The following is a 57,671-nucleotide window of genomic DNA, read 5'->3' as shown; positions in this document are numbered from 1 at the left end:
CTGGTCCGTCTATGATCATCAACTTTTTTGTTATTCTGGTGGTCCTATTACTCGCAATATTGTTTACTTTAACAGAATATTCACTTGTTAAAGTTCGTTTGAGCGCCCTTAGGGCGATGCAAGATGATCGCGATAAGCCATCACGTAATACTAAAAATGCCATCCACATGGTAGAACATTTGACAGAGTACTTATCAACTGCTCAAGTTGGTATTACTTTGACAAGTTTGATTTTAGGTTGGATTGGTGAAGAAACGATTGCTGATTTAATTATTCAGGCTAATCTAATTCCAGCCGAATATGCACGCGCATTCTCATCTGTTGTTGCGATGATTTTGTTCACAATTATTCACGCTGTCTTTACTGATTTGGTACCAAAAAACATCGCTATCGAAGAACCAATCAAAGTCCTACTATTTATCGTACGACCTGTTCGTTTCTTCCACATTGCTCTGTTCCCATTAATTTGGACATTAGATCATTTATCTAATGCTATTACACATCTTCTTGGATTCAAAACAAACAGTGATGAAGATATTTATTCACAAACTGAAATACTTGCCCTATCTAAACATGCCGCACAAGCCGGTGAATTAGACCAAGAAGATTTAACCTTTATGCAACGTGCCTTTGCCATGAATGACAAGGTCGCCGTTGACGTTATGATTGATCGTACTTCTATGGTCACAATCAATGTTGATGCCCCAATTTCAGATGCGCTTAATCTTTACTTAGAAAAGCGCTATACGCGTTTCCCTGTGATTGCCGATAATGACAAGGATAAAGTGTTAGGATACGTCTACAGCTACGATATGGTACGTCAAGCACGTATCAATGCACAAGACCCCGTCGCTAAAATCATGCGTGATATGCCAGCAGTCCCTGAGAATATGGATCTGCATGACGTATTGGACGAAATGATTGTCAAGCGTGCACCTATCGTTATTGTTGTTGATGAATATGGTGGCACAAGTGGATTGGTCACCGATAAAGATATTTATGAAGAATTATTCGGTTCAGTTCGTGACGAAATTGATGATGTTTCTGATGATTACGTTACAAAGCTTGGCGGAAATAAATATAAGGTCGCTGGTAAGATGACACTCTTTGACTTCGAACGTTACTTCAATGTTCAAATCAAAGCGTTAGAGGAAGACGAAGCCGTTACATTAACCGGTTATGTTTTGAATCAGAACCCTGATTTTCGCGCTGGCGATACGCTAACTGTTGAGAACTTTGAAATGACCGCACTCGATTACGAGAATGCTTATATTAATAATTTTGAAATTCACGAATTGCCACGAACAACCATCGAGAATGCTGATGAACCTTCAGATGATTAATTAATCAAAAAACGCTTACTACTATAATGTAGCAAGCGTTTTTTATTATACAGTTAAAGCATTTGTCTTCTTAATGACGCGAAGCCATGTTAACCAAATAAACGGTAAACTTGTACCAATCATACTAACAAAAAAGTACAGTATTGGTTTTTGAATCGATACCCCCGATATCAAATTCAATAAAATACGATATAAGTGATAGCCAGGAAAGATCATTTGTATGGTACTAATAATCTGTACAAATCCATCATGCGCGATTGTACTAAACGGTACAATAAGTATTGCAATCACAATCATAATTGGGAAACCAATAGCATCTAATACTGGGCCCGATAGCAACAAACCCAAAGAAAAACCAATGATACTAAAATAAATTCCCAGCGTCGTTACTAGCAAAATAGCCAGTAACAAATGAGTATCAATCAATAACGTCTGCAACACAATACCACAAATCACAACAACCAAACAAATCATAGCGTTCAATACAATTTGAACAACTAATTGATCTAGTCCGAAGCGCCATAGCGTGTAATGCGATATTTTAGATTGGAGTACATAGTAGCGACGACCATTATTCATTCTTTTACTAAACGTGACGATAGAATTACCAGCCACTCCCATCAGACAAGAAGCCATAAACCAAATATACCCATATGTATCAGTAAAAAAATGACCAGATTTAGCGGTCAATGTCATCATAACATACCATACAATTGGGATAAAAATTGTAAACAATAAAAAACGTTTATTACGTAAAACTTCTTTTAATTGGATAATTTGAATCATGACTCTACTCCTTTTGCTTCCAGAACACGATTAAACTGACGATACCATTGTTCAATCGTTTGATTATGTGCATGGATATCGCTCACTCGATCGTCACGTTTTATTTGACCATCCTTTAATAGAATTACTCGCGAAAAATATTTATCAATTTGATTAAAATCATGCGTAATGGTTAGCACAGCGCCACCAACATGATCCATATGCTTCCAAAACAAATCAATCGATTCTAAATCCATCCCCACGGTTGGTTCATCTAATATGAGTAACTTCGAGGGTCTCATTAAACTTAATACGAGAGATAATCGTCTTTTTTCACCACCAGATAATTTACTAATATACGTATGAGCTACTTGTCGCAAGCGGAACTGATCGAGCAATTGTTCAATATACGTTTTAGCATATACTTGGTTAATTCGCGCAGATAATTCAATTTGTTCAATCAATTTTAAGTCACTAATCAAAATATCATCTTGAGTCATAATATTAAGGTCATCACGCATATTGATATAGCGCTTAATTTCACCACTGTCTGCTTTGATGGTGTTATACATAATCTTCACCAAAGTTGATTTACCTGCACCATTACTACCTAATAACGCAATACGATCACGGCCATAAATATTTAAATTAACATCATTTAAGACTGGTTGTGTAAATGATTTTGTTAAATGGTTTATACTCATAATTAAGTCTGCCGTACTCTGCTGGCCAATTAAGAGATGATTTAAATCAACATTTAAAATCTCAGCTAAACTAATCAGTTTATCAATACTTGGTTCTGCATCACCATTTTCCCATTTCGAAACAGATTGACGGGTTACAAATATTTTCTGAGCTAATGCATGCTGCGATAACTTCTTTTTTTGCCGCAAAGTTATCAATTGTTCACTAAAGACATTTTCCATTGTGTACTCCTTTGTCTCATAACATAGTTGTTATTATACAAAGGATAGCAATATAAAATAGCCTATTATACAAAATAACCCGCTATTACTGGGTACCTAGCTCGCAACTCAAAGTTGCACAGGGACAATTAATGATTCTAGAGTAATTATCATGAGACTTTGATATTGTTGAAATGAAAAAGCACTAGTCAGTACTAGTGCTTTAAATATAATCAATTAACTCTAATCTTAATTAAAGCATTCTTAATTAATGCAACATACTAATTATGATTACAAGTAAAACTGTGTTGTGTTACACTCTACCAATACTAATATTACAAAATATATTCTAATCTCGTTACGCTTTAGCTTATTATGCATATCTACCGGGAATATATTTAACAACATTACCGTTACCAAAAGTTAAATCCGTTAAGCTTTTATTTGTTAAACAGAGTTTAAAATACTGATATTATTACTAAATCTTCTACCGCAACTACTAAATAGTACATACATAGTTTACTATTGCGTCCAGAATCCCTCTTTTCCCTCTAACAAGTTTTTTAAATGGAATTCTTCATTAATTTTGATTATATAGACAAAAATTACTGCCAATGAATATAAATAATCTTCTAGATTTTCTTCGTCTTTTTCTGCAATATAAGAATGATCATGCTTATTACGTAAAGCTTTTGCATTATTATACTCAGAATTATTTAGTAAGTAGTTCAAGTAATTAACTTCTGGAATTGAGAACAGTGTGCTCTCCGTCTTTAAATATCCTTGTCTTATTTTAGTATTAATGAGATTATGATATTCTTCTGAAAGGTCACCTGCTTTAACAAAGGGAAAATTGTAATAATTTATAACTCCATAAGCCCACAAAAATTTACAAATCAATATCATCTGTTTTTGATTATGAGTTACAAATATTTCACCATTTTTGCGGACGCTAATTATTTCTTCTTTAATTAAGAAATTAATATCCGATAACTGATATGTTTTAAAATCAGAATAAGAAACCTTGTGTTTATAAATTAACTCAATAAATGTATTTTCATACAAATTTTCATCAATATATCCTAGATTTTTTTGAGTAGAAAATAGTAGATTTTTTTGAGTAGAAAATAGTAAATTTTTTATTCTGATCATCTCTCTCGAGTCAACATATACATATTTATTAGGTACAATACTCTTAAGTTCCTCTATTTTGGGTGTATTTGTTAAATTAATGAGATCTCGATTAATTTCATGATACTGTGAATAAGAATGCCATTGTTTACGAATGTTTTCTTCAGCTATAAACATCACACTAACTTTTGTACCATATGATTCATCTCTAGAAAAATTAATTGGTAACCATGGCAAGTTGAAAGTCCGTTCTGAATATTTTGAAAAAAAATAATTAAACATGTCTTCAAATTCTAAATGATGTTCCTGTTTAAGTACCTCTCTAGCCATTCGTAATTCATTTAAAATAATCCATTGTTTTGCTAAAAAGTAACTGCCTGTGTCATAATGACGATTAGATTTTAAAGTAAGTATACTAGAAATTTCCAACTCTTCAATATTAGGAAAACTCACTAAATTCCATATTCCATTGTCATTAAAAAAATTATATAAGTATTGAATACTATTAAGCAACGTAGGAATGTCCGAATATTGTTTCAAGAAATCTACATCGACGTATCCTTTAATTTCATGATTCGAATTTTCTTTATTAAAATCGCCTATATTCCCATATACAGCAAGGCCTTGCTTGTATCCCTTATTTTCATAGAAAAAATTGTTTGTCTGTCGCTCAATTTCTTTCTTTATTTTCAATTTTAGAATAGCATCAATGTCGATAAACTTCTCTATACCGCTCAATCCATTTTGCATCAATTTTAAATAATTCAAATTTGGCTCAAAATCAGAATTTCCATTAACATAACATACCGCTAATTTATAAAACTCTATTTTCGAAATATTTTCGGGTATCACATAATTATTTTTGCTATCTGTAAAATTACTTAACAGCAATTGAAAATTTTCTGGTTCATTTAAAAATAATTCTTTAACTAAGGGGTATTTTTTACCCCAGTATTTAGTTTTTAACAAGTCACTTAATGATATTAATTTATTTTCAAGAATATTCTTTAAATCATATTCTTTAAAAATTTTGTGCCAATTATACTCTTCAAATACTTTAAAAAAACTAAAACGAAATTGATAGCGATCTACTTTTAATTCATCTTTATTATCATAGGTAAAAAAGTATTTAAATTCTCTTCTAATTTCTTCTACCGTCATATTATGATACTTACATGATAGCTTTTTATTTAGCTCAGCCTTAACCCTACATTCATCTTTAATGCTATGCTTTTTAGCCTTAATGATCTGTAATATATCAAATAATTCTATGAAATCTAAATCTGTAGCATCATCAATATCGATACACAAAAGTTCCGTTACACGCTTTTCAAATTCCGTATCCGTCCAAATTTGCCAATCTAAATCATGGATTCTCCTATTCATACCTACAAAAATCCCCCTTGCATCAAATTTTTTAAACTATTAGTGTAATTCTGTCACTAAAATTATCAGTAAATTCTAAATTTCATAATTATAACTCTATAGTAGTTAGCCGATACTCAACCTCAACTTTTTCCAATAACTTCTTTAGATTCAATACCAATCACTCCCCTATCATAAATATTATAACTACACACAATATCAACAATCTATTTACGTTTGAATAAGTATTTTTATAAAAAACACCTTTTCTAAAAATTATCTGTAATCCTCAAGTCAATTTCTCAATCGCAAGTATCAATTCATGATTATCCCTTCTTATGGGATAATCATACACTATTTTATAAGTTCAACCTGTCTATTTTATAATATCTTTTTCAATCAAAATCTTAATATTAATGGAAATTTCAAAAATCATTAATGTAACGTAGCCTATTCTGTAGAAATTTGTTATATTTCAAAATACGGAGCAATGATTTACTAAATTTTCTAATCTGAACATGTCTCATCTCATCACATCTAACTTTGAGTGAACGATTTTCTTAATGTAACTTCACCAGTCAATTTATCCAACAAAAAAGCACCAGCTTTCGCTGGTGCTTTAAATTTATATAGATTAACTCTAACCTTAATAAAAGACTTTTTATTAACGCTTTGAGAACTGTGAAGCTTTACGGGCTTTCTTCAAACCTGGCTTCTTACGTTCCTTCATACGTGCATCACGAGTCAACAATCCTGCTGTCTTCAATGCTGCGCGGAAGTCAGGATCTACTGTCAACAAGGCACGTGCGATACCATGACGCACTGCACCAGCTTGACCTGAGAAACCACCACCGTTAACGTTAACAAGAACATCATAATTACCCAATGTTTCTGTTACGTTAAATGGTTGCAAAACTACTTCACGCAAGTTAGCGAAAGGAATGTAGTCTTCGATAGCTTTGCCGTTCATTGTAATTTGGCCATTACCTGGAACCAAACGTACACGAGCAACTGAATTCTTACGACGACCTGTGCCGCCATACTGTACTGTTTTAGCCATTTCCACTTACTCTCCTTTCTTAAACCAACTTGTTGATGTCAAGTACTTCAGGTTGTTGTGCAGCATGTGCATGTTCTGAACCAGCATAAACATGTAAGTTCAAAGCTTGCTTGCGACCCAAAGAGTTCTTTGGCAACATACCTTGAATTGACAACTCCAACAACTTCTCTGGGTTGAACTCACGGTAATTACCTGCAGTACGTGACTTCAAACCACCTGGGTGGTTTGAGTGATGGTAATAAACCTTATCAGTAGCTTTCTTACCAGTCAATTTAACTTCGCTAGCATTAATAATGATAACGTTGTCACCCATGTCAACGTTTGGTGTAAACGTTGGCTTGTTCTTTCCACGCAAGATTGAGGCAGTAACTGTTGACAAACGTCCCAAAACGACGTCTTTGGCATCAATAATATACCACTTCTTCTCAATTTCACCTGGTTTTGCTAAAAATGTTGTACGCATAATCGCGCTCCTTTGATTAGTTGTTTACAAAGATTGGCGTTCCTTCCAATCAGATACAATAAGTTTCCGGGGCTTATCGTGAGGTAAACAATACCATGTACCATTTTACCGAAAACATCACGCTACGTCAATAAAAATTAGTAAAGTTAATCGCTTTTTATTAACTAACAACAAAACGAGTATCTAACAAAGATACTCGCTGTGTAAAGTGGACAGTCAGGGGCTCGAACCCTGGACCCACGGATTAAGAGTCCGTTGCTCTACCAACTGAGCTAACTGTCCATATCTGTGCTGACAAATAAATTGCAACAACAGATATTAATATAACACGATTATGATTTTATAACAAGCCTTATTTTAAACTAATGACTTAGCCAAGTAGAAGCAACCTAAGATACCTGCATTGTCACCGTTGGCAACTGGTACAATGTACTCATCCAAATCAGGGACAGCAAGGTAATCACTCATCTGTTCGGCAAAGCTTTCACGAATCAATGGGAACAAGATTTCACGGTGTGGCACACCACCACCAAAAATAATCTTTTCTGGGCGAAGAATCATTGTGTAATCCAACGCAGCCTGTGCTAAGTAATAAGCTTCAATCTTCCAAGCCAAATGATCATCTGGTAATTCTTTAGCTGAAATGCCCCAACGCTCTTCAATAGCAGGACCGGCAGCCAATCCTTCCAAACACTTGTCAGCGTGGAATGGGCAGTGACCCTTATAAGTGTCTTGCGGATGCTTTTGCAAGAAGATATGTCCAGCTTCTGGATGTCCAAATCCTTGAACCATCTTACCTTGAGAAACAATACCCGCACCAATACCAGTACCAACTGTTAAGTAAACCATTGAATCAACATCTTTAGCGGCACCGGTTACAAATTCAGCCCAACCTGCACCGTTAACATCTGTTGTCCAGTAATATGGAATATCACGCCATGCCTTCATACGACCCAAGAAGTCATAACCTGACCAACCATGCTTAGGTGTTGCCAAAACGCGACCGTATGTTGATGAACTCTCAACAATATCAATTGGTCCAAATGCTGCAATACCAATCGCATCAATGTTATCGAACTTATCGAAGAATGCAATCACTGAGTCCAGTGTCTTCTCACCATCTAGTGTAGGAAAACTTTCCCGATCAACAATGTTATAGTCGTGATCTGCCACGGCCACGACAAACTTCGTACCACCTGCCTCAATTGCACCTAATAAACCCATGATATACATCCTCCAATTAATAAGTAATTTAACAGCTTCCACTGTAATTTAAATGTGATTCATTTAACTACGTTTTAAATTGTAAACGTTTTCACAACTGCTGTCAACTGTTTTCCGTAAAAAGTGTAGCGCAATTCTCAAACGAGATATTGCGCTTACAAAAAATTATTTAAAATACCTTGCTGTCATAACTTGCTGATACCCATCAGTATAAAGTTCAACAATATCGTGATCAATAATTAACGTCACTTGGTCCACATCACCAGTAATTTGTCGTGTTTCCCAAAGATTACTTTCCCACTGTCTTCGTCGCATAATAATGGTATTATCTGTACGCGCTATTTCAAAATCTTCACCCAGTGTTAGTTGCCAATTATCTGTTGTATTCAGCGTATATTGGCCAACTGGTGGGTCAACCAAATCTCTTAGTGGCTTTACCCGTAAAATCTCATCAATCGGTTCTTGTGTGAGCTTTAACGCATCCGTAACATGTAATTCTCGTGGCACTGTTAGCACATGCAACCAACCATCTTTAATTGTTGGTACCATCATTTCTCGTTCAGGTGTCATCATACCTGCCCAAGCCCACAAAATCTGTCGCACCGTCCCATCATCATGTGGAACGTGCATTGTTTGTGGTGCATAAAATTCAAAGCCACGATCCATTTCAGTAAACGACGTCTCGGGCACGAAGCGCGCCGTGTTTTCGTCAAATCGGCCAATGACATATCCAGTATTATGAATATTCTCATAACGATGACGAATTGCATCCGGCTCTAAACCTTGTGGTGAAAACGCCAGAACAGTATGACCGTCAACAACAAACAAATCTGGACATTCAATCATGTACCCACGGACATCTAATAACACGTCTTCGATTAAAGAGCCACGCAACTGCCATGTCTTAAAGTCACTTGATTCATAGATTAAGATATCACCCGTTAAATCAACTTGTCGTTGTGCACCAACAATTAAGTAATAATGCCCATTTTTCCCTTGCCAAACACGTGGATCACGCACATGACGGGTGTATCCTTCTGGATGTTCAAACAGTTCTCCTAATTTTTCAAAATGAATACCATCCTCACTTACAGCCCACATCTGATGAGAAGCGACACTATGGCCGTCAGCATCTCTCACATTGCCCGTATAAAAAAGGTATAATTTGTCATCTTTAACAATTGCTGAACCTGAATAAATACCTGCCGAATCTTCAGGTAATGAGGGATGCAAAGCATTATCTAAGCGTTGCCAATGCTTTAAATCATCACTCACAAAGTGACCCCACTCCTTGTATTTATGGTTAACTGCCTGGTTATTCCATTGAAAGAAAACATGATATTGATCTTTAAAGTATACTAATCCATTTGGGTCATTCAATAACCCATGTGTTGGATATAGATGATACACTTCACGCTCAATGGTATCTTCAGGTACTAGCTTTGTCATATACATTATCCTTCCGCAATAGCCGATTCTGGTTGTGTCTGAGGTACAGCTGTCAACACGGTATCGCCTTGCTTAATCGCTGTACCAGAGACTTGATTCTCTATAATTTTATCAAAGTTTGCTGTATTTGTAATAATTAACATTGTTGTAACCGGATAACCAGCGGCCTTAATTTGCTCTGGATCAAATGATCCTAACTTATCACCCTTGCTAACAGTTTGACCTTGCTTAACGAAGCTTTCAAAGCCTTTACCTTCCATATTGACGGTATCTAGTCCAATATGAATCAAGATTTCAAGACCATCTACTGTTGTCATACCATAAGCATGCTTTGTCTCATAGGCCACAGTAATCTCACCATCAGCTGGTGCATAAACAACGTTATCATTTGGCTCAATGGCAATACCATCGCCCATCATACCGCTTGAGAAAACTTCATCATTAACTTGACTTAAATTGATCGTCGTACCAGAAACTGGTGCATCAACTGCCAACCCATCAACATCTTCCAGTACAACATCATTGGATACTGTATTGAGATGATTCGTTTGTGGCATATGTGCCTTACCGTAAACATAGGTTACAACAAAGGCAATCACGAAACTAATAATAACTGAGATGAAGAAACCAATCCACTTATTGGCTGGAATCGCAATGAAACCAATCAATCCGGCCGGGCCAAGGGAGACAGACATAATCTGGAATAGTCCCATAACCAAACTTGAAATACCAGCTGCACCTAAAGCAATGAAGAATGGGAACTTATATTTCAGATTCACACCAAACATTGCAGGTTCAGTAATACCAAGCATAGCTGAAACACCTGATGAGGATGATAAGGCACGCATCTTTTCATCCCCTTTGCTTAAGAAGTAAATAGCAAATGTAGCAGCACCTTGTGCAACGTTAGAAGCTGCGGCAATTGGGAAAATAAAATCACCACCAGTTTTGGCAATATCAGCTAATAACTGCGTTTCAATAGCAGGGAAACTTTGGTGTAAGCCAGTAATCACAATAGCTGAGTAAAATGATCCAAAGACACCGTAACCAATGAAGCCAAATGTTGTGACTAACCAAGTCAAACCATCTGTAATCCCATTAGAAACAATACGCAATACAGGGCCAACAACAATGAATGTTAAGAAGCCAGTAATCAAAATTGAAAACATTGGCGTAAAGGTAAAGTCAACCGCACCCTTTAAGTGCTTATGGAAAAACTTTTCTAAATTAGCCAGAATAAATGCCACACCAATCACTGGCAAAACTTGACCTTGATAACCTGCTTGTGCAACATGCAAACCAAACAAATCCCATGTTGGCATTTTGCCAGTTGCAACAGCTTCGGCTACGCTATAGCCATTAATCAAGCTTGGCATCACCAACATCATACCAGCAGCGGCACCCAATATTTCGCTACCACCAAACCGTCGGGTTGCGGTAATACCAATTAGAATTGGTAAGAAAGCAAATGGCGCACTGGCCATTAAGTTAACCATCTCGGCCATACCAGTAATTTGTGGATACATTTGAACTAATGACTTAGCACCAAACATCCCTTCACCAGTTAAGATGTTGTTTAAGGCCATTAATAGACCACCAGCAACCAAAGCTGGAATCAATGGCACGAAGATATCTGACAAAACCTTAATCAGCGCCATTACTGGATTGTTTTTACCACTCTCTGCTGCTATCTTCTTTAAATCATCTGGTGTTGCTTGTTTTGCACCAGTAATCTTAACAAATTCATCGTAGACTCGATTGACATCACCTGGTCCAACAATAATTTGGTATTGTCCGTTGGCATTAAATGTGCCCTTTAAATCAGGATCATTATCCAAAGCCTCTTGGTCAATATCTTTCACGTTCTTAACAACTAAACGTAATCGCGTTGCACAGTGGGCTGCTGCAATAATATTATCCGTATTAACAGCTTCAGCGATACGCTTGGCAACCTCTTTATGGTTCATAACTTCGCTCCTATTATTTCAATCCAACATCGAGTTATTTGTACTTTAGTCTTTTTTGGAACCGGTTTCATTAGCTAACAATTAAATTGTAACCGCTTTCAGTTAAGCTGTCAACAATTTATTCAAAATAAAAAGAGATAACACTTTGTTATCTCTTTTGACTCATTTAAATAGCTTTTCCCACTGTGCAATAATCGGTTCACTAGCAAATGCTTTAACGCGCGTTAATGACTGTTGTGCATAATATTGTCGCAATTCTAATCGTGCTAATAATGGCTCAACTGCAGCAACTAGTGCGTCAACATCCCCTTGTGGTGTCAAAACGCCATATTTACCAGAATCCAAAACCTCTTTTGATCCTGTGTTAGCCATCGCGACAATTGGTAAGCCAAAACTCATCGCTTCAGCTAATACTAACGGCAAGCCTTCCCATCGGGATGTTTGCAAAAACATACTAGCCTGTCGATAGTGCTGTCGTAGTTCGTCATCTTTTAATGGTCCGCGATAGATAATCTTATCTTGCGCCTGATACTTGACAACGAGACGCTGGAATTCTGCCATGTCACTATCAGTACCACTACCAGCCATGGCCAATCGCCAACCCTCTGGTAACTTTGAGGCAAAAGCCACAGCAAAATCAATGCCTTTATGCTGAATAGCGATACGCGCAGTAAACGCAATCGTTTTCTGTTGTAAATCTGCCTGACCATCTGGTTGAATTGTTAGCGGGTTCCATATTTTAACGGTTCGATGGTTATATTGATAAAAGCCTGCCAAATCACTATCGGTCAAAGCCACAATATGGTCTAACACGCTCAAGCCACCAACAAACTCATCTTGCATAGCGCGATAATATTCGGATACATAAGTCGCCATATTATTGTGCATCCAACCAATTAACTTCACCCCCGGCAACTGTGGTTTCATAACTTTAGCAAAGCTAGATAACAAGCCACCCGATAAAATGACGACATCGTACTGATTTTGTTGAATAACCGTAATAAAATCATTGATTTCAGTTTGGAAGTGTTCAAAAGGTTGTGCATCATTTGTGAGCGTCACCGGATTTTTAGCAGATAATAAGGGTGCTGTTAATGTATAAAATGGCGGTATATCAGAAAATGAATAATAAGTGACCTCGTGATGCTGTGATAATACATTACCCACTACCGTTGTTGCGCGCTTCATGCCACCCAAACTAATATTTTCAAGTGCAATTAAAATTTTTACCATGGCAACACACTCCAGACATCATTCATTGTATTTGCAAACAGCCGATTAATTCATTGTTTCTTTCTCTAATGATACATTGGGCTTCACAGTAATTCTAATTTCACCATTCTTAGCGCCAATTGTCACGCTATCTGTTGTTGTAATTTTACCGTTCAAGAGTTCTTCACTTAAGATATCTTCGACCTTTGTCTGTAAAGCACGACGAATCGGACGCGCACCGTATTCTGGATCAAATCCAGCTGACGCTACAACATCAATTGCTGCTGGCGTTATCTTCACTTTAATGCCTTGTTCTGCAACGCGCTGTAATAAGTTACGACTCATTAATTTAACGATATCATGCAATTCTTCTTTGGTTAATGGATTAAAGACAATGGCTTCATCCAAACGATTAATAAATTCAGGGCGGAATGTTTCTTTCAGCGTTTCACGAATCTTGTTAGCGATGGCTTCGTTATTACTTGACAAATCAACTGCACCAAAGCCCATATTTTTCTCATCACGCAAACGTGTTGCGCCCAAGTTTGACGTCATAATGATGATGGTATTACGAAAATCAACTTTTCTTCCCTTTGAATCAGTTAAGAAACCATCATCAAATACTTGTAGCAAGAGATTAAAGATATCGGCATGCGCCTTTTCAGCTTCATCAAGTAAGACAACAGAATAAGGATGGTTACGTACACGTTCAGTCAGTTGACCGCCTTCATCATAGCCAACATAACCTGGTGCTGAACCAATTAAACGTGATGATGACCACCGTTCTTGATACTCGCTCATGTCAACACGAATTAGATTTTCTTCACTGCCAAACATCGCTTCTGCCAAAGCTTTAGCTAATTCTGTCTTTCCAACACCAGTTGGTCCCAAGAACATAAACGTTCCGATTGGTCGATTTGGATCTTTTAATCCTGAACGTGCACGACGTACCGCTCTTGCCACTGATGTAATGGCTTGTTTTTGACCAATAACACGCTTACCCAATACTTTCTCTAGGTTCACTAAACGCTCTTGTTCATTTTTATTCAATTGTGTTAACGGAATACCCGTTTGCTGCGCAATAACTTCAGCAATATCTTCTTCCGTAACATGCAAATCATATTGCGGGCGTTCACCCTCTTGATTTTGTTCTAATTGTTTTGCCTCTAATTTTGCTAACTTTTCTTTCAACTTCATTTCTTTTGTTCGCAATTTAGCAGCTTCTTCAAAATTAAGTTCAGTAATCGCCGTATCTTTTTGATCCTGCAAATCAGAGATCTGCGCTGTCAACTTTGCTTGTGGTGTCTCTTTTTCAGTAGCATCAATTCTGACTTTTGCACCAGCCTCATCCATTAAATCAATCGCCTTATCTGGTAAAAAGCGATCTGTAATATAGCGGTCAGCAAGCTTCACTGCAGCTTGAATGGCCGCGTCTTCAATTTGGACATGATGGTGTGCTTCATATTTTGGCCGTAACCCGGTCAAAATAGTAATAGCGTCTTCAACACTTGGTTCTTCAACTGTCACGCTCGCGAAACGACGTTCCAATGCCGCATCACTTTCGACATATTTTTGATACTCATCAAATGTTGTCGCACCAATTGTTTGTAGTTCTCCACGTGCTAGGGCTGGCTTTAAGATATTAGAAGCATCAATGGCACCTTCAGCGCCACCCGCACCAATCAAAGTGTGCAATTCATCAATGAATAAAATGACGTTGCCATCATTATAGATTTCATCAATAATCTTTTTCAAGCGATCTTCAAACTCACCACGATACTTCGTCCCAGCTACCAAAGAACCCATATCTAGCGCCATTAATCGCTTATTAGTTAATGCAGATGGCACCTCACCAGCAACAATTTTTTGCGCTAACCCTTCAGCGATCGCTGTTTTACCAACACCTGGTTCTCCAATTAATACCGGGTTATTTTTTGTACGACGTGATAAAATCTGAATCACACGACGAACTTCAGCTGCGCGACCGACTACTGGATCCATTTGTTTCTCGCGCGCTAACTTGGTTAAATCACGTGCTAAATTATCTAATGTTGGTGTCCCAATTGTTTGCTGCTGTTTTTCACGGGCTTTAACCTGACGACGAACATCTGTAATCCCTAATTTACGTAGAATTGCACGACGCATTTCTTGTAAATTAACATCCAAAGCCAATAAAATACGTGAGGATAAAATACTTTCGTTTTGCAATAAAGAAAGCAACATATGCTCAGTGCCAACTTTTACTTGTGCCAACACTTTAGACTCTTCGACAGCTTGACGTAATACATCCCCTGCCTTGGGTGAATATGGTAAATAAGCATTTTTATCGCGTTGATTATTCATACCATAACCAGTAAAGTGTTCGATTTCTTCACGAATATCATCATCGGTTACATTAAATTGAACTAATATTTTACTAGCAATGCCTTCTTTTTCAATTGCTAAGGCTAACAACAAATGTTCCGTTCCTACTGCTTGATGTTTAAAATACTTTGCTTGTTCCTGTGCCAAAACGAGTACATTTTGTGCACTGGGTGTGTAATTATTTTCCATGTGGCACCTCCTTAAATCGGCGGACACAAACATTCACGGCCTGTAAATGTTTTAATATTGTTTATATTATAACGCATTGATTTACAATGACCAACTAGAGTGCAATTATCATAAAAAGTCGAAACACAATGTTTCGACTTTTGTTTTTAATTTGGATTTTTCTTACTTAATTGCCATTGTAAATAAGCATTAATGAAAGGATCTAAATCGCCATCCATAACAGATTGTGGGTTATTCGTTTCATAGTCCGTTCTATGATCCTTAACCATTTGGTAAGGATGGAAGACATAAGAACGAATTTGAGAACCCCACCCATTTTCTTGCTTATCGCCTGTCAAAGCTGCACGTTCTGCTTCTTTTTTCTCTAATTCAATCTGATATAACTTGGCTTTTAATAAACGCATGGCATAATCACGGTTACCATATTGTGTCCGTTCCACAGTCGATGAAACAACAATTCCTGTTGGTTCATGTGTTAAACGAACACCCGTTGAAACTTTGTTGACGTTTTGTCCACCAGCACCGCCAGAACGGAACACATCCATTTTAACATCATCGTCACGTATCTCGACCTCAATTGAATCATCTAACTCAGGCATTACATCAACTGATACGAAACTCGTATGACGTCGTCCTGCCGAATCAAATGGGCTCACACGTACAAAACGATGTACGCCACGTTCGCTACGTAAGAAACCATAAGCATTGTGCCCCTTAATCATGATGCTAGCTGAATCAATACCAGCTTCATCCCCAGCACGGTAATCTAAAACTTCAATGTCAAAATTATGTTGATGTGCCCAACGTGTATACATTCGATATAAATTAGCACCCCAATCTGTTGATTCAGTACCACCAGATCCTGGATGAATTTCTAAAATTGCATTGTTGGCATCATATGGCTCTGTTAACAATTGTTGCAAATTATACGCTTCGATGTCTTTTTGCGTTTGCACAATGCCGCTTTCAAGTTCAAGCAACATATCATCATCGGGCTCTTCTGCTAATAATTCCACTAACGTTTCAAGCTCCTCAACTTGCTGCGTTAAATGAACAAAAGAATCACGACGATTCTTTAAAACATTATTTTCCTCAATGACTTTTTGTGCTTTTTCATTGTCGTCCCAAAATCCTGGTTCAGACATACGATTCTCATAATCAGCAATTTCTTCAGTTAATGCTTCTAAATCTAAAGAATTTCGGAATCTTTTGATATTCTCATGCATCTCTGCTAGTGTTTGTCTCGCTTCGATTAGTTCCATTGAATCCATTCCCTCCTTCACATGAAAAATGAACTGCCTCATCAGCATGTTCATTTTTCATCAGTATTAAGCCTTTAAGTTTTGGCGAATTTCTGCCTTCATAAATGTTCGCGTTGCATCATACTCAACATCTTCTATCATACGATTAAAGTTATGGTACGCTTCATTTTGATATTCAATCAATGGATTTAACTGACCATAACCACGTAAGCCAACACCTTGTCGCAAGCGATCAAGTGAATCAATGTGATCTGTCCAATGTTGATCAACTGCACGTAAAATAACAACCTTCTCAAATTCTAACATTTGTGATGGTTCGTATAATTGCGTTGCTTTTTCAGCGTAATTATCACGTGCCACTTTCTTTAAGCGTTGCTTAATATCATCACGTGAAAGACCTGTTAACTTCGCTGTTGTCATTGTCCCTTCAGCAGTTAATGCATTCTCAGCAAATGTAATGATTTGATCTAAATGCCAATCTTTTGCTTGCTTACTCTTAGTATGCGCATCAACAACACGGTCAATTGTCCGTTCAACCATGGGCATGAGTACCCATTTCAAATCTTGCGCTTCATCAATCACAGTATTTCGTTCATGATAAATTAGCTCACGTTGTTCACGTACAACGTCATCGTACTGCAAAACATTTTTACGTGTATCGTAATTGTTACCTTCAACACGACGCTGTGCAGACTCAACCGAACGTGTAATGAAGCGATTCGTAATCACTGTTTCATCTTCATCTAAATTAAAACGTTGCATCATTGCCCGAACACGTTCGGCACCAAAACGCACCATCAAATCATCTTCTAATGACAAGAAGAATTGTGAAAAGCCTTGATCGCCTTGACGACCAGCACGACCACGTAACTGATTATCAATTCGTCGTGATTCATGGCGTTCTGTTGCAATAACGGCTAGTCCACCTAATGCTTCGACACCAGGGCCTAACTTGATATCTGTTCCACGACCAGCCATATTCGTTGCAACTGTTACCGCACCACGTTGGCCAGCATTCGCAATAATTTCAGCTTCTTTCACATTATTTTTCGCATTCAAAACATTATGCGGAATATGACGTGTTTCCAAAATTTTTGATAGTAATTCTGAAGATTCGACAGAACCTGTTCCCACCAAAATTGGTTGACCCTTTTCATGTAGTTCAGCAATCATTTGCACAACAGCATTATATTTTGCACGCATTGAAGGGTATAACAAATCAGGATAATCAACACGCTTTACAGGACGATTAGTTGGAATTGTGATAACTTCCATATTATAAATTTCCCGTAATTCTTCTTCTTCCGTTTTAGCAGTACCAGTCATACCAGCTAATTTTTTATACATGCGGAACAAGTTCTGATAAGTAATCTGGGCCATTGACCGGTTTTCTTCTTGAACTTCAACGCCTTCCTTAGCTTCAATTGCTTGATGAAGCCCGTCTGACAATCGCGTACCTTCGGAAATACGACCTGTTCCTTGATCAATTAGTTTCACTTCACCATCTTGCACAACATAATCCTTGTCACGTAGATAATTGAAGTTAGCGCGCAATGCTTGATCGATATGGTGTGTTAACGCCGTATTTTCGGCATCATACAAATTATCCAAATTAAAGAATATCTGTCCCTTTTCGATACCTTCAGGTGTTAATGAAGAAGTCTTCGCTTCTTCGTCCACTTTATAATCTTCATCGCGTTGCAAAGTTTTAACAAAACGATCTGCACGTGCATACAATTGCGAAATACCTGATCCTGGTCCAGAAATAATTAGCGGTGTTCTCGCTGTATCGATAAGCACAGAATCCGCTTCATCAATAATGGCAAAATTCAAGCCACGACGCATCACACGTTCTTTAGCACTGCGCACCATATTATCTCTCAAATAATCGAAACCAATGTTAAAGTTCGTTGAATAGGTAATATCTGCTTCATAAGCTGCACGCTTCTCATCAGCTGGTGCATCCCCAACGTTAACACCAACACTTAAACCAAGCCAATTATACAATTGCCCCATTTGTTCAGCATCTCGTGCACTTAAGTAATCATTGACTGTCACAACATGCACACCACGACCAGCTAAAGCATTAAGATACACTGCCATTGTGGCTGTCAAAGTTTTACCTTCTCCAGTACGCATTTCAGCAACATTACCACTATGCAAAACTGCGGATCCCATGATTTGAACACGGAAAGGATATAATCCTAAGACACGTTTAGCCCCTTCACGAACAACAGCAAAGGCCTCTGGTAACAATGTATCTAATTCTTGAGCCAATACCTTATTACGTTTATCTTTATCTTTAATGTCAGCTATGGCTGACTGAATATTTGCCTTGAATTCTGGTGTCTTGGCTTGCAGATCCTTGTCGCTCATAGCAGCCATTTCATCAGCATAAGTTTCAACTTGATCGGCAATTTTACTTAATTTTTTCAGTTGCTTTTTTGAATCATCAACTAATTTACGGATTGGATTTGCCATTATTCCCTCTAAAATCTATATTTAAGTGCTTTTGCGCACAATATTCTAGGTACCATTATACCAAAATAATAAACGTTATTAAAGCCAAATAAAAAGAGCCCCACATTGGGCGCTCTTTGAATCATCAATATAGTTAGTATCTGAATTACAACTCAGCTGTTTCAAGTAAACCATAGCGGCCATCACGGCGCTTATAGATCACATTAACACTCTGCGTTTCGGAATCTTCAAAGATAAAGAAGTCGTGTCCCAATAGGTCCATTTGCAAAGCTGCTTCTTCAGAATTCATTGGCTTCAAGCCAACACTCTTTGTTCGTACAATTTCGAGTGCTTCATCATCAGTTTCTTCAGTATCAAATTCATTTCGTGAATCAATACCCTTATAACCGGTTTCACGTGACTTACGGTTAATCTTAGTCTTATACTTTCGGATTTGACGTTCTAGCTTCTCACCGACATTATCAACAGCTGCATACAAATCAGCGTGTGTATCTTCAGCTCTCAATACAACGTAAGGTAACACAATCGTTACTTCCACCTTACCGGACTTATTTGAGTTATAAGTGCGTAAATTAACATTGGCGACTGCATCTTCCTCAATATATCGATTGAGCTTGTTTAAACGCTTAATCACATACTCACGGATTGCCTCTGTAACCTCAATATTCTCACCACGTACTTTATAGTCTAACATTATGAATATCCTCCTTACGTTGGTTCAACATTATTATACCACAGTTGTAAGCGTTTTCTGTAAAACATATTAAAATTTTTATCATCTTGCTAATGATACAGAACGCACCGCTTGCGCGCCAACACTGTACAATAAATCTGCAGCATAATACATCGTGTTGCCAGTGGTATAAATATCGTCAATGAGCAAAATTGACTTACCCTGTAAATTGATTGTACCATCAATCAATTCAAAAGGTTGCTTTCTTGTCATCCTTTTTTGACGGTTTAATTGTGACTGATGTGCTTTTTGATGCGCACGAACGCTTAACAGTTCTTGGTACTGGCATCCTTCCAGTAAGCCAGTCACTTGATTAAATCCCCGTGTTAACCAAGTTTGATCGCTAATCGGTATTGGCACTTTAATGTAATCTGAATAGTTTTTTAAATGTTGCAACAAAACTGATCTAAACACCTCACGCAAAGCATAATCACCACTAAATTTATAGCGTTGCATATAATCTTTCATCGTTGCGTTATAGCGATATAATGCACGATGTTCTAAGAGTTGCTTACCGTTACTTTGCCAGCGCTGACAATCTTGGCAAAGCGTGTCATCATGGCTTAGGCGACCACATCCAAAGCATATCCGTTCACCAATTGTTTCAAATTGTGTCAAACATTGTGCACAAACTGCCGGTTGGGTTGTACGTATGCCCAGTATATCTAAAACGTCGGATTTTGTTAGTATGCTTTCTTGACATAATAGACACTTATTCATCATTATTTTGCCTCAACACATTGCCTAGTTGGTTCATCTTTTTAATCTGTCGTTGTGCTAAACGCAGTGCTTGTGTTTTATAAGTCACATAGGCGCAGACCAAACCACTTGGCCGTTCATGACTTCGCCCCACTCGACCTGCAATTTGAACCAAAGCATTTTCTGAAAAGATCGGATCATCAGCGCCTAAAATCAACACATCAATGCCAGGCAAAGTAACGCCACGCTCTAATATTGTTGTCGTGATTAAATATTGAATGCGCTTATCACGCATCATTTGAACTTTTTCTTGCCGTTTTGGATCACCAGCATAAACACTTTCTCCCAGCATATCTGGCCAATGCTGTCGTATTATGTCAAGTAATGGTGCCAAATCCTTTATTTTAGGGACAAATAGCAAAAATCTTTGGCCTGATTGGTAATAACGTGATAATTGTTGATGCAAAGTAGGTGGTACTGTTGGTTGACGTTTCTTTTTACGCCAATCACCAACATACCGTACCGTTATTTGTGGTAATAAATGTTGATGAAAGCGCAATGGCAAATAAGATACAGATAATTTTTTACGTTTGACTTGTCGTTGTAGTTGGGGCGTTGGTGTCGCTGTTAAATAAATTTGTGTTCGATCTATCTTGCTTGCTTGTTCAACAGCATAAGCAAGCATTCGGTCTCCAGCAAAAGGAAAACTATCAACTTCATCAATAATAAGCAAATCAAATGCACGATAAAAACGTAGCAATTGGTGTGTTGTCGCTAATACCAACTGTGTGTAACGATACGGCAATGGCTGTTGCCCATGTAAAACAACCATATCACTCTTAGAAAATGCTTGTTCTAAACGCGGTGCAAGTTCAACAATCACATCAACCCTCGGAGAAACAATACCAATACGCAAATGCGCATTCAATGCCGTATGAAGCAACGGAAAAAGCATCTCCGTTTTACCAGCACCTGTAACTGCCCACACCAAGTGATTTTGCTGTTGTTTTAATTTTTGTACTAAAACTTGGCTTACTTCGTTTTGTTGTGGTGTCAACGTCCCTGTCCAAGTTAGCATATGTTTTTGATTAAAATGGTTTGGCTCTGGTAATGTTAAAAAATGATCCAACGAGCTTACTCGTCCTAAAGCCAAACACTGACGGCAATAAAATTGTTGACGCGGTAATCGCTCCAGATTACGACAGCCACATCTTTGACAGGTGTTCCCCTTAAATGTTGGCAATATTTCACAATTTTTAACAGGTTGTGCGACTACCTTGGGCCAAGTGACCAGGCGCCCATATAAACTTTCTGGCTGAATTATCATGAAAAAAAGATCCTTTCATGATATAGTACGAATTATGACACAATATCTAACAATTCAACCACAACAGTTTACTTGGGAACAAGACATTAAAAAGTCCCGTTTTATTCTTAATATTGCCCGTGTCACAACGGAAGAACAAGCGCAGGCATTCATTAATCAAATGAATAAACAGCATCATAAGGCAACGCATAACGTTTTTGCTTATATGCTCGGTGACACTGATCACATTCAACGCTATAGTGATAATGGCGAGCCGAGCGGCACTGCTGGTGTCCCAATGTTGGAAGTCCTACAAAAGCGAGGACTCCATGATATTGTTGCTGTTGTGACACGTTATTTCGGCGGCATCAAGTTAGGTGCTGGTGGATTAATTCGTGCTTATTCAGGGACAGTCGCTGACGGGTTAACACAAACAACGCTCGTTCAGCGTGTGACACGTCAAGCTATAACTATCACGACGAGCTATAAAAACCACCCTATATTAGAACACTGGCTTACCGAGCATGATTTTGAGATAATGCGTACTGAATATGACACAGCTGTTCATATTGTCGTGCCAGTTGCTGAAGCAACTGTTACCGATTTCATTGCTCAAGTCACTGATTTATTAGCTGGAAATGCCACAACCAGCATTGGTGAAACTATATTTTTTGAAATACCAATGACATGATGTTCTTCCATAACAACGTAAAATAGTTTATAATTGAGTAGTTGTTTTGCGCGGTTAGTGTAATGGATCGCACGCAAGATTCCGGTTCTTGAAATCCGGGTTCGACTCCCGGATCGCGCATCTAAAAAGCCACTTAAAGTGGCTTTTTTCTTTTATTTTCGTTTATAATAATAGTTACATTAAAGAAATAGGAAAAAAACATGAGTGAATCATCATGGCAGCGATTAGTTGTCAAAGTCGGAACAAGTACATTAGTCGATCCAGCAGGTCATATTAAATATCCTGTGATTAACCGACTCGCACAAACATTATCATCATTACAGCAAAATGGTCATCATGTCATTCTTGTCACATCTGGAGCTGTAGGCATTGCTTTAGAACAAATGTCGTTGTCACAACGTCCATCTTCTATCCCGCATCAACAGGCATTGGCTGCCTTAGGACAAGGTTATTTGATGTCCATTTATAATCAAAGTTTTGCTTTTTATCATCAACTCACAGGACAAGTATTGCTCACCTATGACGTATTTGACAATCCTAAAATGCGACACAATATGATTAATGCGCTAGAAACAATGCTCGCACAACACATTATCCCTGTTATCAACGAAAATGATGTTATTGCCGTCGACGAGATGGATCATCGGCATTCATTCGGTGATAATGATAAATTAGCTGCTATGGTTGCCCAAGAAGTCAATGCAGATGGCCTCATTGTACTCAGTGACGTTGATGCCTTATATACTAGCAACCCCGCTTTAAATGCAGATGCTAAACCGATACATCGTGTCTATGAAATTACAGATGCTATTAGATGTAGCGCAACGGGTTCAACTTCTAATTTTGGTACAGGTGGTATGGCAACCAAGCTTGCAGCTGCTGAAATCATGTTACTTAATCATAGTAAGATGGTCCTCATTAATGGCGACAATCCGGCACTCATTTTAGACGTTGTTAAAGGTAAACAAATCGGGACACTTTTCGAGGAGGAAAAATGACATTATTAGAAACATTAGGTCGTCAAGCTAAACAGGCGACATCCGCAATTGCTAATTTATCATTAGACACACGCAATGCCATTCTAGAAACGATGGCACAAGCTTTAGAAAACCAACAAGATAGCATTATCACTGCCAACAAAAAGGACTTGGCACAATATCAAGCAACCCTATCAGGTCCTATGCAAAAGCGCCTTACTCTGACTGCCCAAGATATTCATAATATCGCAGTGTCATTACGTGCAGTCATTGATTTACCTGATCCTTTAGCTGGTCCATATCCAACTTGGCATAATCATGCTGATCTTAAAATCATTAAAAAGACAGTACCCTTAGGCGTCGTTGCTATGATATACGAAGCACGGCCTAATGTCACTGTCGATGCTGCTGCATTAGCCATCAAATCAGGTAATGCAATCATTTTACGTGGTGGAAAAGAAGCTTTAAACACAAATATAGTACTCACCCATATTTTACGGCAAGCATTACAACAACATAATCTCAATCCTAATATTATTCAGTTAATCACGGATACGAGCCATGAAACAGTAGCTGAATTGCTCCATTTACGCCAAGCGATTGATGTTTTGATTCCTAGAGGATCTGCAAAGTTCATTGATTTTGTTGTCAAAAATGCAACTGTACCGGTGATTGAAACTGGTGCTGGGAATACACATATTTTCGTTGACGACACCATGGATGAAAATAAAGCAATTCAAATTATCATTAACGCTAAAACACAAAAACCATCCGTCTGCAATGCCGCTGAAAAGCTCTTAATTCACGAAAACATCGCTGAAACATTTTTACCTAAAATTGCTAATGCGTTAATCGATGCGGGTGTTACTTTACGTGGTGATGAGGCTAGCCAAGCAATTGTTAGCAACATTCAACCTGCTACTGACCAAGATTGGTCTACTGAATATAACGACCTCATAATGGCTGTTCACATTGTTAAGAATATTGATGATGCGATTGATTGGATTAATCAATATACAACACATCACTCAGAAACCATTATTAGTACTCATCCACAGCATGTCACACAGTTTATGAATGCTATAGATGCTGCTGTCGTTTATCAAAATGCGTCTAGTCGATTTACTGATGGCTTTGAGTTCGGTTTTGGTGCCGAGATTGGTATTTCGACCCAGAAACTACATGCCCGTGGTCCGATGGGCTTACCAGCGCTAACAACCATTAAATATGAAATTTATGGCGATGGCCAAATTAGAGAATAAAAAACACCTGGTGATTACTCACTAGGTGTTTTTTTAGGTTTTAATGTCATCAATTTAGTCGGATCGATCGGTTTTGGTGGGATAATCGGTACTTTTTTATAGTAACGCCACGGTTGTGTCGCATCAAATTCAATATCCGTTGTGACCGGCAAACCATTTTTAAACATTGACAATAAGCGTCTTTTCAATGGATCAGGAATACCAAGTAATGCAAAATCACTCGGTGAAATGGCATATCGAATAGCTTTTTCATCGTTATTGCTCACTTTTTGGACCCAGTTCGGCTCGACAATTAACTCACGCGCCATGGCAGCCAATGTTACGCCATTATCTAATAAATCTTCAACGTCCTGTGGTCGTTTAAGCAAACCAGCAACCATTAACGGATAATTCACAGGTAATATTTTTCGGTAATGTTGCACAATCGTTTCCTGATCATTTTTATCTCTAAATGGTGTTTGACGGGCATCTTTTAATGATAAATGTAAATAATCAATCGGTAACTGAATTAATTTTTCAGTAAATAACAAAGAATCCGATAAAGTCAAACCTGGTGTTATCGTTTCTTCTGGGGATTGTCGATAGCCCAGCACAAATGGTCGTGTTGCATACCGGGCAATAATCTGTGATACTTTACCCACAACGGCCAATGGAAAACGCATACGCTTTTCCAAAGTGCCACCCCATATATCTTCACGTTGATTACTATCTGGTGACAAAAACTGTTGTAATAAATAGAGATTCGCGCCGTGTAGCTCAACACCATCAAAACCGGCTAGAATCGCACGTTTGGTTGCTTGAGCAAAATCATCAATAATTTCGACAATTTCATCATGAGTTAATGCACGTGGTGTTTCATGTTGCCCATGTGGATAAGGCCGACTTGAAGCAGAAATAGGTTGCTTACCACGTAATATAGCTGTTGTTGATTGTCGACCTGCTGAAAAAAGTTGCAAAACAGCTTTAGCGCCTTGTGACTGAATGGCACTAGCTAATTGACTAAGACCAGGAATTTTATCATCATCTGCCGCTGATAAACCACCTTCAAACCCTTTGCCCATATTGTGTACATGTGCAACTTCGGTAATAATCATGCCTGGTCCAGCACTGCGCATGCGATAATAATTCAATTCATTTTCTGTCACTGAACCGTCTTCAAAAGAAGACCACATCGTCGTTGGTGCCATAACGATGTGGTTACGCAAGGTCATATTTTGCTTAGAAAATGTATAATGATCTAAAAAATCATAGTTCATTGTCATTTCTCTCCTAGCCTCTAATTGTTGATTAATCGGGTAATATAATTTGTGTCCCACCATTATCATTTTGTTGTGCTTTTTCTTGCACTAAATGACTTGGAAATAGAGTCACTTCACGTTGATCAAAACCAATAATTGAAGAACCTAACACACGTGTAATGAGCGTCATCAATCGTTCTTCATAGCTTTCTTTTTCAATGGCTTCGATTTCTGGCTTTAATCCTTGTTGAAACATATTCAAATGAACCTGTGGTATTAATGCATATTCGCGCCCGACAAGTGCTGCCCACTCTTCTAATAGGCCATCTGGAATCTCATCGTCTTCTGCAATTAAAGGCATAAAGTTAATACTAAACGTATTGTCCGATTCATCGTCAGGGTTAAACTGCTCTGGCGTTAACGTCCCCTGCGTCATTTCTTTAGCGTAATCAAAGTTAAAGGGTCGTTGTTCATCAAAAATATGAATGAACCCCTTCGTTTGTTGTGAGTCATCATCTAAATCTACGACGCGTAAAATACGCTCTCGCTGTCCTTGAAACAATTGTTGTGTGTAATACATTTACTTTGTCTCCCAACTAGAATCATTTACTCAAGTTTAACATATTAAAATAAAAAGGCTGTGATCTAACCACAGCCTAGACATAACATTTTTAAATTATAGTGATGTAAAGTCAAATACCTTACGTCCAGTAATCTTACCCTTCTTCATTTCATCAACAACATCATTGATATCACGGAAATCAACGCGTTCAACAATTGGCTTAACCTTACCTTCAGCACCAAACTGGAAAGCCTCTGATAGATCTTGACGTGTACCAACTAATGAACCACGAACCTCGATACCGTCCAAAACTGTCTTAGCAATGTTCAATGACATATCACCTTGTGGCAAAGCAACGGCAACTAACTTTCCCATTGGACGTAATGCATTAACAGCTTGTGAGAATGCTGCATCATTAACAGCAGTCACTTGGGCATTATGAACGCCACCTGTTGCTTTTTGGATTTCTTGTGCAACATTGATACCTGGTTGCTTACGGTTAATCAATACTTCCGCACCATTTTGATGTGCTGCCTCTAACTTATCAGGGTTCCCATCAACAACGGCAACATGAGCACCAAATACACTATGTGCATACTGAACAGCCAAGTTACCAAGACCACCAGCACCATGAACAGATACCCACTGTCCTGGCTTAGTCTCCCCAACCTTAAGTGACTTATACATTGTCACACCAGCACAAGTAATTGATGATGCTTCCATTGGATCCAAACCTTCTGGAACCTTAACAGCGTACTTAGCATTTACAACCACTTGTTGTGCCATTGCACCGTCAACTGTATAACCTGAGTTACGAACATTACGACAGAATGTTTCGTTACCTGTAATACAGAACTCGCAACCACCACAGGCGTCATAAAACCATGCAATAGAAACACGGTCGCCAACTTTCAAATAATCTGAAGCACCTTCACCAAGCTTGGCAACACGACCAACACCTTCATGACCGATAACGCGACGGAACTTACCATTACGTTGACCAAGTTCGTTGGGGTTACCAAAGTCACCGCCGGCAACGTGCAAGTCAGTATGACAAAGACCACAATATTCAACGTCAACTAACGCTTCGCCAAATGATAATTGGCGTGGTTGCCAATCATCAATCAAATCAACATAACCATCTGGTGTTTCACGAACAACTGCTGCTTTCATGTTTCTTTCCTCTTATCTTATATGTGAATTTATTTACAATTAAATTATAACGACTTTTCCTTAAAAAGTAAACTATTCACTGATTATTTTTACACTATTAAAAAGTAACAAGTTACCTTTTTCACTTTATAAATAAAATAAAAAGCACCAAAAGGTGCTTTGATCAATTCATTGCATCAAAATAATTAATGCCCATAGCCTCGCGTACTTCTTTCATTGTTGCTTCCGCAACAATGTTAGCTCGCTCTGAACCTTCTTGGAGCATCTTCAAGACAGCTGGAATATCTTGTGCAAAAGCTTCTCGACGTTGACGAATTGGTGTCAATTCAGCATCCATTACATCAATCAAATGCTTTTTTAATTTCATATCACCTAATCCACCAGCTGTATAATGATCTTTTAATTCTTGAACACGTTGCTTATCTGGATCAAAAATGTCCAAATAAGTAAAGACAACATTACCTTCAACATGTCCGGGATCCTCAACACGAATATGTTGTGGATCTGTATACATAGCCTTTACTTTTTTAGCAAGCGTTTCTGCATCATCAGCCAAATAAATGCCGTTATTCAGTGACTTAGACATTTTTGCATTACCATCAATTCCTGGTAAACGTCCTTGTCCTTTAGGTGGAAAAATCCCCTTTGGCTCAACTAGAATGTCGGTTGCATACGCATTGTTAAATGCACGCACGAGTTCGCGCGCTTGTTCAATCATCGGCTCTTGATCATCTCCAACTGGTACTTTTTTAGCTTTAAAAATTGTAATATCAGCCGCTTGAGATATAGGATAAGTTAAGAATCCTGCTGGAATACCTTCACCAAATCCGTTTTGTTGAATTTCAGCTTTAACTGTTGGGTTACGTTGCAAACGCGCAACACTAACTAAATTCATGAAATAAGTTGTTAATTCTGGTAAGCCTTGAATTTGAGATTGTACAAAAATAGTCGACTTGGTTGGATCAATCCCCACAGAAAGATAATCCAATGCAACTTCAGTTAATGAACGCCGAATTTTTTCAGGGTTGCGTGCATTATCTGTGAACGCTTGCGTATCCGCAATCATAATAAATGGATCAAAGTCACCTGTATTTTGCATCGCAACACGATTTTTCAATGATCCAATATAATGTCCAATATGTAATTTCCCGGTTGGACGATCTCCGGTTAAATAAATTTCCTTTTCAGACATGTCTTTACCTCTAATGACATTCTATCAGATAAATAATCTATTTTTATGAAAATAAATTGACAAAAAATGTGATAAACATTAGAATAATATCATTATACGGAGGTGACGTTTATGAAATACGCAATAGTTGGTGCTGGTGCAATGGGATTACGATATGGTATTTTGCTACAGGAAAATGCCGGTGTCCCCGTTGATTTTATTGAGCCTATTCAGGCAAGTCTCGATGCGATTCAGGCACAAGGGAATAAAGTTTGGAAATCACGCGATCATGAAGACCGGCATCTTATCGATATTAATATTTTCTCACCTGAAGCGTACAACGGTGATCCAGATGTTTGGATCTTCTTTATGAAGCAAATGCAATTACAAGATGCCTTAGACCGCTTATCATCTAAGTTCAAATCCCATCAAACGGCACTTGGTGCTATGAATGGCATGGGACATATTGAAAAATTAGAAAAATACTTTGACCAAGACAAAATCATTGGTGGTACAGCGATGATTGCCACTGTGTTAAATGATTATGGTGATGTTGACTTCATGGGAAAAGAAGGTGCAGGCTCCTCCGTCTATGCTAATTTAACGCAACAGGATTCTGAAACCATTCGTGCGCTTGAACAAGATTTTCAAGCAGCACATCTCAACCCTAGTATCACCAATAATTTTATGGGTACTTTACTGACTAAAGTATTTTTCAATGCGGTTGAAAACTCTATAGCCACAATGTTCCAATCACGTATGGGTGAACTCATGGCATATGATACTTTCTTAGAAGGTGTTGCTCGTCCATTAATCAATGAAGCGTACGATGCAGCCGAAGCAGCAGGCATCACCCTAATCGAAAGTCGAGATGATATGGTCAAACAAGTGGATTATGTTTCTAATGTGGCCAATCCTTTGCACTTCCCTTCAATGTATCAAGATTTTGTCAAAGGACGGCCCACAGAAGTCGATTACATTAATGGTTGGATTGCAGATTTGGCAGAGAAGAATGGTTTGCAAGCGCCAAATCATCGACTCGTTACACATTTCGTTCATCTTGCAGAAGCAATGCGCGAATTTAATCCGCCAGTTAACCAACTATTGCCTAAAGCCTAAATCATTTGTACTGATTAATCTTTACACTAATTTATAATTTTACCTTGTTTCAATCGCCGGACTTATTTATACTAGGGGTAGTGTAAAATTTAATATTTTGGAGTACCTCATGATTATTTCCGTCGAGAAGAAACAGATACGTCGTGCAATAATTGCCTTTATCGTCATGCTTCTATTAGGATTATTAGTTAAAATCAACTTTTTCTTTCCTATTAAAGTGGATGAGGCTATCTACAATTTCTTTGATAAGGTTCAAACACCTTTAGGAGATGTAATAATGTCAATTAGTACATTCCTTGGTGAACCAACTATTGACATTATATACGCGGTTGTCTTATCAGTGATTTTGGTAATTGCACGCTTAAAAATACCAGCAATGTGGGTTATCGCAACAGTTCTTAGCGGTGACGTTGTTGGTTATATCTTAAAGCATTTATTTGCTAGAGCACGACCAAGTGGCCATTTGTTAACAGATAGTGGATTTTCATTTCCGAGTGGTCATTCCTTAGGTATCACAATGATTATCATGATTCTGTTGATTCTAGTGATTCCGAATATTAACAGTTCACGAACTAGAATGTGGCTGACTTGGATCCTTTGGACATTTGGTGCATTGACATTGATGTCTAGAATTTATTTAAAGGCGCATTACTTCTCAGATATACTATCTGGTGCATTATTAGCCTATGCATGGGTTATTCTAACTGCATGGTGTTATCCAATCGTTGCTAATTGCCTCAAACAAAAAATTCCTTTCTTCAAAAATGAAGAAATCTAATAGCACATAAAAAAGCACTTTATCCGAAGTGCTTTTTTATTGCGTTCATTTACTGATAGGCAAATAAAAATCACCAGTGATTGTCCACTAGTGATTTTTACTACTATTATTAAGCTTGTGTTTGGTGACGTGCAATCATAGATGAGACGGCTGCGTTACGCGCAACATAAGCTGCTTGTGATCCCAATGTTCCCCAGAAACCCTTCTTAGAATGAGCACCAACGATAATTAAGTCAGCACCAATCTTAGGTGCGATTTCTTTAACGATGATTTCACCAGCTTTGGCACCATCTGCAAAGTAAGTTTCGACATTGTCAGCACCCTTTGCAATTGCATAAGCCTTATACTTTTCAAGGTTAGCTTGAATTTCATTACGCTTAGCAACAACTGATTCAAGACGAAGTGCATCAATTGTTGAGAGATCACCCATTTCTAATACAGAAACGATTGATAACTTAGCATCATCTTCACTTGCTTGATGAATGGCATGCGCTAAAGCAGTATACCCTTGCTCAGATTCATCGACACCTACTAAGATGTTTTTGAACTGTGTTGGTTCGATATCTAAATTCAAATTCGTCATCTCATCTCTCCTCTAACAGTAAAATTATGCAAACATACCAATAACTAGTTGAATGTTCAAAATTGTCAAAACAACGAAAGCAATCCAACCTAGTATTGTCAACCACATTGGGTTAACGAAATCTTCACCCATAATCTTCTTTGATGAAGTGAAGTGAATTAACGGTGCCATCGCGAATGGCAATGCAATAGACAAGAATACCTGAGAATTAACCAGTAACTTATCCAATTCAATTTCTGAACCACCATAGATAATTGTTGCAGCAACAACAGGAATCAATGCCAAACCACGTGTGATGACACGACGTAGCCACAAAGGCACCTTCATGTGTAAGAAACCAGCCATAACAACTTCACCAGTTAATGTTCCAGTGATTGTTGAGTTTTGACCAGAAGCAAGCAAAGCAACAGCAAACAATGTTGACAAGATTGGAGATGCAACTGCACCAGCAACAGTGTTGTTACCCAAGGCACGGTACATATCACCAAATGTTCCAACGCTATCTGCATGTCCGAAGAACAAAGCAGCACCCAAAATCAACAACATTGAGTTAATGATAAAGGCAAAAGTCAATTGGATATTTGAATCCCAAGTCATGAAACGAACAGCTTCTTTAAGTTCTTGCTTATTGTTACGATCAACCTTACGTGTTTGAGAAACAGATGAATGTAGGTACAAGTTGTGCGGCATAACTGTCGCACCAATGATACCCAACGTCATTGTCAACTGTGAATCAACACCAGGAGCTGCATGTTGATTCAACGCAGCAGCTTGTGGTACGTACCCACCAAGAATTCCTGAAATACTTGGATTTGATAGAATAACCAAGTATAGGAAGATTACCATAATTGTCACAATCAATGTAATAACGATTGCTTCAATCTTACGGAAACCAAAGTGCATCAACAATAACAATAAGATAACATCAAATGCTGTTGTTAACACAGATACAAGCATTGACCAACCAAACAACAAATGTAAGGCAATGGCACCACCAATAACTTCAGCGATATCGGTTGCCATCAAGGCAGCTTCAGTCATTAACCAAAGTATGATACCACCGGCTTTGTTAGTACGATTTCGTGTTGCTTGCGCTAAATCTTCTTGCTTAACAATTCCTAACTTACCAGCCATGTATTGCAACATCATAGCGATCAATGATGAAACCAAAACAACTGACAATAGGACGTAGTGGTAACGCGCACCACCACCTACAGATGTTACCCAGTTACCTGGATCCATATAACCCACAGCAACTAAAGCTCCTGGTCCTGAAAAGGCCATTAACTTCTGAAAAAAAGAACCGTTCTTAGGTGGTTCAATCGAGCTGTTTACATCACCCAAACTCAAATCATCCGAAGCATTTTGAAATAATTTATGCTTTGGACTCGTCGTAGAATTTTCCATTCTATCTCTCCTTTGATTACTCTCAGGACATCATTAAACAAAGCTAGATTCATCTGTCAAAAATCAGGCAGTTAAAAGGAGGGCAATATCAGTAAATTGTCACTTTTCAAACGCAAAAAAGACCATAGTTACCCTATTATGTCTAATTTGGTTAAACACTTCCGTTGGTTAAAGGCAGGTGCTAAATAAGATTCATAAAGAATTTCATGCAACTTGGTTGTTGCAAGCTTATGAATTTTACCTAACTTGGCTATTTGTTGCCCCAGTTCTATATTTATGTTACTCGTAAATTGTTCAACGTCAAGATGCAAAATAAAAAATTCATTTTTAAAGGATGATCTTTTTTTCAATAATGACAAAATGATAGCGGTTTAAACGTTTTTGTAAACGATTTCATTAAAATATTTCATTTTAATGACATCATAATTTTTTTTAGTTATTCCAACTATTTTTTAAACATTGCTTAAATTTGATTACAATTTTGGTCAAATTTGTTCGTTTCAATTTGAATTGTGACATGACTAATGTGGTAAGTATGACGTAATTCTTGAGAAATTTCTTCTAAAATTTGCTGAGATAATTTCTCATTTGACACTGACAGATGAACAGTTAGTGCTGCTTCTGTCGTTGAAAGTGGCCAAATATGTAAATCATGAATGTGTGTCACACCTGAATGCGTAGTTAAATAATGTTTAACTGCATCTAAATCAACATTATCCGGCACACCATTAAGTGCTAGATTAAAGGTTGACTTGAATACAGACCATGACGTGACCAAAATAATCACACCAATAATCATTGACACAATGGCATCGATGGATTGCCAACCCGTGATTTGAATCAAGGCACCAGCGATAATCACACCTACTGAAACACCCGCATCAGATAACAAATGAATATAAGCTGTTTTGGCATTGAGATCTTGACCATGATGGTGGCCATGCTCATCAGGTGCACCGGATGCTTTAAATAACATTGCGGTAGAAAAGTTAATAATAATACCAACTGTTGCCACAATAGTGACCAACCAACCGGAAGTATGCGCACCAGTCGGCATGAGTAGGTCACGAATACCTTCATAAAAAATCGTAATCACAGCAAATAACAGTAAAATTGTATTAAACAAACTCGCTAAAATTGACACATTGTGCCAACCATAGGTATGTTGCTTCGTTGCTTCTAAACCAAAAACAACAACTGCTAGCCAAGCAATCACAAGCGCCAACACATCACTTAAGTTATGAAAGGCGTCCGCAAACAGCGCTGTAGAATGGGCAATATTAGCGAATACTAGCTCGCCCAAAACAAATAAAATATTGAGTGAAATACCGATAAGATAAGGTGTTTGTTTCATGCTAGGATGTTGCGTTGTATGTTCATTCATAACGTCCCCTCACTTTCTATACTAACTTTACTACAATATGAAAAAAAATTCATGCTTTTACACATGAATTTCTTCAAAAAATTCAACAGCATCCCCAATAACTTGTTGAACTGGGAATGGTGTATGAATATATTCTAAATTAATAGCAATAATTGGCCTGTCTTTTTGTGCATATTGTAGTAAGCCAGCAAAAGGATATACTTGAAAACTTGTTCCCACTACCACAATTAAATCAGCCTCTGAAACCCAGCGTACACTTTGTTCAACATCAAAGGGGACCTCTTCGTAAAAAGTAATCGCGGGTCGCAACAGAGCACCATCTTGTCGATACATGGATTGCATATAATTTTGCCATGGCGTACGTTTTTGATCTTTTGGTGCATACACATCGTACAACGATCCGTGAAACCGAACCAAATGTTGTTGTGGCGTGTTTGCTTGAACATGTAAATCATCGACATTTTGTGTCACAATCCTAGCGCGCCCTTGTTGTGCAAAGGTTGCCATTTTTTGATGAATGATATTAGGCTGCGCGTGTGGAAAGTACATATTATCAATCATAAATTGGTACTGCTTTTCTGGTTCACGTGCAAAAGCTGTTGCACTCAAAAGGTATTCCGGTCGCAAGCTAATACCATTATAAATACCATTTTTTGAACGATAATCTGGTATACCTGATGCTGTAGACACGCCCGCGCCAGTCATAAACACAATGCGCTTAGACTGATTAAAAGTTTGTTGAATCTCTGGTGTTACTAACAATTTTATATGCTTCTTTCATATGATATATGGTCAACGCTCAATATAAGGTAGGGCTAGTTTTTTAAATAATGCCTCAACGGTCATTGCATAAATTTCCTTAAAGAAAGCGGGTTTTTGGCTCTCATCATCAGAAAATGTTAGAACAAAACTGTTCTGTCGATCTGTCTTATTAAGGCCAACATATGCTGTCTTCTTAGTTTGAAAATCCAACATTTCTGAATGAAAAATATCAAAAACTTGTCTCACTTCTTGGTTGAGCTGGCGCTTTGACAACACACTTGTTACCGTCACAAACTCATTGGCATTAATTGTTGGCTTTCCCCACTTTGCCAACACTTCGTCCACGTGAGTAAAGAGTTGCACTACTTGGCGTCGTAATTGGCGCGAAGAGGTTACATCTGCCTGTAAGATGGGTTCTACTAACTGCTTAGCTGCCGTATAAGCAATTGGATATGTTGTTTGTAGCGTTGTTAGAAAATACTTTTCTGGTACGAATTGGGCAAAGACCAAAGCATCAAGCAATGTTAATAGTCGCCACAAACTTTCATCGTCTAATTCACCATTCTCTGGCGTCAGACTATCTTGAATACCAGCTAAATAAGCCGTAGCTGTTTCACGTGTTAAAATACCTTTTTTAGCCAACTCTTGGTAAGTAATGGCATGCAATACGACATGATGCAAACGAGTCGCAATTTGGATCAATTGATCATCGAGCCCTTCATCATCAAATGATAATGCAAAAAAGACTTGCGGCATAATGTTATTTAAAGTGAGCAACATTTGCAAGAGTTCATTACCAATTTGAAAATCAGCGGCTGTACTATCTTCTAATTCAATTAATAAACGTTCACCAAGCACCGATTGATGAATCTGATCTACTAATAATCGACCAGATGCTGGTGCACTATCCCTCACCATAACCGTTCCAGGATAAATTTCATTAACAGTATCTAATAATTTTTGAATATTGGGTGTCATGATTTCTCTCTCAATTCATTTAAATATTGCGTTGCAATAGTTGTATCAACGCGCGACAATTGGGTTAATTTTTCAGTAAGCTGCGGCACCTCATCTGGTGTGGCACCAATTTGAAGCGCTAAAGCACGGTATTGCATACGCATATGGCCTTTTTGAATACCATCTGAAACAATGGCACGCAATGCCGCCAAATTCTGTGCCAGGCCAGTTGCCACAATCATGCGTCGTAATTGATTTGCACTCACGCGCTCACCAATAATGCGTAAAGCATTTTGTGCCTGAGGCAATGCCGAAATCGCACCACCTACAGTGCCAACTGATACAGGTAAAGTCAATGTTCCTTTAAGCTGTTGCTGTTCAATTGACCAAGTCGCTAATGCCGTATACCCGCCTGTTTTGGCTGCATAGGCATGACCTGCTGCTTCTAGTGCACGCCAGTCATTACCATTTGCTAATGTCACGGCACTGGCGCCATTAAATAGTCCTTTGTTTTCAGTTGTTGCACGATACACATCGTGATGCCCAAAGTGATTAATAGCGACAATACGCTCAGCGATATCTTGACCACCAACAGCTGAAAAAGGTAAGCAGACGGTTGCTGATACCAGTTGTTGTGTTGCGTAATTACTTAAAATACCAGCTAAAATTTGCGTATGAAATATATCAAAAATCGGTATAATACCGGCTAATATGGTATTCACAATATTAGCACCCATCGCATCACATGTATCAATAAAACAATCAATGCTTGCCATATTGTCAGTAACCATGCGTAATTCAATGTTTTTCAAACCACCGCCACGCGCCACAATACTAGGATGTGTTGCCTGTGCTTTGGCAAATATTTCATCTCGATGTGCCGTTAAGAATACTTGCAGTGCTGTGTAATCAGTAATCTGATGTATTAAAATTTGACCAATCATGGTATTGTCAGTTAATAATTCAGTATGAACACCACCGCCAGCATTTAGCATTTTAGCACCATGATTGGCTGCAGCGATAACGCTTGGTTCCTCTGTAGCCATTGGTATGTTATAAGCCGTACCATCTAATAATAGGTGCTTTAAGATGCCCATCGGTACCGTAAAATTTGACACATAATTCTCAATAATTTGTCCAGAAACTAAATCTTGTGCATTTTTAAGTGCCATCATGACATTTTCGGGTAAGTTCAAAGTTTCTAATCGTTGATTAGGCGTTAACTCGTAAAATTTTAATTCACTCATGTCGATAAGAGAGTAATTCAGCAATAATGCCCTCTCTAACCCCACTTTCTGAAAAAATAACTTTAGGTGATTGTAATGTCCGCATTAAGTTGACTAATGGTAAAAGGCCACTAACAATAATATCCGCGCGTGATTTCTCTAAACCAACAATATTCTCACGTTCATATCGTGATAACTGGCATAGCGCATCAAAAATCAATTCTACTGTTTCAAATGGTAATTCATAACCATGAATTTGTTCAATATTTTCCTCACCAAATTGTTGCCGTGACATTCTGGCTAATGACCGATTAGCACCACCTAATAAAATTACCGGTAATCCTTTTTGATGCGCTAGCCATGGTAATGTAGCATATTGTGACAAAATATAACCACAGGCAGCAGATATATCATTCAACTGCGCTTGATTTTCCAGATGAAAACGCTCGGATAGGCTCACTGCACCAAATGGCAAGCTAACGGTCGCTAAATGACGACCACCTGCAACTGGAATTAATTCCACAGAAGCCCCTCCGGTGTCTAAAATTGTCGCATTTTGGACATCTAATGTTGTCACAACACCAAGATAATCATAGTAAGCTTCTTGATCACCAGTTAGTACTTCAAACATAATACCGGTTTCTTGTGCTACACGTGATAAAAACATCGCCTGATTGTGCGCCATACGCACAGCAGCAGTCGTAATTGCCTTAACAGTAAGCGGCTGATAATGTGCATAAAGCTTTTGGAACGCTTTTAGGGCACGAATAGTGCGCATAATTGGTTCTTCTTTTAGCAATAATTCCTCGCCCATGCCTTGTGCAATTCTAGTATCCTGCTTTTCACGCATAATTTCATCATGAGTGCCATCATCATGTATCTCTTCAACAACAACTCGCAAAGAGTTGCTACCTAAATCAACAATTGCTAAATATGACATGTGTTCTCCAGTCACTTACTTTTTAAATATTCATCATTTCTTTCCAGTATAGCAAATATTGACAACGAAATAAAAAATGCTACGTCGTTAAACAACGTAGCATTCATTAAATATTTAAGACAGAATATTAATCCGCGGCCAAAGCATCAATGGTATTCAACTTAGCTGCCTTACGTGATGGCACTAAGCTAGCCAGCAATGCAATTAACAAACTAATAACAATCGCGAAAATCACATTACCAATAGATACCTGTACAATGTTAAATTTAATCAAATTATACAAGGCAACATTCATTAGTGCTTGTCCTGCATAAGCTGCAACAAGACCTAATACCGCTGAAATCAAGCCAATCAACAGACTCTCATTTGTAAATAAGCGACGAACATCTTTAGAACGAGCACCTAAGGCACGCAATACCCCAATTTCCTTTGTACGTTCTGCAACAGACATATACGTTGTCACGATAATCATAATTGCTGAAACAAGTAAGGAAATACCAGCAATAGCAGCTAAGACATACGAAGCGAGACTTGTAATGGTGTTAATCGTGTCGAGAATATCACCGATTGACATGCCGACAAAAGCACGCTTACCATCAATTTCAATCTGATTGACTTTCTTCACAACTGACTTTACATTTTCAGCATCGTCAATGCCAATTGTGGCATATGTTGGATCTGTTGTTGCCTTAGCTTTTGCTAATTGGTCTTTAACCGTGTCAAAACTCATGCTATAAATGGCACCTGATTGTCCACCTTCAGCAATACCTACAACCTTCAACTTATCTTTAATTTGGACAGGTTGATTGTCTTTATTAAAGGCAAAGTATGAAAATGATACTTCTTTACCAATTAAGCTCTTCCAGTTATCACTATCAATTTGTTGAGCAAAAGTCTTATCAATAACTAATTCATTGTGACCTGGTTTGTGACCAGCCTTAATACTCTTGCTTGAAAAGGCAGACGTCCAAGTTTGAATTTGTGCGCCTTGTGTTTTCTGCTTACCATACGTAAACGTCACATTACCAAATTGATAACCACGCTCTACCTTATCAATATGATTTACTTTTTGTAAACGATCAATATAGTTGTCAGGTAATGTTGCAGCGTTATAATCCGTTGCCATTGCTTGTGATGTTTCTTGCATCCGCTGAGAAGCCGGCGCATCCTTATCTTCAGTCACATTACGCATAACAGTCGGATAATTAGGATTAGCCAACTGTGTGACTTGATCGTTAATATATCCTTTAATACCATTACCTAATCCAAGGAATAAGATAACAGAAAAAATACCAATAGCTGAACCTAAAGTAATCAAGAAGTTACGTAGTTTATTGAAACGCAAGTGATCAAAAGCCATTTGCCATAGTGTTTTTGATGACAAAGGACGAGAAGGTATCCTATCTTGATGCGCTGGTAATTCAAATTTAGGCTTCAAACTCTTTTCATTATCAATTTTACCGTCAGCCATATGCAAAATACGCGTACCATAGTTGGCAACTTCCTGAGAATGTGTCACCACAATGACTAACTTACCATCTTTAGCGATGTCTTCTAATAATTCTAATACTTCGCGTGTGTTAACAGAATCTAACGCACCAGTTGGCTCATCGGCAATAATGACATCAGGAGATGAGGCCAAAGCACGCGCAATGGCAACACGTTGCTTTTGACCCCCTGATAGTTGGCTTGGATACTTGTGCATATGTTCAGCCAAGCCAACCTTATCGAGTAATTCAGTTGCCTTTTTCTTACGATCAGCACTAGACAACTTCGTCATGTTTAAGCTTGTTAAAACGTTTTCCAAGTTCGTTTGGTAATTAATTAAGTTAAAACTCTGGAAAATATAGCCTACCGTTTGGCGACGATAAAGATCCAATTGTTTCTCTTGCTTATGATCTAACAGATTGCCATTAACCGTAACAGTTCCCTCAAAGTTACGATCCAAGCCACCAATGATATTCATCAATGTTGACTTTCCGCCACCTGACTCACCTAAAATAGAAACAAATTCACCCTTTTCAAACTTCAAATCAATACCTTTAAGGACAGGAAATTCTTCCTTACCCAAAAAATATGATTTATGTATTGCTGATAACTCTAAAAATGCCACTAAATCCACCCCTTACTTATCGCTTTTTATGTAGTTAAAGTCTAGTATAGCATACACTTTTATTCTATTTACTAGAATTATAGTGACATTGCGCTTGAATGTCCGGGTCCACCACGATGTGGATCAAAGAAACGGATTGCCGCATTAATGGCGGCCGGTGCTTCACCAAAGCCAATTGCAATCAAATCATTCTTACCATCATAGTAATTTGCATCCCCGATAACGAAATAACCCGGAATATTTGTTGCCATTTCCTGATTTACAATCATCCCTTGCATGACACTTTCTGGTTGCGCTTGCCAGCCCAAAACCGTTTTATTTTCAGAAATAAAACCATAATTAATAATTAAGTCGTCTACAACAATCGTTTGAATATCATCAGGATTTTTAACATGCGCCAAAGTAATTTCGAGCTTTTGGCTGACTGTGGGCATCACTTGAACCACTCGTCTTGGCGTTGCTTGATCAATATCACTTGCATTTAACGCTTTAACGCTTTGTTCCATCGCTCTAAACTGTTCGCGTCGATGTATAATTGTTGTCTGATTTGCCACTTCATTAAGCATAACCGCCATATCAACAGCTGAATCACCACCACCAGCAATCGCAATATCATGGTTTCGAAATTGCTCAGGATTAGGGACAAAATAATGTACACCATGTCCAACCAATGGCTCAACGCCTTCAATTTGCATTTTACGGGGTTCAAAAGCACCCTTACCCGTTGCAACAATAATACTTTTAGCCACAATCATTGATTGATTTGTTGTGATGATAAAACGTTCATCTTGTTTGACCACATCACTAACTGTTGTGTGTGTTAAAACTTCTATTGGAAACTTAGCCATTTGTTGGGTGAGTTGTTCCACTAAATCCCGACCTTTAATATTTGGAAAACCCGCAACATCAAATATATGCTTTTCAGGATATAAAGCACTTACTTGACCACCCAAAGTCGCCATACTTTCAATTAAAACTGCCTTTGTATCTCTTAATCCAGCATAAAAAGCAGCAAACATACCGACTGGACCGCCACCAATAATGGCAATATCATATTCTTGCATTTATCGTCCCTCCTTTACTTCATTATTATACGATAAAGGCAGATATTGTTTTATAATAGAATTATTAATTAAAGGAGAATTGTGCTGCAAGCAGCACCTTAATAAATTCATGGCAAAATACAAAATGATTTTAGACTTAGATACAGGCGTTGATGATGCATTAGCCCTTGCTTATGCAGTTGGGGCGCCAGAAGTAGATCTTATTGGTATCATTTCAAGTTATGGCAACACACTAGTTGATATCGCTGCTCAAAATTCTCTTGACTTATTACATTTACTAGGTGCAGATGATGTCCCTGTATTCATTGGTGAAAGTCATTCTAGCACCACAGACCATTTTGATGTCATGAACATTTCTCAGTTAATTCATGGTAAAAATGGTATCGGTGATGTCACATTAACCCCTTCACCACGACAGGTTGAAAAAGAAACTGGCGTTGATTTCTTAATCAGAGCAGCACATGATTACCACGAAGACTTAATTCTTGTCCCTACTGGTCCTCTAACCAACTTAGCAGCGGCGATTAAAAAAGATAATCAAGTTGCTGAATTAATCGGACAAACAACTTTGATGGGCGGCGCATTAACTGTACCTGGTAACGTTACACCATTTACAGAAGCCAATATCCACCAAGATCCAGAAGCAGCTGATTTTGTCTTTACACATCAAAAGAACTTAACAATGGTTGGTCTAGATGTTACTTTACGTACACTCTTAACTAAAAACGAAACAGCCGAATGGCGCCACCTTAATTCTGAAGCGGGTGAGAAGTTTGCTAGCTTAATGGATTTCTATATCGATGCTTATTATAATCTCGATATTGATAAACGTGGCGCTGCGTTGCATGATCCTTTGGCGGTAGCAGTGAGCATAGACCCAACATATATTACGGGATTACCGCTGAATATGCGTGTGACCTACAATACAGAAAACGGCGACTACGGGCGTACCATTGGTGACAAGACACAATTATTAGCCCCTACGACATCTAAAGCAGCGGTTCTGGTTGACACTGATCGTTTTGTTAAAGATTTTCAAAATATGATGTTAACTGTTCTAAAATAAAAAGGTTGAGACGCCTAAGCGTCTCAACCTTTTTATTTTTGTCTAATTTCCGATAATTTAGTATCAATCATATCGATAACGTTATGGCGTGCCTCTTCGCTCTCAACAAAATCAAAACGATCGCCGTCAATTTGCATTTTTTCGGAACGATCATAATTTTCAAACCAATGATCATAACGTTGGTTGAGCTCTTCATAATAACGATACAAACTAGCGTCATTTTCAATTTGTTCGAAAGCACGACCACGTTTTTTAATGCGTTGTAGCATTGTATCAAAACTAACGCGAACATGGATTAATAATTCTGGATCTTTTGATACAGTCGTTGGTAATTCCATCATCATATTATTCACTAATGAATCATAGATTGTTACCTCAGTCTGTGTCGCACGACCCAAATCAGCATTCAGTTTAAATAAAAGTGAATCTTCAAAAATCGAACGATCTAAGACATTCAATTGATTTTCTTGTGCCCGCTTAATTTGTTCCAATCGCTTATTTAAGAAATAAATTTGTAGTAAGAAGCCATATTTTTTAGGATTTTCATAAAATAACGGCAGAATTGGATTATCATCCACACTTTCATAAAAAGCTTGCGAACCTAGATGATTTGCCAATAATTCTGTCAAACTTGTTTTCCCCGCACCAATCGTACCGGATAATACAATCATGTTTTTCTCCTGTGTTGTCTCGATTTATAACGATATATAGTATAACAAATATATCATGTGTATGTATTCACAATACAATTGTCTCACAATCTCATATCTTCTTCGTCAAAAATGGTTCAGCCCCAGATAGCAAGGATTACAATAAAAAAGTAGCCTTAGCCACTTTTAGTTGACGTTATCATCTTCAGAAATTTTCTTTTGATTTGGATCAATGCTATCAATTTGCCACTTATCTTTGGACTTATTATATACAGTATGGGCAATTAATTCGAAGGTTTGATACATATCCCCATAGGTGTCGTTATCATCATCTGTATCAGAAGAATAATAGAAATCATACTTGATATGGAAAACAACATTTGCTGCTGCTTTACCTGTTGGTTCAACTTTTTGCACAGAAGTATCACTAAATGAAATCGAATCTGCATTACGCTTAGAATCATGCAAATTATGTTGAATCATCTTCTTAAAATCTTGATAACCTTTGTTTTGAACACCACCAGTGAAAACAGTATCCGCATCACTAGGATCACTTTCATTTGATGCATAGCTATTCATGAGCGATGACATATCAGAAATTAAGCTATCTGCGTCGGTTTGTGTTAAAAGCCCTTCCGCATCCAATGTCAAATAATCATCATCATTGACATCTGTCAGGGGCGTTGATTTTGTGCGTAAAGTGTCACTGCCAACTTGCTTTTGCACATAAACATTAGCACCCTTACTTACTGCCACATGATTAACGTTGGCTTTACCATTTTCAATCATCCCAATTTTATTGTTACCAACGTAAACGTCACCACCTTCTAAGTTAGACTCAATCGTAAAACTAATAAAGGTAATACTGAGGTCAACGTTTTTCTCTTGGCTACCACCAATAAAATTCGTGTTGCTCGTCTTAACACTACCGCCATTAATTGAGCCTGTTGCTGTGAAATTATATTCACCTGGTATTTGATGTTTCAAGGTTGTCGCATACCCGTCAGAATCCGTTGTGAGTAACTTTTTACCATTGAGACCGATATTAATATCTTTATGGTTTGTTGTGAGATGAATATTAACTGGCTTGGCTGTCAGTTGATAATTTGGGAATATTAAGAACTTATGCCCATTGTTTTGTAATGTTAAACCATCTGTACCAGTTGAAATCCAAGAGCGAAGCGCTGCATCACTCATCTTTTCACTAGACAAATACTGTACCATCGGTTGTAAATCACTTTTAGTGACACGCTTATGTGTATCAGACCACACCATTTGTTGCGCGTATTCACTGGTATCATAACTTTTAAGCGTTTTAACCGCACGTTCCATGCTACTTGATCTTGAATAATAATGATTACCAATAAGGTACCCAGCAATGATGGCAACCACTGCGATTGCGACAACAATCAAAGTTATTTTTTTACCTTTTGACATAGGTGGCGTTGGGCGTGAGACGATTGTTGCTGATTGCTTTTCAGTAGCTTGTGATGTTGTTTTTTGAAAATCATTCTGTTTAGCCGCTGAAAATTCCTGCATTGATGGTCGTCGACCATTTTCTTGCTCAAATTGCTGTGCCCATTGTTGTGCTATATCATTTGTATGATGATCATCGCGTTCTTGTGTGCTAAACTGTTGTGCTTTAGCCGCACTAAATTCTTCTATTGTCGGTTCACGACCATGCTCTGCTTTAAAGTTGTTAAGCCATTCTTCTTTTGTCGTCATTTGATTCTCCTAGAAATCCAATCCTGCAAACAAACTTTTAAACATTGGTGCCACAATAAAACGAATAATCAAATAACTTAAGATACCTGTGCCAATTTGTTGGCATAATTGCCACCATAACGTATCAACTTTGCCTTCAAGCTTGTTGGCCGCATTAACTAAAGTAAATTGACCAATAGCCAAAATACTACTACTTAAAGTCAGCAAGAATGTCACCAGTCCAACAGTTGCAATTAAGAAATAAATCGCACTATCCATATTATCTAAACTATTTAATGTTGACGGTGTAATCGGTATCAAAAACGATGCAATAAAAGCAACAATATTAATACCTAATACAATCGCAAACCAATTAAGATAGCGCATCAACGCATCATAAAAGCGATAAGTGACTTTAGTTGTCCAGGCTAGTATTGGCACTCCCGCAAAATAAATCAATGCAAATGTAATCCAAAGCATTAATAATCCCGATGTTAAATACTGGCTAGCAGCATGAACCAAACTATCGCTGGTACCAGTAAAGGAGCCAACTGTTGCTGCAGCCGCATTGACAATACGACGGCAAAAATTCCAAACAGTTAACGCAGCAACTAAGCTTGCCAATGCATATGTGATCCATAAAAAGGTAGCCGAGAACTGCTCGTCTAGCATTGCATGCTTGGACGGCATCATCATACGATCCTTTAGCCATACAAAATAATTACCTGCATGCTGTTTAGCTGTTGAATAAGCATGATTCACATCCTGAGAAAGCTCACGTTGTGTTGTCGCACTATTAGCCACTTTTGAATGACTAAGGCTGATATCACCCGCTTCAATTGCTGCCAAAATTTCATCCGCTGTTGGTTGGCGATGATGCATTAATTCAAAATATTCAATCCATTCTTGCTTGTTAGCCATATGCCTCTTCCATTTAATCTTCATTTAATCTATTTACAGTTTAACGTTTACAAATACAAAAGGTCAATAAAAAAAAGCATAGCAGCATTGCGCTGTTATGCTTTTTACTTTAGTCATGTCCTTGTGGTGTTAAATCAACATCTTCTAATTTAATTAATCTGGTACGATGCCGAATCTTATATGTGACATACAAAATAATAAACAATGGCACACTCAGATAAGTTAAGCCAATCTTTTCAAGGTTAAGCGTCGTAAAACTATGCGGATCTTGACCAACAATCACACCGATTGAAATAATCAAAGCAAGTAATGGGCCAAAGGGGAACCATTTTGCCTTATATCGTAAATCTTCTAGGCGCTTACCCTGCTTCATATAAGCACGTCGGAAGCGATAATGTGAAATTGCAATACCAACCCAAGCAATAAAACCGGTTAATCCACTTGCACTCACTAACCAAGTATAAGCTACGGCGCCACCTTTAGCATTAGCCACAAAAGCTAATAATCCAATAGATGTTGTCATAATAAGTGCTGGGACCGGCACACCACGACTTGAAATTTTAGCGAAAATCTTAGGTGCTTCACCCTTCAACGCCATTGCGTATAACATACGTGTTGAGGCATATGAACCAGAATTTGCACTCGAAATAATTGATGTTAAAATCACTGCATTCATTAAACTGGCGGCAAAGGCAATACCTGCATTCTTAAAGACAATTGTAAATGGTGATACTGCAATGTTTTCTGTTGAAGCACTTAATAGACGTGGATCTTGATAATAGACCAAGGCGCTGATCACAAAGATCGCAAAGATGTAAAATAGTAAAATCCGCCAAAAAACTTGATTAATGGCTTTGGGAATACTTTTATTGGGATCTTGTGCTTCACCAGCAGTAATACCAATTAATTCAGTACCTTGGAAACTGAAACCAGCTAGTATGAAGACCGACAAAACTGCCTGCCAACCACCAACGAACCCGTGTTGTCCAACACTCAAATTTTTCATTACATCGATATTTGAATGAATCACACCAAATATTGTCGCAACACCCATTAACAAGAAAGCAATAATTGTAATCACTTTAATCATGGAAAGCCAAAATTCTGTCTCACCAAAAGCACCAACTGAGAATAGATTAATAAGAAAAATTAGACCCAGAGCGGTAGATGAAAAAATCCAGCTCGGTATATCAGGGAACCAAAAATTAGCCACCAATCCTACAGCTACGATATCAACAGCTAAGGTAATCGCCCAGTTAAACCAATAGTTCCAGCCCATTGCAAACCCCAATGCTGGATCAACATAACGGCCGGCATAATCAGAAAAACTACCAGATGTTGGTGAATAAGTCGCCATTTCACCTAAACTTGTTGTCAAGAAATAAACCATGACGCCCATCGCAATGTAGGCTACCATTGCACCCATTGGGCCAGCCTGGGCTACAGTTGCACCTGAGGCAACAAACAATCCTGTTCCAATTGAACCGCCTAATGCAATCATGGAAACGTGACGTGTTTTCAGTCCACGTTTCATTTTATTTTCACTCATTGTTACTCCTATGACGTATGATCGATGCATACGTTTTATTTAAGTTTTGTCAAAAAGGGCAATAAAAAAACCTCTTGCATTCATCAAGAGGCTACCAAAATCGTTGTTCACGTTTTTAGCAAAGCGCACCACAATCACTTGTGACAGTCCAACCGCTATTAACGATTAGCCCAAATATGAACTACCAATTCATACTTTCGGCAACTTCCCCTTTCATATTACTTCTGCGTGATTGGTTCACTCAATAATATTACTGTTGTCAGTCGCAACCTCTTTGATATCAATAGCATTTTATCATGTCACAACATCAAAAGCAAAGTGAAATTAGTGCGCAAATATGCGTCTGTCACGAATGGAAAACGCAATAAAGAACGAAATGAGCAAAATAACAGCGACCACAAGGTAAGCATAATGCTGATTAACATCTAGTAGCATCCCCGACATAATCGGCCCCACAACATTACCAACACTCGTTAATGACATGTTAATACCACTCACCAGACCTTGTTGGCGACCCGCCATCTTAGTAATCAAGGTTGTAATTGCTGGCCGTAACAAGTCAAATGCAGTAAAGACAATTAGTGTAGCCACGATAACGGACCACTTCGCATGAACAAAAACAATTAAGACAACGCCTATAAAACCGAAAAAGAAACAAAACTGAATAATTCGGCTTTCTTTAAAACGATTCACCAACGGTTCAAAGAACACAACTTGGGCAATCAACGAAATAATACCATTTAAAACTAACACAATCGCAATATCATCTAAGTCAAAATGATGCACACTATTGACATAAATACTATATACGCCTTCAAAACCAGCTAATCCAAAGGATGACACTAAAATCATGAAGAATAATAAAAGCAGCGATGTCGGAAATGACTTCATAACCGCCCAACTACCTAATTGGGGACCTTGATTCTGTGCTTGTGCTTCATCTTCAGAAATTGGTGCATTAGATAATGCCGTCAATGCTACGATGGCACTGATCAACCCTAAAACTGCTGCGCCCCAGAAAGGTAATTTATAATCAATGCGTGCCAGTACGCCACCAATACCAGGACCTAAAATCAAGCCACCACTAAAGGCGGCTGATAACCAACCAATCACTTTAGCGCGTTGCTTCATCGTTGTTAAATCAGAAGCCAAGGCCATTGATGTTGGGATGACCATAGCTGCTGAGATACCCCCGACAATTCTTGAGATGTTTAGCATTGCCAACGTATTTCCCAGAGCAAAAATCACCTCTGATATTGCATATAGTAACAAGCCAAATATAATAATCTGCTTACGCCCAATACGATCAGAAATACGGCCAACTAGTGGTGAAGCCAAAAATTGAGCAAAGGCATACAAAGCATTCATAATTCCCATATCCGTTGCTGTTAAATGTAATAAATTTTTGATATACGGAATGACTGGAATGACCATACTGATCCCCAGACAAATCAAAAAATTACTTAATATTAAAATACCAATTGCCCACTGCTTCGTCTTCATACTTCACCTCATATTAAAATCCACTAAACAATATTGTCCGCTTCATTGTCCTTTCTTATCACATTACCTCATCCTCATGAGCAATTTAAAAAGCCGAAGAGATAGCTATTATCAGCTATTTCTTAGGCCCTTAATGTCAGTAAAAGGTTGATAGTTCATGTTGATCCATCTATTTAGTTCTCAAGCTATTATTTAGTAAGTCTATACAAAAAAGAACCTGCCGTCAACTGAAAATGACATATCTATGGTAATACAATTTGATAAGCCCATCTTTTGTTACGGCTATTTCCTGAATCACCATTGAGCCATACAATACCACGATAGTCAAAACCACTTTTTTGAATGACATGTTGCATCCCCAAATTGTCAGGATGTGTATCAATTCTAATATCCTTAAAACCATCATGATACGCTATCGTCATTAATGAACTCATCAGTATTTGCGCTAAATGTTGACCGCGAAACTGCTCAGATACCGCCGTTCGATGTACTGCAACATAAGCTTGATGGGAACTAGAACACCACTGTCCATCAATTGCTGCATAAGTCGGATCCCCTTGTGTTGCTAAAACACCTACCGCTGCAATACGTGTGTCACAAATCAGTACGTAGCTACGCTGTTGTATAATATCGGCCTTAATACTTTCTTCATCTGGATATCCATCTTGCCACTGGTCAATCTGCTGCTGATGCAAATATTGTTTTGCTGCTGCATAAATAGCAAGCATCTCTGGTAGATCTGTTAATGTACTTTTTCTTAAATACTGCACCATCATTCAGTCACCTTTTGTTTGATTTTGTTCAATAAGTTGTTTCAATAATGCATTTGTTTCTTTTTGCTCTTGATGCAGTTGTGATATTTCCTCTAAACGTGCATCATATCCAAATCGTTCGGTCTTATCTTTTGCCAAAATATTATTAACAAGTTGTAGAAAGAAAAATACTGCACCAGCAATTAAAAGTAACGAACCTAGTGATTGTAAAAATTCTTCAAGGGGAATAATATGCCACTTCATCTCATGCTGTTTACCAAAAATGGCGGTCGTCAAAAAAGAAAAAATACCAAATATCAATGAAACGAACGCCTTAACAAAGCCAGAAAAACTTGCACCAATAACAACACCAATTGCTGTTCCAAGTAGGCTACCGCTCAACAAAAATTTTTTAAATTCTTGCATTTTATAAAAAGATTTACTGAAAACCTTGTTTGTCTGTCGATTAACATCTTTAATTGTTGCACCAAGTTCTGTTTTGTATTTCATTGTCATCCTCATAATTTGCATGATAAATGCTGATAATCAAAATATATTATTATCCCATAATATAAAAATTAAGTATATCAATCAAGTCAATTCCCCCGCTTATTTTAATCATTTTCTCATCTATTTCATGACACCTGTCATTGTACCTAGCGGCTCAGTAAAGCATGCATGTTATCGCCAAAATGCTAGCGTTGATTTTTTTAATGTTATATATACCCTTATTATCAAGATGAGATGACGTTTCATGACATCTACCACCAGAATAATAATTTAGATAATGGACACGCAAACTGCGCTAGTTAACTAAAATTAAACGCCGGTATCATGAGAACCCTTAAATATTATTTATTAAAAACACAGCAGTCGCGCTATAGTCGATAAACTCAACTTCAAGTACTTATAATGTCATTGCAAACAAATTATACCCAATGCCATAATGATGTGGTGCAAAACAACGGCCGTTTACAGCACTAATTTAATCATATATATATGTCGAATAGGAGAATATTAGTGACTGAAAGTCTAGATATTATTTATATAAGCCTTAGTGGTAATACCGATATTTTTGTTAAACGCTTGGCACATCACCTTACTGATATCAATCAAGCTTCATCTGATATGCAACTCGTTAATGTCAAGTTTGTTGATGATTTTTATACTGTCACAAGACCGTTTATTGCGATATTACCAACCTATCTTAAGGGTGGCAATGGTACTGATAATGGCTTTGAAGAAATTTTAACAGACAAACTACGCCATTTTTTGGCGTATCACGATAACTATCGCCTTTGCCAAGGCATTATCGGTAGTGGTAACCGTAATTTCAATAAGCAATTTGCCTTAACAGCCAAGCAATATGCTGAACAATTCTCATTTCCAGTATTAGATGAGTTTGAACTTAGAGGCAATAAATATGATATTGAACGTATTACCAATACAATCATCAATTTAAAACAAACGAATTAATCATTATGGAGGCCGTTGTATTTTGACAAACACAAAGCAACACATTAAGAAAACATATTTTTATTTAAACAACGAATTAAATATCCCCGAAAATCATCAAATTCCTTTATATAAAGACAAAGAAGCTTTAGAAGCTTTTCTGAAGGAAGAAATTGCACCGAAAACCATGGCGTTTACCAGCTTAAAAGAAAAGCTCCATTTTTTGATCGACCATGATTATATTGATGAAACCTTGCTTCAAAAATATCCAGTATCTCCACAAAATAGCGATACTGATTTTAACTTTGATTTTTCTTTTATCACAGCACTTTTTGATAGGATTAATCAATTTCATTTTCAATTCAAGAGCTTTTTAGGCGCCTATAAATTTTATAATCAATTTGCTCTAAAAACCGATGACAATCAATATTACTTAGAAAACTATGCTGATCGTGTTGCACTAAATGCACTGTATCTTGGTAATGGTGATAAAACGTTAGCATTAGCTATGGCTGAAGAACTCATTACGCAACGCTACCAACCAGCAACACCAACTTTTTTAAATGCAGGTAGAAAACGTCGTGGTGAGATGGTCTCTTGTTTCTTAATCGACATGGATGACTCAATGTTGGGTGTCGGCCGTGGTGTCAATTCAGCTTTGCAACTCTCACGTTTAGGTGGTGGTGTTGGCGTTAACCTATCCAATATGCGTGCTGCGGGCGATCCCATTCGTCATATTGAAAATTTGTCTTCGGGTGTCGTACCTATTATGAAATTATTAGAAGACTCCTTTAGCTACAGTAATCAATTAGGTCAACGTAATGGTGCTGGCGTTGTTTATTTAAATGTATTTCATCCAGATATTCTCTCTTTCTTGTCCACTAAAAAAGAAAATGCTGATGAGAAAATCAGAGTTAAGACCTTGTCGCTAGGGCTTGTTGTACCAGATAAATATTATGAACTACTCAAAACAAACTTACCCATGTATTTGTTTAGCCCTTATGATGTTGAGCGTTATTATCACAAGCCTTTTTCATATATTGATATCACTCAGGAATACGACAATTTAGTTAACAACCCCGAAATACGCAAAACTAAAATTAATGCGCGTGAATTAGAACAAGAAATTTCACGACTACAACAAGAATCTGGTTATCCCTATATTCTCAATATTGATACTGCTAATCGCTATAATCCGGTAACCGGTAAAATTATCATGAGTAATTTGTGTAGTGAAATTTTGCAGCCACAAGAACCTTCAACACTCAATATTGACTTGTCATATGACCAAGTTGGGACGGATATTAGCTGTAACTTAGGGTCAACAAATATTCAAAATATGTTAACGGCACCTGATTTTGGTCAATCAATCATCAATGCGGTTAAGGGATTAACAACGGTGACAGATCATACCAATATTGAAGAAGTCCCAACGATTCAAAAAGGTAACGCTTTATACCATACAATTGGCTTAGGAGCGATGGGCTTGCATACAGCACTGGCTTGCCATGAAATCATGTATGGTTCTCCCGAAGCATTAGAATTTACAGATGCTTACTTCTTAGCACTTAATTATTACTCATTGGTCGCTAGTAATGAAATTGCTAAGGAAAAACAAACGACGTTCAAAGACTTTGAAAAGTCGACATACGCCGATGGTAGTTATTTCGATCAATATCTCCAAAAACCATTTACATTTAAGTCTAATCAAGTAGCAGAAATCTTTAAAAATATCCAATTACCAACCATTGCAGATTGGCAAACGTTAAAACAAAATGTACAGCAATATGGTTTATATCACCGTAATCGCCTAGCAGTTGCGCCCAATGGTTCAACGGCCTATATCAATGAGACAAGTGCATCATTGCACCCCATTACACAGCTTGTGGAGCATCGTCAGGAAGAGAAAGTTGGCGCTATTTTCTATCCGGCACCTTATCTTTCTAATAAAACAATGCCCTACTATCAAGTTGCCTACGAAATGGATCAACGTAAGATTATTGATACTTATGCAGTTGCTCAAAAACACATTGATCAAGGTATGAGCTTAACACTCTTCATGCGTTCAATTTTGCCAAAGGGATTATACGAATGGAAGAATGATGATAATCCAACGATGACAACCCGTGATCTCAATCATTTGCGCAACTATGCTTGGCGTAAAGGCATTCGCTCACTTTACTATGTGCGTACATTTACTAATGATTTAGAAATACACACTGCTAACGAATGTGAATCGTGCATGATTTAATGAGGAGATAAGATATGAAGGATTATTTATACTACCGTGCTATTAACTGGAATGAAATTGAAGATACACTTGATCAATATACTTGGCAGCAAATGGTTGCTAATTTTTGGCTAGATACTCGAGTCCCTGTCATTGAAGATAAAACAGGATGGGAAGCATTAGCACAAGATGAACACGACGCATTAGCACAATCATTGGCTGATTTAGCCACACTAGAAAGTTTCCAATCAGAAATCAGTTTACCAACATTACAAAAAAACAGAAGAACACAAGAAGAGTCTTCTGTCTTTAATAACATGACATTCATGGCATCAGTACATGCTAAAAGTATGAGTACTATCCTGTTAGCCTTTCAAGATAAAGCAGTGGTCAAAACATTATTTAAAAATGCTGGTGAAAACCCACAACTACAGGCTATGATTGCGACACTACGTAACATGTATGACAGCGATAATGTACTAGAAAAGCAAGCCGCTAACGTCATCATCACAACTTGTCTGACGTATGTTCATCTTTTTGATCTTTTTGAATTATCACAAGCTTATGATTTAAAAAATATCACTTTCATTGGCGAACTGATTATCCGTGACAATGCTATTGCAGCCATCTATACCGGTCATAAATTCAAGTTGAACTTTAACGAGGCCACACCGACACAACAGGCACATATTCAAGATAAAGTTACCCAAGTTTTGCAAAGTATTTTAACACAAGAAACCGCACGTTTAACGGCTAATAGTTGGGAAAACCAATATCAAAATGACGTCTTATCGCTATTGCAATTGGGTATTGACCGGACATTGACACTATTAGGTTTGGAAAATACCATGGCTTTGGTATTCAAAGCAACAACGCCAAGTACAACTTATACCAAAATCAATGCACAAGTTGTCGATGAAAATCAATTTACGCATGATGCCAGTCAGTATACGGTTGCACAACATAATACTGAAAATATGGATAGTCAAGATTACAATTTTTAAAATTGGGGGATAACGATAAGATGGCAAAAAATTATACAGCAATTAACTGGGATGACATTGAAGATGAATTAGATGAATTTGTTTGGGATAAGGCAACTGCCCAGTTTTGGCTAGATACACGTGTACCAGTTTCTCAAGATATGTCAGATTGGCAAAGTCTCACTGACGATGAGCGCGATGTGGTCAAAAAAGCAGTTGGTGGTCTTGCACTATTAGACACACTACAATCTGAAGCTGGCTGTCATGTTATGCGTGATGATGTGTTAACACGTAAAGAAACAGCTGTACTTAATGACTTCTTATTAATGGAGTCGATTCATGCAAAGAGCTACGGCACTATTTTAACTTCTTTGAACGTGCGCAAAGATATCGATGCCATTTATTCGTGGATGAACAATAACGAAAGAATGCAGTATAAAGCACAAGTCGTTAACGAAATTTATAAAACCGGAGATGGCTTACAACAAAAAATTGCCAGTGTCTTCCTGGAAGGTATTCTATATTATAGTAACTTTTTTACACCATTATGGTATTTGGGTAACAATAAACTAGCTAATTTAGCTGAAATTATTAAATTAGTCATTCGTGATGAATCTGTCCACGGGACTTATCTTGGCTACAAATTCAAACTCGGATACCAACAGTTATCTGAGCCAGAACAAAAAAAGCTGACGGATTGGATGTACCCTGTTCTTGATGACTTGTTAGAAAATGAATTTGCTTATACAGATGACTTATATGCCAAGATTGGTTTGGCCGAAGAAGTCAAAACATTTGTTAAGTACAATGCCAATAAATCACTACAAAATATGGGATTTGACTCGCGTTATCCAGACATTTCACTAGAAGATATTAATCCGATTGTGATGAATGGCATCTCTAGTGAGACTGCAAACCATGATTTCTTCTCACAAGTTGGTGCTGGTTACTTAATGGGTACTGCTGAACCAATGGTTGAAGATGATTATGATTTTTAATGCCAACAAAAAACCGCTAAATAGCGGTTTTTTTATTTTATAAATACATCTCTTGTAACGCCGGTATATTCAAAAGCTTAATATGCATATGATTTCTAACAACCAGTTGGTGACGTTCTAGCAATTTCAACTTGCGTGAAATTGTTTCAGGTGTCGTTCCTAAATAGGTCGCTAACTCTTTTAATTTATAAGGCATTGTTATGTCACTTTGATTTTGTTCTTGCTGTAACATCATCAGGTAGGCTGCAATACGTGCCTCAACACGACTAATAGCTAGAATCTGACGATGTTGCTCGAGATGATTTACTTTTTCAATTGTCAATTGTAACAATTGAATACTTAAACTTGGATACTGTAATAATAATTGATTAAAATTCTGATAGCGAATCAAACACACTTCAGAATCAACACGGGCCTGTGCATATAAGGTTTCATTCTTTTGGCCAAATAACCAGCGTTCCCCCGCATATTCACCAGCACTAAGTACTCGTAGTAACTGTTCTTGCCCATCAGTGCTTAACTGAAAGATTTTAATACTACCACTTTTAATCATAATCATTTGCTGTGACATTAATGGCGAAAAAACCATTTCACCACGCTTAACATAATGATATTCAACTAATTGTTCAATTTTTCTTTGACTTGCTAACCCTAGTTGCTTGAATAAGGGGACTAACTGGACACATAATTGTTCACTCACATTCATTCACCTTTATTTTTAGTCATCATCATCGTCCTCTTCATACAGCCCTTCTCGTATATCATGATTCAAGAAACGTTGTGTCAAACTAATTTGTTGTGCTATCCAAGCATACAATAACTTCAAGACCGCTGACAATGCCAATTTACCTTCTTTATCGGCCAAAGCGATAGCTTTAACAATAAAGAGCAATTGGGTATCAAAATCTTTAACTAAATCAAATAACTGTTGCTCTCCCGTAGCATATTTTTGTGCGCCTGACTCCGTTAAAGCAGTATATTCTTGGAACTGGGTTGTCAGTGTCGCCACCATTTCTTGTTCACTGATTAAAATATCGTTAATTTGGTTTAAAAAATCCTGTTCCTGATTGATCCATTCATCAGCATATTGTCTGATAAATAGTGTTTCTGATCCTTTAATAAACCATTTTGCCTGCCTAATTTTTAAGCTATGAATCACTAAATTCGCAACAATATGACTCGTCATTGCACCTGCTGTTGGTGTATGATGATCCCTTTGACTTTTGGTTTGTTCAGCTTCAAATAATGCTTCGTTTGTCATGACTACTGCTCCTTAATTGTAATTTTTTCGACTGTATAACCGAGTTGCTCAATAATATGTGCTAAATCTTTTGCTTGAATCTTTTCTTGATCAATAACTGTCTTTAATTTTCCAGCATTAAATAAAGTTTGCACATCTGTAACACCTGTTTGTTTTTCAATAACTTTTTGAATTTTAGTGAGACATGAAGGACAAGATAATTGTCCTAAGGTCATCGTTACCTTAACCATGATTTCCTCTTTTCTTAAATAATACTTTATCAATAACTATTCACTATAAGCGTAATAATCGAACGCCATTTAAGGTAACAACGATAATACTTAATTCGTGAATCAACATGCCTGATGCCATGAAGATATAACCGGTGAACAGCCCAATTAATAAAAATACAACGGTTAGCATCGCAATAATAATGTTTTGATACATATTCATGGCCGTAGCACGGGCAATTTTGACTGCCAAAGGTAATTTATTTAAGTCAGCATGCATCAAAACAATGTCAGCGACATCCATTGCAATATCTGTACCATTTCCCATGGCTATCCCCACATTGGCTGTCACCAAAGCTGGACTATCATTGACCCCGTCGCCAACAAATGCAACACGTTCTCCGTGTGATTGATATTGCTGGATGAGCGCCATCTTGTTTTCTGGTAAACAATCACCATAAGCTTGGGTTAACTTTAATTGGTGTGCCACTATTTCAACAGCTCTTTGCTGATCACCTGACATCAAAACCAGCCGTTGATTATCCAGCTCTCGTAGCTGTTGCATAATCTTTGTTGCTTCAGGCTTAAGTGGATCATGAATGCCTAATAACAGATGCAGTTGATGATTCATTGCAACATAAACTAATGAATAGCCTTCTCGTAGAAAATAATCAGTATCTTGCTGACCAATCGTCAAATCAATGTCGTAGTCGTGCATTAACTGCTGATTACCGACCACTACTTGTTGTTGTCCTACATTGGCAACAATCCCTTTCCCTTTGATGACCACCGTTTTATCAATCGGCATCAACTCAAGCGTTGTATATTCTTTCTGAATCGCCTGTGCTAATGGATGGTTAGACTCGTGCTCTATACTGGCAACTATGGCTAAATTCTGCATTTCAAGGCCTTGATAATTTTGAACCGCAGTTACTGTTGGCGTTCCTTTTGTTACGGTACCTGTTTTATCAAAAGCAAATGTTGTCACTTTTCTCAATTGAACAAGTGCTTCACTTCCCTTTACTAAAATGCCATGCCTTGCCGCAACACCAATACCTGCTACGG

General features: G+C 37.8%; 50 protein-coding genes, 2 tRNA genes and 1 riboswitch (2 of these 53 cut by a window edge). Of the genes, 12 read left to right on the top strand and 40 right to left on the bottom strand.

Annotated elements, in window-relative coordinates; all coding sequences use genetic code 11:
- A protein-coding gene (locus C5L23_RS01430; RefSeq protein WP_010007212.1) for a hemolysin family protein crosses the window boundary here: on the top strand, window positions 1-1,343 show its 3' portion. The gene continues 7 nt to the left of window position 1, outside the view; 1,343 of the gene's 1,350 nt are visible here — the last part of the coding sequence; its start codon lies off the left edge, out of view; its stop codon occupies window positions 1,341-1,343.
- Between the two features lie 45 nt (window positions 1,344-1,388).
- Here the strand turns inward: C5L23_RS01430 and C5L23_RS01425 are convergent, their stop codons facing one another.
- The 16 genes from C5L23_RS01425 to C5L23_RS01350 form a co-directional block, all read right to left on the bottom strand.
- Window positions 1,389-2,129: a hypothetical protein gene (locus C5L23_RS01425; protein WP_133264183.1), complete on the bottom strand. Its 741-nt coding sequence runs from the start codon at window positions 2,127-2,129 to the stop codon at window positions 1,389-1,391.
- Window positions 2,126-3,034, bottom strand: a complete 909-nt coding sequence (locus tag C5L23_RS01420; protein ID WP_010007215.1) for an XRE family transcriptional regulator — start codon at window positions 3,032-3,034, stop codon at window positions 2,126-2,128. The genes C5L23_RS01425 and C5L23_RS01420 overlap by 4 nt, the downstream gene beginning before the upstream one ends.
- Before the next feature lie 501 nt (window positions 3,035-3,535).
- On the bottom strand, window positions 3,536-5,530 hold the full coding sequence (locus C5L23_RS01415; RefSeq protein ID WP_133264182.1) for a hypothetical protein: 1,995 nt from the start codon (window positions 5,528-5,530) through the stop codon (window positions 3,536-3,538).
- A gap of 643 nt (window positions 5,531-6,173) precedes the next feature.
- The gene (gene rpsI, locus C5L23_RS01410) at window positions 6,174-6,569 is read right to left on the bottom strand and encodes a 30S ribosomal protein S9 (protein ID WP_010007218.1); all 396 of its coding nucleotides are present in this window, start codon (window positions 6,567-6,569) and stop codon (window positions 6,174-6,176) included.
- A 19-nt stretch (window positions 6,570-6,588) separates the two neighbouring features.
- Window positions 6,589-7,032: a 50S ribosomal protein L13 gene (gene rplM / locus C5L23_RS01405; protein WP_010007220.1), complete on the bottom strand. Its 444-nt coding sequence runs from the start codon at window positions 7,030-7,032 to the stop codon at window positions 6,589-6,591.
- 209 nt (window positions 7,033-7,241) lie between these two features.
- A tRNA-Lys gene (locus C5L23_RS01400) sits at window positions 7,242-7,314 on the bottom strand.
- 75 nt (window positions 7,315-7,389) lie between these two features.
- Window positions 7,390-8,256 (bottom strand): ROK family protein, encoded by an 867-nt coding sequence (locus C5L23_RS01395; RefSeq protein WP_010007221.1) that lies wholly within the window; start codon window positions 8,254-8,256, stop codon window positions 7,390-7,392.
- Between the two features lie 165 nt (window positions 8,257-8,421).
- Window positions 8,422-9,705, bottom strand: coding sequence for a glycoside hydrolase family 32 protein (locus C5L23_RS01390; protein WP_133264181.1), 1,284 nt, complete (start codon window positions 9,703-9,705; stop codon window positions 8,422-8,424).
- Window positions 9,706-9,710: 5 nt separating this feature from the next.
- A complete protein-coding gene (locus tag C5L23_RS01385; RefSeq protein ID WP_010007222.1) occupies window positions 9,711-11,672 on the bottom strand; it encodes a sucrose-specific PTS transporter subunit IIBC in 1,962 nt (653 codons plus the stop codon).
- Between the two features lie 162 nt (window positions 11,673-11,834).
- Window positions 11,835-12,905 carry a glycosyltransferase gene (locus tag C5L23_RS01380; RefSeq protein ID WP_010007224.1) on the bottom strand — a complete coding sequence of 357 codons (1,071 nt, stop codon included), beginning with the start codon at window positions 12,903-12,905 and terminating at the stop codon, window positions 11,835-11,837.
- 45 nt (window positions 12,906-12,950) lie between these two features.
- Complete coding sequence (locus C5L23_RS01375) at window positions 12,951-15,437, bottom strand: ATP-dependent Clp protease ATP-binding subunit (protein ID WP_010007226.1); 2,487 nt, start codon at window positions 15,435-15,437, stop codon at window positions 12,951-12,953.
- A gap of 146 nt (window positions 15,438-15,583) precedes the next feature.
- Window positions 15,584-16,699, bottom strand: a complete 1,116-nt coding sequence (prfB, locus tag C5L23_RS01370; RefSeq protein WP_133264180.1) for a peptide chain release factor 2 — start codon at window positions 16,697-16,699, stop codon at window positions 15,584-15,586.
- A 66-nt stretch (window positions 16,700-16,765) separates the two neighbouring features.
- Window positions 16,766-19,180 carry a preprotein translocase subunit SecA gene (secA, locus tag C5L23_RS01365; RefSeq protein ID WP_010007227.1) on the bottom strand — a complete coding sequence of 805 codons (2,415 nt, stop codon included), beginning with the start codon at window positions 19,178-19,180 and terminating at the stop codon, window positions 16,766-16,768.
- Between the two features lie 145 nt (window positions 19,181-19,325).
- Window positions 19,326-19,874 (bottom strand): ribosome hibernation-promoting factor, HPF/YfiA family, encoded by a 549-nt coding sequence (gene hpf, locus C5L23_RS01360; RefSeq protein ID WP_010007228.1) that lies wholly within the window; start codon window positions 19,872-19,874, stop codon window positions 19,326-19,328.
- A gap of 81 nt (window positions 19,875-19,955) precedes the next feature.
- Window positions 19,956-20,636 (bottom strand): ComF family protein, encoded by a 681-nt coding sequence (locus C5L23_RS01355; protein ID WP_010007229.1) that lies wholly within the window; start codon window positions 20,634-20,636, stop codon window positions 19,956-19,958.
- Complete coding sequence (locus C5L23_RS01350) at window positions 20,626-21,939, bottom strand: ATP-dependent helicase ComFA (RefSeq protein WP_033192892.1); 1,314 nt, start codon at window positions 21,937-21,939, stop codon at window positions 20,626-20,628. The genes C5L23_RS01355 and C5L23_RS01350 overlap by 11 nt, the downstream gene beginning before the upstream one ends.
- Window positions 21,940-21,973: 34 nt before the next feature.
- Here C5L23_RS01350 and C5L23_RS01345 point away from each other — a divergent pair, with 34 nt between their 5' ends.
- From C5L23_RS01345 to C5L23_RS01330, 4 genes are all read left to right on the top strand, one after another.
- The gene (locus tag C5L23_RS01345) at window positions 21,974-22,609 is read left to right on the top strand and encodes a YigZ family protein (RefSeq protein WP_010007231.1); all 636 of its coding nucleotides are present in this window, start codon (window positions 21,974-21,976) and stop codon (window positions 22,607-22,609) included.
- 48 nt (window positions 22,610-22,657) lie between these two features.
- Window positions 22,658-22,729, top strand: a tRNA-Arg gene (locus C5L23_RS01340).
- A gap of 80 nt (window positions 22,730-22,809) precedes the next feature.
- Window positions 22,810-23,607, top strand: a complete 798-nt coding sequence (proB, locus tag C5L23_RS01335; RefSeq protein ID WP_010007232.1) for a glutamate 5-kinase — start codon at window positions 22,810-22,812, stop codon at window positions 23,605-23,607.
- Entirely contained in the window at window positions 23,604-24,848 is a 1,245-nt protein-coding gene (locus C5L23_RS01330; protein WP_010007234.1) for a glutamate-5-semialdehyde dehydrogenase, read from the top strand. Before proB ends, C5L23_RS01330 begins: the two co-directional genes overlap by 4 nt.
- A gap of 14 nt (window positions 24,849-24,862) precedes the next feature.
- On the opposite strand, the gene C5L23_RS01325 is transcribed toward C5L23_RS01330, so the two are convergent.
- The 4 genes from C5L23_RS01325 to trpS form a co-directional block, all read right to left on the bottom strand.
- Window positions 24,863-26,110 carry an NADH-dependent flavin oxidoreductase gene (locus tag C5L23_RS01325; RefSeq protein ID WP_133264179.1) on the bottom strand — a complete coding sequence of 416 codons (1,248 nt, stop codon included), beginning with the start codon at window positions 26,108-26,110 and terminating at the stop codon, window positions 24,863-24,865.
- 25 nt (window positions 26,111-26,135) lie between these two features.
- Window positions 26,136-26,666, bottom strand: coding sequence for a hypothetical protein (locus C5L23_RS01320; protein ID WP_010007238.1), 531 nt, complete (start codon window positions 26,664-26,666; stop codon window positions 26,136-26,138).
- A gap of 96 nt (window positions 26,667-26,762) precedes the next feature.
- A complete protein-coding gene (gene adhP, locus C5L23_RS01315) occupies window positions 26,763-27,821 on the bottom strand; it encodes an alcohol dehydrogenase AdhP (RefSeq protein ID WP_010007240.1) in 1,059 nt (352 codons plus the stop codon).
- 163 nt (window positions 27,822-27,984) lie between these two features.
- Window positions 27,985-29,013, bottom strand: a complete 1,029-nt coding sequence (gene trpS, locus C5L23_RS01310; protein ID WP_133264178.1) for a tryptophan--tRNA ligase — start codon at window positions 29,011-29,013, stop codon at window positions 27,985-27,987.
- A 111-nt stretch (window positions 29,014-29,124) separates the two neighbouring features.
- Here trpS and C5L23_RS01305 point away from each other — a divergent pair, with 111 nt between their 5' ends.
- Together C5L23_RS01305 and C5L23_RS01300 are read left to right on the top strand one after the other, a co-directional pair.
- Window positions 29,125-30,111 carry a ketopantoate reductase family protein gene (locus C5L23_RS01305; protein ID WP_010007242.1) on the top strand — a complete coding sequence of 329 codons (987 nt, stop codon included), beginning with the start codon at window positions 29,125-29,127 and terminating at the stop codon, window positions 30,109-30,111.
- Window positions 30,112-30,220: 109 nt separating this feature from the next.
- The gene (locus C5L23_RS01300) at window positions 30,221-30,889 is read left to right on the top strand and encodes a phosphatase PAP2 family protein (protein WP_010007243.1); all 669 of its coding nucleotides are present in this window, start codon (window positions 30,221-30,223) and stop codon (window positions 30,887-30,889) included.
- 109 nt (window positions 30,890-30,998) lie between these two features.
- Here the strand turns inward: C5L23_RS01300 and C5L23_RS01295 are convergent, their stop codons facing one another.
- The 9 genes from C5L23_RS01295 to C5L23_RS01255 form a co-directional block, all read right to left on the bottom strand.
- Window positions 30,999-31,472, bottom strand: coding sequence for a universal stress protein (locus C5L23_RS01295; RefSeq protein ID WP_010007244.1), 474 nt, complete (start codon window positions 31,470-31,472; stop codon window positions 30,999-31,001).
- A 24-nt stretch (window positions 31,473-31,496) separates the two neighbouring features.
- On the bottom strand, window positions 31,497-32,879 hold the full coding sequence (locus C5L23_RS01290) for an Nramp family divalent metal transporter (protein ID WP_133264177.1): 1,383 nt from the start codon (window positions 32,877-32,879) through the stop codon (window positions 31,497-31,499).
- Between the two features lie 463 nt (window positions 32,880-33,342).
- Entirely contained in the window at window positions 33,343-34,263 is a 921-nt protein-coding gene (locus C5L23_RS01285) for a cation diffusion facilitator family transporter (RefSeq protein ID WP_240034416.1), read from the bottom strand.
- Between the two features lie 57 nt (window positions 34,264-34,320).
- Window positions 34,321-35,025, bottom strand: coding sequence for an NAD-dependent protein deacylase (locus C5L23_RS01280; RefSeq protein ID WP_010007250.1), 705 nt, complete (start codon window positions 35,023-35,025; stop codon window positions 34,321-34,323).
- 30 nt (window positions 35,026-35,055) lie between these two features.
- Window positions 35,056-36,003 (bottom strand): nitrate ABC transporter ATPase, encoded by a 948-nt coding sequence (locus tag C5L23_RS01275; protein WP_133264176.1) that lies wholly within the window; start codon window positions 36,001-36,003, stop codon window positions 35,056-35,058.
- On the bottom strand, window positions 36,000-37,229 hold the full coding sequence (locus C5L23_RS01270) for a hydroxymethylglutaryl-CoA reductase, degradative (RefSeq protein WP_010007253.1): 1,230 nt from the start codon (window positions 37,227-37,229) through the stop codon (window positions 36,000-36,002). Before C5L23_RS01270 ends, C5L23_RS01275 begins: the two co-directional genes overlap by 4 nt.
- On the bottom strand, window positions 37,222-38,148 hold the full coding sequence (locus C5L23_RS01265; RefSeq protein WP_010007254.1) for a Ppx/GppA phosphatase family protein: 927 nt from the start codon (window positions 38,146-38,148) through the stop codon (window positions 37,222-37,224). The genes C5L23_RS01270 and C5L23_RS01265 overlap by 8 nt, the downstream gene beginning before the upstream one ends.
- Window positions 38,149-38,275: 127 nt before the next feature.
- On the bottom strand, window positions 38,276-40,261 hold the full coding sequence (locus C5L23_RS01260; RefSeq protein ID WP_010007255.1) for an ABC transporter ATP-binding protein/permease: 1,986 nt from the start codon (window positions 40,259-40,261) through the stop codon (window positions 38,276-38,278).
- A 77-nt stretch (window positions 40,262-40,338) separates the two neighbouring features.
- A complete protein-coding gene (locus tag C5L23_RS01255) occupies window positions 40,339-41,325 on the bottom strand; it encodes an NAD(P)/FAD-dependent oxidoreductase (RefSeq protein WP_010007256.1) in 987 nt (328 codons plus the stop codon).
- A 109-nt stretch (window positions 41,326-41,434) separates the two neighbouring features.
- On the opposite strand from C5L23_RS01255, the gene C5L23_RS01250 reads away from it, so the two are divergent.
- Window positions 41,435-42,391: a nucleoside hydrolase gene (locus C5L23_RS01250; RefSeq protein ID WP_010007258.1), complete on the top strand. Its 957-nt coding sequence runs from the start codon at window positions 41,435-41,437 to the stop codon at window positions 42,389-42,391.
- A 32-nt stretch (window positions 42,392-42,423) separates the two neighbouring features.
- On the opposite strand, the gene C5L23_RS01245 is transcribed toward C5L23_RS01250, so the two are convergent.
- The 7 genes from C5L23_RS01245 to C5L23_RS01215 form a co-directional block, all read right to left on the bottom strand.
- On the bottom strand, window positions 42,424-43,062 hold the full coding sequence (locus tag C5L23_RS01245; RefSeq protein WP_010007259.1) for a deoxynucleoside kinase: 639 nt from the start codon (window positions 43,060-43,062) through the stop codon (window positions 42,424-42,426).
- A gap of 165 nt (window positions 43,063-43,227) precedes the next feature.
- Window positions 43,228-44,766, bottom strand: coding sequence for a zinc ribbon domain-containing protein (locus tag C5L23_RS01240; RefSeq protein WP_133264175.1), 1,539 nt, complete (start codon window positions 44,764-44,766; stop codon window positions 43,228-43,230).
- Window positions 44,767-44,775: 9 nt separating this feature from the next.
- The gene (locus C5L23_RS01235) at window positions 44,776-45,666 is read right to left on the bottom strand and encodes a hypothetical protein (protein WP_010007260.1); all 891 of its coding nucleotides are present in this window, start codon (window positions 45,664-45,666) and stop codon (window positions 44,776-44,778) included.
- A 109-nt stretch (window positions 45,667-45,775) separates the two neighbouring features.
- Window positions 45,776-47,215 (bottom strand): amino acid permease, encoded by a 1,440-nt coding sequence (locus C5L23_RS01230; RefSeq protein WP_010007261.1) that lies wholly within the window; start codon window positions 47,213-47,215, stop codon window positions 45,776-45,778.
- Between the two features lie 113 nt (window positions 47,216-47,328).
- A riboswitch (Lysine riboswitch) is annotated at window positions 47,329-47,498 on the bottom strand.
- Between the two features lie 41 nt (window positions 47,499-47,539).
- The gene (locus C5L23_RS01225) at window positions 47,540-48,718 is read right to left on the bottom strand and encodes an MFS transporter (RefSeq protein ID WP_010007262.1); all 1,179 of its coding nucleotides are present in this window, start codon (window positions 48,716-48,718) and stop codon (window positions 47,540-47,542) included.
- 242 nt (window positions 48,719-48,960) lie between these two features.
- Window positions 48,961-49,494, bottom strand: a complete 534-nt coding sequence (locus C5L23_RS01220) for a GNAT family N-acetyltransferase (RefSeq protein ID WP_010007263.1) — start codon at window positions 49,492-49,494, stop codon at window positions 48,961-48,963.
- The gene (locus tag C5L23_RS01215) at window positions 49,495-49,980 is read right to left on the bottom strand and encodes an MscL family protein (protein ID WP_010007264.1); all 486 of its coding nucleotides are present in this window, start codon (window positions 49,978-49,980) and stop codon (window positions 49,495-49,497) included.
- Between the two features lie 510 nt (window positions 49,981-50,490).
- Between C5L23_RS01215 and nrdI the strand changes: the two genes are divergently transcribed.
- The 4 genes from nrdI to nrdF are packed head-to-tail and all read left to right on the top strand — an operon-like array spanning window position 50,491 to window position 55,136.
- Window positions 50,491-50,946, top strand: a complete 456-nt coding sequence (gene nrdI, locus C5L23_RS01210) for a class Ib ribonucleoside-diphosphate reductase assembly flavoprotein NrdI (protein ID WP_010007266.1) — start codon at window positions 50,491-50,493, stop codon at window positions 50,944-50,946.
- Between the two features lie 22 nt (window positions 50,947-50,968).
- Window positions 50,969-53,176 (top strand): class 1b ribonucleoside-diphosphate reductase subunit alpha, encoded by a 2,208-nt coding sequence (nrdE, locus tag C5L23_RS01205; protein ID WP_253953446.1) that lies wholly within the window; start codon window positions 50,969-50,971, stop codon window positions 53,174-53,176.
- Window positions 53,177-53,190: 14 nt separating this feature from the next.
- On the top strand, window positions 53,191-54,159 hold the full coding sequence (locus C5L23_RS01200; protein WP_133264174.1) for a ribonucleotide-diphosphate reductase subunit beta: 969 nt from the start codon (window positions 53,191-53,193) through the stop codon (window positions 54,157-54,159).
- A 20-nt stretch (window positions 54,160-54,179) separates the two neighbouring features.
- On the top strand, window positions 54,180-55,136 hold the full coding sequence (gene nrdF / locus C5L23_RS01195) for a class 1b ribonucleoside-diphosphate reductase subunit beta (protein ID WP_133264173.1): 957 nt from the start codon (window positions 54,180-54,182) through the stop codon (window positions 55,134-55,136).
- A 37-nt stretch (window positions 55,137-55,173) separates the two neighbouring features.
- Here the strand turns inward: nrdF and C5L23_RS01190 are convergent, their stop codons facing one another.
- The 4 genes in view from C5L23_RS01190 to C5L23_RS01175 are tightly spaced (at most 43 nt apart) and all read right to left on the bottom strand, a layout consistent with a single transcriptional unit that may run on beyond the window.
- Complete coding sequence (locus C5L23_RS01190; protein ID WP_010007270.1) at window positions 55,174-55,836, bottom strand: Crp/Fnr family transcriptional regulator; 663 nt, start codon at window positions 55,834-55,836, stop codon at window positions 55,174-55,176.
- Window positions 55,837-55,854: 18 nt separating this feature from the next.
- Window positions 55,855-56,397, bottom strand: coding sequence for a ferritin family protein (locus C5L23_RS01185; protein WP_010007271.1), 543 nt, complete (start codon window positions 56,395-56,397; stop codon window positions 55,855-55,857).
- A gap of 2 nt (window positions 56,398-56,399) precedes the next feature.
- On the bottom strand, window positions 56,400-56,627 hold the full coding sequence (locus C5L23_RS01180; RefSeq protein ID WP_010007273.1) for a heavy-metal-associated domain-containing protein: 228 nt from the start codon (window positions 56,625-56,627) through the stop codon (window positions 56,400-56,402).
- Between the two features lie 43 nt (window positions 56,628-56,670).
- Window positions 56,671-57,671, bottom strand: the 3' portion of a protein-coding gene (locus tag C5L23_RS01175) for a heavy metal translocating P-type ATPase (protein ID WP_010007275.1). It continues 847 nt past the right edge of the window; only the last 1,001 of its 1,848 coding nucleotides appear in the window; its start codon lies beyond the right edge, outside the window — the gene reads right to left on this strand; its stop codon occupies window positions 56,671-56,673.

Source organism: Leuconostoc fallax, assembly GCF_004354645.1.
GTDB classification, from domain to species: domain Bacteria; phylum Bacillota; class Bacilli; order Lactobacillales; family Lactobacillaceae; genus Leuconostoc_B; species Leuconostoc_B fallax.
This window is presented reverse-complemented; position numbering and strand designations above follow the sequence as displayed.

Excerpts from the sequence above, each read along its gene's own strand:
- prfB (WP_133264180.1), bottom strand. The coding sequence starts at position 16,699 with ATGGAACTAATCGAAGCGAGACAAACACTAGCAGAGATGCATGAGAAT.
- C5L23_RS01380 (WP_010007224.1), bottom strand. The coding sequence starts at position 12,905 with ATGGTAAAAATTTTAATTGCACTTGAAAATATTAGTTTGGGTGGCATG.
- C5L23_RS01420 (WP_010007215.1), bottom strand. The coding sequence starts at position 3,034 with ATGGAAAATGTCTTTAGTGAACAATTGATAACTTTGCGGCAAAAAAAG.
- C5L23_RS01325 (WP_133264179.1), bottom strand. The coding sequence starts at position 26,110 with ATGACAATGAACTATGATTTTTTAGATCATTATACATTTTCTAAGCAA.
- C5L23_RS01295 (WP_010007244.1), bottom strand. The coding sequence starts at position 31,472 with ATGACGAATTTGAATTTAGATATCGAACCAACACAGTTCAAAAACATC.
- C5L23_RS01290 (WP_133264177.1), bottom strand. The coding sequence starts at position 32,879 with ATGGAAAATTCTACGACGAGTCCAAAGCATAAATTATTTCAAAATGCT.
- rpsI (WP_010007218.1), bottom strand. The coding sequence starts at position 6,569 with ATGGCTAAAACAGTACAGTATGGCGGCACAGGTCGTCGTAAGAATTCA.
- C5L23_RS01250 (WP_010007258.1), top strand. The coding sequence starts at position 41,435 with ATGGCAAAATACAAAATGATTTTAGACTTAGATACAGGCGTTGATGAT.
- C5L23_RS01240 (WP_133264175.1), bottom strand. The coding sequence starts at position 44,766 with ATGACGACAAAAGAAGAATGGCTTAACAACTTTAAAGCAGAGCATGGT.
- C5L23_RS01225 (WP_010007262.1), bottom strand. The coding sequence starts at position 48,718 with ATGAAGACGAAGCAGTGGGCAATTGGTATTTTAATATTAAGTAATTTT.
- C5L23_RS01355 (WP_010007229.1), bottom strand. The coding sequence starts at position 20,636 with ATGATGAATAAGTGTCTATTATGTCAAGAAAGCATACTAACAAAATCC.
- C5L23_RS01255 (WP_010007256.1), bottom strand. The coding sequence starts at position 41,325 with ATGCAAGAATATGATATTGCCATTATTGGTGGCGGTCCAGTCGGTATG.
- C5L23_RS01230 (WP_010007261.1), bottom strand. The coding sequence starts at position 47,215 with ATGAGTGAAAATAAAATGAAACGTGGACTGAAAACACGTCACGTTTCC.
- C5L23_RS01220 (WP_010007263.1), bottom strand. The coding sequence starts at position 49,494 with ATGATGGTGCAGTATTTAAGAAAAAGTACATTAACAGATCTACCAGAG.
- C5L23_RS01345 (WP_010007231.1), top strand. The coding sequence starts at position 21,974 with ATGACACAATATCTAACAATTCAACCACAACAGTTTACTTGGGAACAA.
- hpf (WP_010007228.1), bottom strand. The coding sequence starts at position 19,874 with ATGTTAGACTATAAAGTACGTGGTGAGAATATTGAGGTTACAGAGGCA.
- secA (WP_010007227.1), bottom strand. The coding sequence starts at position 19,180 with ATGGCAAATCCAATCCGTAAATTAGTTGATGATTCAAAAAAGCAACTG.
- C5L23_RS01300 (WP_010007243.1), top strand. The coding sequence starts at position 30,221 with ATGATTATTTCCGTCGAGAAGAAACAGATACGTCGTGCAATAATTGCC.
- C5L23_RS01350 (WP_033192892.1), bottom strand. The coding sequence starts at position 21,939 with ATGATAATTCAGCCAGAAAGTTTATATGGGCGCCTGGTCACTTGGCCC.
- C5L23_RS01200 (WP_133264174.1), top strand. The coding sequence starts at position 53,191 with ATGAAGGATTATTTATACTACCGTGCTATTAACTGGAATGAAATTGAA.
- C5L23_RS01385 (WP_010007222.1), bottom strand. The coding sequence starts at position 11,672 with ATGAACCATAAAGAGGTTGCCAAGCGTATCGCTGAAGCTGTTAATACG.
- trpS (WP_133264178.1), bottom strand. The coding sequence starts at position 29,013 with ATGTCTGAAAAGGAAATTTATTTAACCGGAGATCGTCCAACCGGGAAA.
- C5L23_RS01215 (WP_010007264.1), bottom strand. The coding sequence starts at position 49,980 with ATGAAATACAAAACAGAACTTGGTGCAACAATTAAAGATGTTAATCGA.
- C5L23_RS01285 (WP_240034416.1), bottom strand. The coding sequence starts at position 34,263 with ATGAATGAACATACAACGCAACATCCTAGCATGAAACAAACACCTTAT.
- proB (WP_010007232.1), top strand. The coding sequence starts at position 22,810 with ATGAGTGAATCATCATGGCAGCGATTAGTTGTCAAAGTCGGAACAAGT.
- C5L23_RS01320 (WP_010007238.1), bottom strand. The coding sequence starts at position 26,666 with ATGTATTACACACAACAATTGTTTCAAGGACAGCGAGAGCGTATTTTA.
- nrdF (WP_133264173.1), top strand. The coding sequence starts at position 54,180 with ATGGCAAAAAATTATACAGCAATTAACTGGGATGACATTGAAGATGAA.
- C5L23_RS01235 (WP_010007260.1), bottom strand. The coding sequence starts at position 45,666 with ATGGCTAACAAGCAAGAATGGATTGAATATTTTGAATTAATGCATCAT.
- C5L23_RS01180 (WP_010007273.1), bottom strand. The coding sequence starts at position 56,627 with ATGGTTAAGGTAACGATGACCTTAGGACAATTATCTTGTCCTTCATGT.
- C5L23_RS01305 (WP_010007242.1), top strand. The coding sequence starts at position 29,125 with ATGAAATACGCAATAGTTGGTGCTGGTGCAATGGGATTACGATATGGT.
- C5L23_RS01415 (WP_133264182.1), bottom strand. The coding sequence starts at position 5,530 with ATGAATAGGAGAATCCATGATTTAGATTGGCAAATTTGGACGGATACG.
- C5L23_RS01265 (WP_010007254.1), bottom strand. The coding sequence starts at position 38,148 with ATGTCATATTTAGCAATTGTTGATTTAGGTAGCAACTCTTTGCGAGTT.
- C5L23_RS01270 (WP_010007253.1), bottom strand. The coding sequence starts at position 37,229 with ATGAGTGAATTAAAATTTTACGAGTTAACGCCTAATCAACGATTAGAA.
- C5L23_RS01390 (WP_133264181.1), bottom strand. The coding sequence starts at position 9,705 with ATGACAAAGCTAGTACCTGAAGATACCATTGAGCGTGAAGTGTATCAT.
- adhP (WP_010007240.1), bottom strand. The coding sequence starts at position 27,821 with ATGAAAGCAGCAGTTGTTCGTGAAACACCAGATGGTTATGTTGATTTG.
- C5L23_RS01425 (WP_133264183.1), bottom strand. The coding sequence starts at position 2,129 with ATGATTCAAATTATCCAATTAAAAGAAGTTTTACGTAATAAACGTTTT.
- C5L23_RS01275 (WP_133264176.1), bottom strand. The coding sequence starts at position 36,003 with ATGACACCCAATATTCAAAAATTATTAGATACTGTTAATGAAATTTAT.
- rplM (WP_010007220.1), bottom strand. The coding sequence starts at position 7,032 with ATGCGTACAACATTTTTAGCAAAACCAGGTGAAATTGAGAAGAAGTGG.
- C5L23_RS01185 (WP_010007271.1), bottom strand. The coding sequence starts at position 56,397 with ATGACAAACGAAGCATTATTTGAAGCTGAACAAACCAAAAGTCAAAGG.
- C5L23_RS01330 (WP_010007234.1), top strand. The coding sequence starts at position 23,604 with ATGACATTATTAGAAACATTAGGTCGTCAAGCTAAACAGGCGACATCC.
- C5L23_RS01375 (WP_010007226.1), bottom strand. The coding sequence starts at position 15,437 with ATGGAAAATAATTACACACCCAGTGCACAAAATGTACTCGTTTTGGCA.
- C5L23_RS01395 (WP_010007221.1), bottom strand. The coding sequence starts at position 8,256 with ATGGGTTTATTAGGTGCAATTGAGGCAGGTGGTACGAAGTTTGTCGTG.
- C5L23_RS01245 (WP_010007259.1), bottom strand. The coding sequence starts at position 43,062 with ATGATTGTATTATCCGGTACGATTGGTGCGGGGAAAACAAGTTTGACA.